The organism is Alcanivorax sp. 24 (genome assembly GCF_004360225.1).
Lineage (GTDB): Bacteria > Pseudomonadota > Gammaproteobacteria > Pseudomonadales > Alcanivoracaceae > Alloalcanivorax > Alloalcanivorax xiamenensis.
Genome location: NZ_SNUA01000007.1, coordinates 170,805 through 228,226, shown reverse-complemented (window position 1 = coordinate 228,226; position 57,422 = coordinate 170,805). Strand labels below are relative to the sequence as shown.

Here is a 57,422-nt window from a genome sequence, read left to right as displayed (position 1 = left end):
GGGCGGTGAGGTTACCCCCCAGCGTACGCGCCACATTGACCACCAGGAACAGTCCCAGCCCACTGCCGGGTCGCCCTTTGGTGGATTGATAGGGACGGCCGATCCGGCCCAGCATCTCCTCGCTGAAACCCGGCCCGCGGTCCAGTACGGTCAGTATCAGGGATTCACCGTCCCGGCTGACCTGCAGGCCAACCCAGTCACGGGAGGCCTCCAGGGCGTTATCCAATACATTGCACAGGCTCTGCTTGAGGGCCGAATCGGAAACGATATCCCTATCCTCGCCAAAGGCGTTGTGATAGTCGAATCCAGTCACCGGACGGGTGGCCCGCCACTCTTCCACCAGTTCATCCAGGAAAGCGTGCACGGTGGTTTCTTCAGAGGATTCCCCCCGCGCCTCGCCAGCGGAAAGCAAAATACCACTGACGATGGACTTGCAACGCAGTACCTGGGTCTGCATCTCGGTGATCTCGTCGAGCAGATCCGGGTCGGATTTGAACACCGGCATATGGCGCCAGTCCCCCAGGATCACCGACAGCGTCGCCAGCGGCGTGCCCAGCTCATGGGCGGCACCGGACGCCAGTAACCCCATGCGGACGATGTGTTCGCCCTCGGCGGCGCGCTGACGCAGATCCGCCAGCCGCGCATCCCGCTCGCGCCGGTTGCGGGTGATACGGCTGATGAAGATCACCAGCAGCACGGCATTCAGGACAAAACAGATCAGCATCCCCTGGATATACAGGCTCAGCGGCCCGCGCTCGTAATCCGGCGGCATCACCAGGGGCAGCCCGGCGAACTCCAGCCAGACAAAACAACCCGCGGTCACCAGCAGGATGATCCAGGTGGACCACGCCTCCAGCAACACCGCCGCCAGCACCACCTGCAGCAGATACAGGAAAATAAAGGGGTTGGTGGCGCCACCACTGGCGTAAAGCTGCATCGTCAGCGTTGCCACATCCACCAGCAGCGCCAGAAACAGTTCACCGTTACTGACATCACGGCGCAGCCAGCGCAGCCGCAGCATGCTCAGCAGGTTGAAGCCGATCAACCCCGCCAGCACCGCCAGCATGAACACCATCGGCAGCGAAATGCCGAAGCCGAACCGCACCAGCAGTATGGTGCCGATCTGCCCCAGCACGGCGATCCAGCGCAGTTGGATCAACTGCTGCATGTTCTTGCGCCCGGTGGCGTCGTCGCTCTCGCGTTGCGCCGGAATCGGCTGGGGGCGTTGTACCCCCTGCGCGGCCCCCTTCGTGGCTGTCATCGTCACCCTCTCCTGAACCCGTTCAGACTTAGGAGGCCTTTGAAAAACGTCATACCGGACTACCAAGCAACGTCATGCCGGACTTGATCCGGCATCTTCCTCCACGAGCTGGTGCGTCCCAAGAGTGAGACCCAGGGCAGCCCCGGATGACAGGACGTTTCCCAGAGGCTCCTAGCGCCGTGACCGCAATTCCTCACGCAGCACGAACACAGCGCCGGCGGCCACCATCAAGGCAAGGGTATACCAGGTGATCGCATAGACCAGGTGATTATTGTGAAAAGAGACTACGGTCAGCCCGCCCACCGGCCCTTCGGACCGCTCCGGATCGGCGTCGGCATCAACGAAATACGGCGCCACCCGGGTCAGATCATGGGTTCGGGCGATAGCGGCCACATCCCGGGAGTACCAGCGGTTCTCCGCCGGGACGTTGTCCCGTAGAAAGCCGCCATCGGGCTCACTCAGGCGCAGCAGGCCGCTGACCCGCACCTCCCCTTCGGGAGTCCAGGCGCCGGCGGCGGCCTGGTCGCGCTGCTCCTGGGGAACATAGCCACGGTTGATCAGCACCACGGTGCCGTCGTCCCGTTTCAGCGGAGCCATCACCCAGTAGCCGCTACCCAACTCGGTGCTGGCCTGGGCCAGGGAGATACGATCGGAAAGGAAAGTACCGCTGAGCTGAACATGCTGATATTCATACCCTTCGCGGCTGATTCGCGGCCAGTCGGCGGGGCCCGGAGCAGGCTCCGCCGGAGCGTCCACGCGGTGGGAGACACGTTCGATCAGATCCAGCTTCCAGGCCCGGCGCTCCACCTGCCAGTTGCCCAGGAACACCAGCCCGATGAACGCGGCCACCGCCACCAGCACCCACGCCAACCGCGCCACCCGGTGCAGGCGGCTCACGGCGGGCCGTGGGCGCGGGGTTTGGTTCACGGTCCGTGCACCGCTTCCATCAGGCCGGGCATCATGTTGACGTTAAGGTGGTACATCACCCACAACGATCCCGCCAGGGTGATGAACACCATCACCGCGGTGAAGATCAGCGCCAACATGTTCCAACCGCCTTCGGATTGGAAGTTCATGTGCAGGAAGTAAATCATATGCACCACGATCTGCACCGCGGCGAACCCCAGAATCACCAGGGCGGTGGTGCTGGAGGTCTCGAACACGCCGCCCATCACGACCCAGAACGGGATCGCGGTGAGGATCACCGACAGGATGAAGCCGATCATGTAGCTCTTGAAGTCGGCGTGCGGCAGCTCGTCGCCATGATGTTCGTGATGATGCTCGTGAACGTTGTCGTGATGCTCGCTCATACCAGCACTCCCATCAGATAAACGAAGGTGAACACGCCGATCCAGACCACGTCCAGGAAGTGCCAGAACATGGACAGACACGCCACGCGACGCTTGTTCTCCGGAATCAGACCGTACTTGCGCAACTGGAAGCACAGGGTCACCAGCCAGACGATGCCGAAGAACACGTGCAGACCGTGGGTCCCCACCAGAGCGAAGAACGAGGTCAGGAAAGCACTGGTTTGCGGGCCCGCGCCGACATGAATCAAATGCGCGAACTCATACAGCTCCAGGCTCAGGAAGCCGACCCCGAACAAGCCGGTGATCAGCAGCCAGCCAATGGTGCCGCGCACCCGATTCTTCTGCATCTCCAACATGGCGAAGCCATAGGTGATGGAGGACAGCAGCAGCAGCGCGGTGTTCATCGCCACCAGCGGCAGGTCGAACAGCTCGGCGCCGGTGGGGCCGCCGGCGTAGCTGCGGCCCAGAACCCCGTAAGTGGCGAACAGAGAAGCGAAGATCAGACAGTCGCTCATCAGATACAGCCAGAAACCCAGCATCGTGCCCGTCTGCGGGTGATGCTCCTCGGTCTCGTGGAACTGCAGCTGCTGCCCTTGCGCTTGTTGAGTTTGAGTCGTGTCAACCATGGTTCGCGAGTACCCGTGTCCGTTCCGCTTCCACGCGCTCTACCTCTTCCACCGGAATATGGTAGTCGCGGTTGTAGTTGAAGGTGTGACCGATGGCCACCACCAGCAGCCCCAGGAAGGATACGCCGGCCAGCAGCCACATATGCCAGATCAACGCGAAACCCAGCACCGTGCTGATGCCCGCCAGAATGATCCCGGCCCCGGTGTTCTTGGGCATGTGGATCGGCAGGAAACCGCTTTCCGGACGTTTGTAGCCGTGCTGTTTCATCTGCCACCAGGCGTCCAGATCGTGCACGCGCGGGGTGAAGGCGAAGTTGTAGGCCGGCGGCGGAGAGGAAGTGGACCACTCCAGGGTACGGCCATCCCAGGGATCACCGGTCTCATCACGCAAGGATTCCCGGCGCATGAAGCTCACCACCAGTTGAATCAGGAAGGCGGCGATGCCGATGGCGATCAGCACGGCGCCAAACGCGGCCACCTGGAACCAGATCTGCAGGGACGGATCATCGAACTGGCTCATGCGACGGGTCACGCCCATCAGGCCCAGCACATACAACGGCATGAAGGCGAAATAGAAGCCAGTCAGCCAGAACCAGAACGAGACCTTGCCCCAGAACGGATCCAGCTTGAAGCCGAAGGCCTTCGGGAACCAGTAGGTAATCGCCGCCAGCATGCCGAACAGTACCCCACCGATGATCACGTTATGGAAGTGCGCGATCAGGAACAGGCTGTTATGCAGCACGAAGTCCGCCGGCGGCACCGCCAGCAACACCCCGGTCATACCACCGATGACGAAGGTGACCATGAAGCCCACGGTCCACAGCATCGGCACGTCGAAGCGGATACGGCCGCGATACATGGTGAACAGCCAGTTGAACACCTTGGCCCCGGTGGGGATCGAGATGATCATCGTGGTGATGCCGAAGAACGAGTTCACACTGGCCCCCGACCCCATGGTGAAGAAGTGGTGCAGCCATACCAGGTAGGACAGCACGGTGATCACCACGGTGGCGTAGACCATGGAGGCATAGCCGAACAAACGCTTGCCGGAGTAAGTGGACACGATCTCGGAGAACACACCGAATGCCGGCAGAATCAGGATGTACACCTCGGGGTGACCCCAAATCCAGATAAGATTGATGTACATCATGGCGTTGCCACCCAGATCTTCGGTAAAAAAGTTGGTACCGAGATAGCGGTCCAGGGTCAGCATCGCCAACACGGCGGTCAGCACCGGGAAAGCGGCCACGATGAGCACGTTGGTGCAGAGAGCAGTCCAGGTGAACACCGGCATCTTCATCATGGTCATACCCGGCGCCCGCATCTTGACGATGGTCACCAACAGGTTCACGCCCGATAGGAGGGTACCGACACCCGCGATCTGCAAGGCCCATATGTAGTAGTCCACCCCGACTCCGGGACTCTTGTCTATACCCGCTAGTGGGGGATAGGCGAGCCAGCCGGTCTTGGCGAATTCACCGATGAACAGGGACACCATGACCAGCACGGCACCGGAGGTGGTCATCCAGAAAGAGAAGTTATTCAGGAACGGGAAGGCCACGTCGCGGGCCCCGATCTGCAACGGCACCACGTAGTTCATGATGCCGGTGACCAGAGGCATGGCGACGAAGAAGATCATGATCACGCCGTGGGCGGTGAAGATCTGATCATAGTGATCCGGTGGCAGGTAGCCGGCGGAGTCACCGAAGGCCCAGGCCTGCTGGATACGCATCATGATGGCATCGGCGAAGCCGCGCAGCAGCATCACCAGAGCCAGAATGATGTACATGATGCCGATCTTTTTATGGTCAATGCTGGTGAACCATTCCCGCCACAGGTAACCCCACAGGCGGAAATAGGTCAGAGCCACCAGCAACGCGATACCACCAAGGATCACCGCGGCGAACGTGGCGATCAGGATCGGCTCATGATAGGGAATCGCCTCCCAGGTGAGGCGACCGAAAATGAGCTTGGTCAGGTCGATTTGATCAAACATTTTGCATACCGACGCCCAAGGCGCTTCATGAAAGGTGTATCGGAACGATGGAAGACCGCGTCATTCCATCACTGATGCTGTTCGTGCCCGTGGCCAGCGGCGGGATCACCATGGCCTTCATGGCCGTCGTCCTTGCCGACATTGCCGCCGCCATGACCGCCATGACCAAACATCATCATGTCTTTCATACACATGGTGCCGGGCTCCACGCAGAGATTCAGAATCGCGTCGTAGAGTGTGGGATCCACATCGGCATAGTAGTGTACGGGCTCGCGCTCGCTCGGCTTCTCCAGCTCCCGATAAACGTCGCGGTCCAGGGTATCGCCCTCGGCGGCCACTTTCGCCACCCACTCACCGAAGTCGGCGTCGCTCATGCCGTGGAACTTGAAGCGCATGTGCGAGAAACCGGCACCGCTGTAGTTGGCGGAGAAACCGTCGTAAATCCCCTCTTCGTTGATCACCCCATGCAGCTTGGTTTCCATACCCGCCATGGCGTAGATCTGTCCGGCCAAGGCCGGGATGAAGAAGGAATTCATGGTGGACGAGGAGGTGATCTTGAAGCGGATCGGGCGATCCACCGGCGCTGCCAGTTCATTGACCGTGGCGATGCCCTGCTCCGGGTAAAAGAACAGCCATTTCCAGTCCAGGGAGACCACTTCCACCACCAGCGGCTCCACGCCCTCCGGTACCGGTTGACCCGGTCCGATGCGGTCCAATGGACGGTAAGGGTCCAATTTGTGGGTGCTGACGTAGGTCATCGCCCCCAGGGCGATGATGATCAACAGCGGCACACCCCAGATCACCAGTTCCAACACCGTGGAATGGTCCCAATCCGGCTTGTAGGTCGCTTCCTTGTTGGAAGAACGGTAGCGCCAGGCGAACAACAGAGTAAGGATGATGACGGGCACGATCACCAGAAGCATCAACACCGTGGCCCAGACGATCAGGTCACGTTGTTGGGCGGCCACATCACCGGATGGTGACATGACCACTGCATCACACCCCGCCAGCAAAGCGACGGCGGCGGCCAGTGACAGCCCGCGTACTAGCTTGAGAATTGGCATTGCCGAGTATTGTAAGTAGTCCAGGGTGCCGCGCACTGTACGCCTCCAGCCCGGAATGTTGAATTGGACATTTTGTCCAATGGTGTCACGATATCGAGAAAGTGATTATGATCGGTTGGACTTGATTTGGTGAGGTACAGCAATGATAACAACTAACGATTCCGCCGCCGTGTCCTCTTACTCTTCCGCTCCGGAAGTCCATCAACCGGTGGCGCCGAACGAGATCGCGGTGGGGGTGGTGATCGGCCGCACCTCAGAGTACTTCGACTTCTTTGTTTATGGAATAGCCTCGGTTCTGGTGTTTCCGTCGGTGTTTTTTCCCTTCGCCGGCCGCCTCGAGGGCTTGCTGTACGCCTTCACCATATTTTCCTTCGCTTTCATCGCCCGCCCCTTCGGCACCGCGCTGTTCATGACCATCCAGCGCCACTGGGGCCGCAGCGTCAAACTGACCGCCGCCCTGTTCCTGCTCGGCACCGCCACCGCCGGCATCGCCTTCCTGCCCGGCCACGCGGTGCTGGGCGGCTATGCCATCCTGGTGTTGTCGCTGCTGCGCATCTTGCAGGGCCTGGCCCTGGGCGGGTCCTGGGACGGCTTGCCCTCGTTGCTGGCGCTGAACACGCCGAAAAACCGCCGCTCGCGCTTCGCCATGATCGGCCAGCTGGGCGCCCCCATCGGTTTCCTGGTGGCCAGCGTCCTGTTCCTGTTTCTCTACATGAGTTTGTCCACCGAGGATTTCCTTGGCTGGGGCTGGCGCTATCCGTTCTTCGTGGCGTTCGCCATCAACGTGGTGGCCCTGTTCGCCCGCCTGCGGCTGGTACTGACCCATGAGTACACGGCGGCGCTGGAAGAGAGCGAGCTGGAGCCGCTGAGCACACGCAAAATGTTGCAAGAGCAAGGCTACAATATCTTCATCGGCGCCTTTGCCGCCCTGGCCAGCTATGCCCTGTTCCATCTGGTGACCATCTTCCCGTTGTCCTGGATCGTGCTGAACGGCTCTCAGAATGTGCCGGACGTGCTGATCGTCCAGGCCATCGGGGCGATCCTGGCGATTGTCGGCACCATCGCCTCCGGCTGGATCGCTGAGCGGATCGGCAAACGCACCACCGTCGGCTCGCTGGCGGTGCTGATCGGGATTTTCAGTCTGTTCACGCCGTTGCTGATGAACGGTAACGCGGTACAGCAGGACATTTTCATTCTGGTCGGCTTCTTTTTGTTGGGTCTGTCCTACGGACAGGCGTCCGGCACCGTCACCGCCAACTTCCAGCGCCGCTTCCGCTATACCGGAGCAGCCCTGACCTCCGACTTCGCCTGGCTGTTCGGCGCCGCCTTCGCGCCGCTGGTGGCGTTGGGGCTATCGGCCAAATTCGGCCTGGCTTATGTCAGCGTTTATCTGTTGTCCGGGGTGATTTGCACGCTGCTGGCGCTGCGCATCAACAAGTCATTGGAAGCGGGTTAACACCCAACAAGAATCGCGGCCCGTGGGCCAGAGGTGTCTCACAACTCGCTGGCACGCTTACACGCAACACGCCGGCACGCCAAACCCGAGGCCCGCTTGCGGGCCTTGGGGACATAATCCAAAGGAACCCCGCCATGCCGGACTTGATCCGGCATCTCCTTCTATATCCCTACCGGTCTCCCCCTCGACCCTCTGTCTCCAGAAAGCTCATTGAGCTCTCCATTGAACTCTCAAGCCCGGGATGACCGGGTGTTTTCAAGGCGTGTTAGCGTGACGGCGTGTTGCGTGTTGCGTGTTGCGTGTTGCGTGTTGCGTGTTGCGTGTTGCGTGTTAGCGAGCCATGGGACAGCAGAACTCCGCCTCACTCAACTCAGCGAACCCAGCGCTTTCTTGGTGAAAATCTCGATCTCCTGCTCGCGGCCTTCCCGCATCTTCACCAGCCAGTTCGGGTCCTGCAGCAACGCCCGGCCGACGGCAATCAGATCGAACTCGTCATTCTCCATGCGTCGTTCCAGCTCCTCGATACCCACCGGGTTGGCGGTACCGCCCATACCCTGGTTGTTGTGGCCGATGAAGTCGTCGTCCAGACCCACACTGCCCACGGACAGGGTCGGCTTACCGGTCAACTTGCGGGTCCAGCCGGCCAGATTGAGATCAGAGCCCTCGAACTCCGGCACCCAGAAACGGCGAGTGGAAGCGTGGAACAGGTCGACGCCGGCATCCACCAGCGGGGTCAGGAAGCGTTCCAGTTCCTGCGGGCTGTTGGCCAGCCGGGCCTCATAATCCTGCTGCTTCCATTGGGAATAGCGCAGCACAATGGCGAAGTCCTCACCCACCGCCTCGCGTACCGCGCGCACGATGTCCGCGACGAAACGTCCGCGGTTATCCATGTCGCCGCCGTACTGGTCATCCCGCTGATTGGTGCCTTCCCAGAAGAACTGATCAAGCAGATAGCCATGGGCCCCGTGGATTTCCACACCATCGAACCCCAGATCCCGGGCGTGGCGGGCGGATTCGGCGAAAGCCCGGATAACGTCGTCGATGTCTTCCAGGGTCATGGCATGGCCGCTCTCCTTACCCGGCTTGAACAGACCGGAAGGGGAATAACCGGGCACGTCCTTGTCCGGGCCAACACCGGGCCGGCGCACCGCCCCCACGTGCCAGAGCTGGGGAATAATGGCACCGCCGGCCTGATGGACCTGATCCACCACCCGCTTCCAGCCGGCCAAGGCCAACTCGCCATGAAAAGCCGGCACCCGCTCGTAACCGTTGGCCGCCACATGGCCCACGGTGGTGCCCTCGGTAATGATCAGCCCCACCTCGCCTTCGGCGCGGCGGCGGTAGTAAGCGGCCACATCCTCATTGGGAATGTAATCCGGGGAAAAATTGCGCGTCATCGGCGCCATGGCCACGCGGTTACGCAATTTCAGGGATTTGTGTTCAAACGGACGCAACAACGCATCCAGCGAGGTACTCATAACCGGTTCTCCCGAGTCGTGGCGGCCCCGGCCGCCGTCCAATTTGGTTGCAGATCGCAACCGTAAACCAGGACGGTTTCATCATGCAACCATTTTGGATAGACTGAAGACGTTCTTCCATATGCCAAATCCCTTTGGAGGGCCCCGCCCGTGACCCGAAAACGCTTTGACGACCTGGATTGCTCCGTGGCCTGCGCCCTGGATCAAGTGGGGGACTGGTGGTCGTTGCTGGTGGTCAAGGAAGCCATGCTGGGCACCCGTCGTTTCGTCGACTTTCAGCAACGGCTGGGGATCGCCAAGAATATCCTCTGCAACCGTCTCAACCGGCTGGTGGACAGTGGCGTGATGAGCAAGGTGGATGCCGGCGAGCACGGCACCCGCTACGAGTACCGGCTCACCGACAAGGGCCGCGACCTGTTCACGGTGATCACCGCGCTGCGGCAATGGAGCGAGCGCTGGAACGGCAATCGGGACGATCTGCGGCTGGTGGACAGGGTCAGCGGCCATCCCATTCGCCAGCTCCACGTGGAGGGCGATGACGGCCAGCCCCTGACCGTCCGCGATGTGCGTTTTGAGGAAACCAAGGTCGGACGCTAACACACCATTCGCTGCCAAAGCAGAATCTCCCACGGATCGAACTACGAAGCCGCCGTGGGAGACCAGCTTGCTGGCGAATTACGGACCTCTGGCATTGACACATTCGCTTTCAAGCAAGCTTCCCACAGCGGCCTTGTATCTCTCCAGGCTTTGGGTTTGGCGTGCCGCGTGTACGCGTGCCAGCGAATTATGGGGCACTAGTGGTTGCGCAACCGCCATGTCATCCGAGCGCGGGAGCGTTGATCTTGGCGTCAGACGTCCGGCGTCTTAAAAGCGCGTCTCGATACGGCGGGCGGTCCAGTAATGGGAGCGCCAGTAGACATTGTCCAGCGACGAGATCATCACCCCTCTGCTGGTGGAGGCGTGCATGAAACGGCCGTGGTTCATATAGATCCCCACATGACGAACACCGCGGCCCGTGCGGAAGAACACCAGGTCACCGGTCTGCAACTGATCCTTGGCCACTTTCTCCCCCACCCTCGCCTGCTGGTCCGTGGTGCGCGGCAGGCGCACGCCCAGGCGATCATGAAAGGTCAGGAACACAAAGCCGGAGCAATCAACACCTTTGCGGGTCATCCCGCCCAGCCGGTAAGGCGTGCCTTCCCATTCCCGCAGCTGCGCGCTGAGCAAAGCGTGCACCATCCCCGGATTGGCCATATCCACGGAGTAATCCTCCATAGACACGGTCTGTTCCGGGTCCGCGTGGCCGCCCGGCTCCGGCTCGTTTCGATCTTCCACCACCACCGGCCGGCTGGCACAACCGGCCAGCAGCACGCACAACAGTATCACTCCGCTTACCAGGCGCATTCGATAATCCGTTTCTTCCTCGTCAAAAGGGTAGCAGCGCCACCCATAACGGCACCACCGCGCCGTAGGCAACGACGATGGCCGGATGCAGCTTCTGCAACGCCCTCTGCATCAACCAATAGGAAAGGATGCTGGTAAAGACCGCCAGATAAACCAGCCGCCACCACTGCTCCCAATGCCACTGCGTCACTTCCGGTAATCGCGTCACACCCACCAGGCAGAGCAACAGGCCGGCGAACAGCAGGCTCCAGAACGTGGTGGTGGCCGCCGCCGCGGGCAGCCAGTTGCGCAAAATAGCCCCACGGGACAATACCGCGTAGCCGATCACCGCCGCGCACCCGAGCAAATAAATCTGGCTGCCCGGCCGCGCCAGCAGCGCCAGCAGATCAGTGGGCGCCGGCATAATCCAGTACTGGATCACCAGATACAGCGCCAGAGCAAACACCGTCAGCGGCACCGGGTGCAGATACTCCCGGTTGGCGTACCAGGCCAGAATCGCGGTACCCGGCGGCGACAGCAGGTACAACAGAGACAACTCGATACTGCCAACGGTTCGCAGAGCCTGGAACTGGGCCCAGAAAAACACCGCCAGCAGCACGCCCAGGATCGCCCAGATCAGCAAACGGCGCGGGTTGATCGCCACCCGGGCGGCTACCGGAGCCAGCAGCAGCGCGGCGATCAGAAAGCGTACTCCGGTCAGAGGCAGCGGGTGCGCGTCCCGAACCAGATATTCCGCGGTGGGAAAGGAAGTCCCGATCAGCAACGACCACACCAGCATTTCGCCGTGCCCGGCGGCACGGGTGCGGATGCCGCTCATTCAGGCCAGGGCCAGTTCGGCACGCATCCGTTCAATCACCGCCCGGTAGTCGGTCTTGCCGAAAATCGCGGACCCGGCGACAAAAGTGTCGGCGCCGGCGCCGGCCACCTCGCGGATGTTCTTCTCCGACACGCCACCATCGACTTCCAGACGGATCGGCCGGTCCTGCTGGTCGATAAGGGCGCGCACCTGCTTGATCTTGTTCAAAGTGCCAGGGATGAACTTCTGCCCACCGAAGCCCGGGTTCACGCTCATCAGCAGGATCATGTCGAGCTTGTCCATGACATATTCCAGGCACTCCGGCGTGGTCGCCGGATTCAACACCAGCCCGGCCTGGCAACCGGCATCCCGGATCAGTTGCAGGGAGCGGTCCACATGGCGGGAGGCTTCCGGGTGAAAGGTGATCATGGAGGCACCGGCGTCGGCGAACATAGCGATCAGATCATCCACCGGCGACACCATCAGGTGCACGTCGATGGGGGCTTCGATGCCATGTTTGCGCAGTGCCTGACATACCATCGGACCAATGGTCAGATTCGGCACATAATGATTGTCCATGACGTCGAAATGAATCACGTCGGCGCCGGCGGCCAATACCGCCTCGCATTCCTCTCCCAACCGGGCAAAGTCCGCGGCCAGAATGGAAGGCGCGATCCAGGGGGTTTGCTTACCCATCGAGTTCTCCAGCACCGCCCGAACCCACGGCTCGGACGCGTAAGAATTGGTCCAGTTGTTCCAGGCGCCGCGGGGTTCCAATATCCCACCACTGCCCCTGGTGATGTTCACCGCTGACCCGTTCATCGGCCATGGCCGCGCGCAGCAGCGGCGCCAGCTTTTGCTCGCCGGATGCCAAGCCGTGAAACAATGCCGGATGCAGGCAGGCGATGCCCGCGTAGGTCAGCCGCGCCGCGCCATTATCCCGTACCCGGCCCTGCTCTGTTAAATGGAAATCCCCGTCCGCATGGTGCGCCGGATTGTCCACCAGCACCAAATGGGCACGGTCGGCGGCCAGGTCGCGGTTCAGGCGACTGAAATCGTAATCGGTCCAGATATCGCCATTGACCAGCGCGAACGGCTCATCGCCCAGCATCGGCAGGGCACGCAGAATACCGCCGGCGGTTTCCAGTGGAGTGCCTTCATGGGACCAGCGGATCCGCGCACCGAAGCGCTCCCCATCCCCCAACCGCGCCGGCAGCTGCTCGCCCAGCCAGCCGGTATTGATCACCAGTTCATCGAAGCCGGCACGGCTCAGCCCTTCGATCAGATGCTCGATCAACGGCTTGCCGCCCGCCTCCAGCAATGGTTTGGGCGTATGATCGGTGAGCGGCCGCATGCGATTACCATAGCCCGCCGCCAGGATCATCGCCCGCATCAGGGACACCCCCACTCGTCCAGCAACCGTCCCAGGTCCGCCAGTTCCGGGCGGCGGCCGATCACCGTGCGCAAGTAGGTGAAGAAACGGGGAACGTCCTTCACATAACCCGGCTTGCCATCCCGGTGCCGGATTCGGGAAAAGATACCGATCACCTTCAAATGACGCTGAGCCCCCATCAGATCGCACCAACGCAAGAAAAGATCGAACTCTGGCAGAGGCAACCCGGCGGCCAGGCCGCGCTGATGGTATAACCGCAGCCAGTCCAGCACCCGTGGTTCGGGCCAGTTGATAAAGGCATCCTTGAACAGGCAGATCGGGTCGTAGCTGATCGGGCCGAGCACCGCGTCCTGGAAGTCGATGACCCCCGGATTGGGTTCGGTCACCATCAGGTTGCGCGGCATATAGTCCCGGTGCACGAACACCCGGGGCTGCTCCAGAGCCGACGCCACGAGCTGGTCAAACACCCGGTTCAGACGCTCCTGCTGCTCGTCGGCGAGAGCCAAGGACCGCTCATGCGCCAGATACCATTCCGGAAACAGCGTCAGTTCCCGGCGCAACAGCGCCTCGTCATAGACCGGCAAGCCGTCGGCATCGGCATGGACCTGCATCCGCACCACGGTATCAATGGCCTGCCCGAACCAGGCATCGGCATTGCCGTCATTCAGGGTCCGCAACCAGGTATCGGTGCCGAGATCATCCAGCAGCAGATAGCCGCGTTCCAGATCGCTGGCGCGAATCCGGGGCACGTTAACGCCAGCGGCGGCCAGCCGCCGGGCCACGTCGACAAAGGGCCGGCAGTCTTCCTGTGGCGGCGGAGCGTCCATTGCCACCAGCGAGCCCTGCTCCAGCGAATAACGAAAATAGCGGCGAAAACTGGCGTCCACGGACGCCGGCACACCTATCACCGCCTCGCCGGTCTGTTCACCGACCCACTGATCCAACGCGGACTTGCGCGGATCCCGATCATCCTTCTCTGGCTGCATTGCCCATCCCATTCGTTTACACTGCGGCGATTGACGAAGACTACCGTGTCGCCCTGTTTCCTGCCCCGAGGTGGCCCCGCCCCGAGCGCCGGCATCGGGAAACACCGGGACAAATCCCGGCCAACGGGGGCGTCCAGCGGTTTAAGACGGCCTTTTTACCTGTTCTGAGCAGCCGATGCCACTGCACTCACGACTGATGTTTTCCTGCCTGGTACTGGGGTTCGCCAGCACCGCGGCAGCCAAGGACGATCTGAACTGGGTTGACCGTGAGGCAATGAACGAGCTTCCCGAGGTGCTGCAGCGCCCCATTCCGGTGTGGTGCGGCGGTATTTATTACAATCCCCGGGTCGGCCCACGGGCGGAGACCAGCGACACCATCATCACCGCCGATCAAACCAGCGCGTCCGAGGACGGCCTGATCGAAATGAGCGGCGACGTCCTGATCGAGCAGCCCGGTTCCCGGGTGGTCACCAATTCCGCTTTGTTCGACCGCAGCAGCGGCAAATTCGAAGTGGACACCCCGTTGCGTCTGGAGTCCAACCAATTCACCTTTCTCGCCGATTCCATGAGCGGCCAGACCAGCAGCCGTCAGGTCAGCCTGGGCAATGCCCGCTATTCCCTGTTCGGCCCCGGCGCTCACGGCTCCGCCGAGTATATTGATCAGGTCAGCAACCTGACCTCGGTGTTCAACGGCACCTATACCACCTGCCCGCCCGGCTCCAACAGCTGGCGTCTCTCCGGCGAGCAGATCCTGCTGGACCGGGACAAGGGCTGGGGCGAGGCGCGCAACGTGGTGTTGCGAGTAAGAGACGTACCGCTGTTCTATCTGCCCTGGATCACCTTCCCCATCGATGACCGGCGCAAGTCGGGGTTGCTGTTTCCCACCATCAGCACCAGCGACAACGGCGGCCTGGACTTCTCCCAGCCGATCTACCTGAACCTGCACCCGCAGATGGACGCCACCGTCGCCCCGCGTTATGTGGACGGCCGTGGCGCCGGCCTGGAAATCGAGTTTCGCTACCTGAGCCGCTATGGCCAGGGGCAGGTCAGCTACGGTGTGCTGTTCCAGGACCGGGAGTTCGACGACCAGGACCGTGAGTTGGCGGCCTGGCGCCACGACGGCTCCATCGGCCGTTGGGGCCTGCACGTGGACATGAATTACGTGTCCGACGACTTCTACTTCAAGGATCTGGATACCGGCTTGCAGGTGAGTTCCCAGACCCACCTGCCACGGGTTGGGGAGCTGCGCTACTACGGCCGCACCTGGCAAGCGCTGGGCCGGCTCCAGGCCTGGCAAACCATCGACCCGACGCTGGCGGATGATCTTCACCCCTATCGCCGGCTGCCACAGCTGCAGCTGACCGGCAGCCCGCATCTGGTCGGCCCGCTGCGGATGTTATGGCTCAGTGACGTCACCGCTTTCGACCGCAGCGACAAGGACACCAGCAACAACCCCACCGGAGTGCGCATGCACGCGCAACCGGCGCTGTCCGCCCGGATGGAGAACAGCTGGGGTTACGTCGAGCCCAGAGCACGCCTGTACCACACCCGCTATCAACTGGATGATGGCGGTCCCAGCGGCAGCGAACCTTCCCTCAACACCTGGGGCGCCAGCCTCGACGCCGGCATGTTCTTCGAGCGTTCCACCAACCTGTTCGGCCGTGGCTATACCCAGACCCTGGAACCCCGGGTGTTCATCAACAAGGTCGCCTACGAGAACCAGGACGATCTGCCGGATTTCGATGCCGGCGAACTGACCTTCTCCTACAACACCCTGTTCCGGGAAAACCGCTACATCGGTTATGACCGCATCGGTGATGAAGAGAAGATCGCGGTGGGCTTGACCAGCCGTTTCCTGCGCGACGACGATGGCCGCGAGCAACTGCGTCTGCGCGTCGGCCAGGGCTATTACCTGGACGACCGCAGAGTGCAACTGGACGGTGCCGGGGAAGACACCACCGACCAGACGCCGGCGGTGGCCGACATGCGATGGAACTTTGGCCGCGATTGGTACCTCTATTCCGAAGGCCAGTGGGATACCTCCGGCGGCCAGCGGCAGCGCTCCACCCTGCGGCTCGGCTACAACGACCGCGAGCGGCGGATTTTCAATCTGGGCTTCCACGACCGCCCGGAGGATAATCTGCGGCAGTCAGAGGTGGCGGCGATCTGGCCTGTCCATCGCAACTGGCGGCTGATCGGCCGCTGGATGTACGACGTTGAAAACCATCGCACCCAGGAAACCCTGGCGGGCGCGGAATACCGAAACTGCTGCTGGCGGGTACGACTGGTGAGCCAGCGGGAACTCTATGACGATGATGGGGACGGCACCCTCGAACCGGACTCCACCGTGATGTTGCAGATTGAAATGACCGGACTGGGCGGCTTTGGCGGGCGAGTGGACTCGCTGTTGGAGCGCAGCATTTCCGGATACAGGAGAGAATATGAATAGGGTTTTGTCGACGTTACTGACCTTCTGTCTGTGTCTGGGCCTGGCGGTCCATGCCCAGGCTCAGGTGCGGATCCTTGACCGCATCGTCGCGGTGGTCAACGACGGCGCCATCATGGAAAGTGAGTTGCAGTCCCGGGTTGCCGGCATTGTTGGTCAGTTCGAGGCGGACAACCGCCCTCTGCCTCCAGCCCAGGTGCTTCGCGAGCAAGTACTCGATCGCATGATCATCGAGCGCATTCAACTGCAACTGGCGGAGCGCGGTGGTATCCGCGTGGATGACGGCAGTCTCAACCAGGCGCTGACCGGCATCGCCGGGCAGAACAACATGGATCTGGAGCAGTTCGCCAGCGCGGTCCGCGCCGACGGCTACTCCTGGGCCGAGTTCCGCGAGCAAGTGCGCAACGACATGGTCATTTCCCGCCTGCAGCAGCGCTCCGTTTCCTCCCGGGTGCGTGTCACTGACCGGGAAGTGGACCGCTTCCTCAGCTCCGACCTGGGCCGGCGCATGTTCGCCGCCGACTTCCATCTTGGCCATATTCTGGTGCAAGTGCCCAGCGGCGCGTCTCCGGATCAGATCGAACAGGCCCGGAACAAAGCCGACGGCATCGTTCAGCGTCTGCGCGGCGGCGCGGACTTCGCCGAAACCGCGGTGGAACAGTCGGACGGCCCGCAAGCACTGGAAGGCGGCGATCTGGGATGGCGGCCGGCGGCCCAGTGGCCAACCCTCTTCGCCGAGACCGCCATTGATATGCAATCCGGCGATATTTCCGAGCCGCTGCGCTCCGGAGCCGGTTTTCACATCCTCAAAATGATCGAACGTCGTGGCGGCGGGGGCGAGCACGTGGTTACCCAGTACCGGGTACGGCATGTGCTGGTTCAATCCGACGCTCTGACCACCGACAATCAGGCTCGGGCCGAAGCCCGGCGCCTCCATCAACAGGTGGTCAGCGGCAGTGTCAGCCTGGCCGATGTGGCCCGCGAGCATTCCGATGACCCCGGCAGCCGCAATCAGGGCGGTGAGCTGGGATGGGTCACGCCTGGCCAGATGGTGCCGGAATTCGAGCAAATGATGGAATCCACCCCGGTGGGCCGGGTGTCCCCGGTGTTCCAAACCCAGTTCGGCTACCATTTCCTGCTGGTGGAGGAACAACGAGAGGCGGACATGAGCGACGAATTCCGCAAGATGCGCGCCCGCCAGGCTCTGCAAAAACAACGGTTCGACGAGGAACTGCAAACCTGGCTGCAGGAAAAGCGGGCGGAAGCCTACGTCGATATCCGACTGGATCAATGACCGCGCCGATCGTCATCACCAGCGGCGACCCGGCGGGTATCGGCCCGGATCTGATGCTGGATCTGCCGCGCCGCTATCCCGACACCGCCCTGGTAGTGCTGGCGGATCGGCGGGTGTTGCACGATCGCGCCCGGTCGCTGGGTTTGCAGGCCACCTGGCCACAATGGCAACCTGGCGACGCCCCACCCGCCAGCCCGGCGCTTTGGCACTGCCCCGCCGGCGCCCCCGTGACCGCCGGCCAACCGGACCCGGCCACCGCCTCCGGCACCCTGACAATGCTCGGGCGGGCCGCCCGGGGTTGCCTGGAAGGCCAGTTCTCCGCCCTGGTCACGGCACCAGTGGCCAAAAGCATCATCCGTGAAGGCGCCGATCCGGCGTTTACCGGACACACCGAGTTCTTCGCCGAGCAGGCTGGCGTGAAACAGGTCGTGATGATGCTGACCGCGAAAACCCTGCGCGTTGCCCTGGCCACCACCCATTTGCCCCTGTCCCGGGTGGCGGAGGCGATCACCGGTCCATCACTGGAAACCACTCTGCACATCCTGTGCCAGGACCTGCGCGACAAATTCGCCATCGATTCGCCGCGCATCCTGGTCCTGGGGCTGAACCCTCACGCCGGTGAAGGCGGCCACCTGGGACGGGAAGAAATCGAGATCATCGAGCCGGCGCTGACGCGCCTGCGCCAGCAGGGCCTGAGCCTCACCGGCCCGGTGCCGGCCGACACCGCCTTCCAGCCGGCATTGCTGGCGCAACACGACGCGGTGCTGGCCATGTACCATGACCAGGGCCTGCCGGTGCTCAAATACGCCGGCTTCGGCGAAGCCGTGAACATCACCCTGGGGTTGCCGTTCATCCGCACGTCGGTGGACCACGGCACCGCCTTCGATCTGGCCGGCAGCGGACGTATCCGGGCCGGCAGCTTGCACGCCGCCATCGACCTGGCTCTGGAACTGGTGGAGAAACGTTCCTCATGACCGAACATCGCGCCCGCAAACGCTTCGGGCAGCACTTTCTGCATGACCCGGGCATTATTGATCGCCTGGTCCGCACAGTGGCCCCGATCGCCGGCCAGAAGCTGGTGGAAATCGGCCCCGGACGCGGCGCGCTCACCTATCCACTACTGGAGCAGGTGGCGCACCTGGACGTGGTGGAGTTGGACCGGGATCTGATCCACCTGCTGCGCGAGGCGGTACCCGAGGAACGCCTGACCATCCATCAGGCGGATGCCCTGCGTTTCGACTTTCGCCCCCTGGCCGGCGCCCTCAAGCTGCGGGTGGTGGGCAATTTGCCGTACAATATTTCAACTCCCTTGATCTTCCACTTGCTGGAGCAGGCGGAAATCATCAGCGACATGACATTCATGTTGCAAAAAGAGGTGGTGGACCGGCTCACCGCGGCCCCCGGCACCAGTGATTACGGCCGGCTGTCGGTGATGGTGCAATACCACTGTCAGGCGGATTATCTGTTCTTCGTGCCCCCGGGCGCGTTCCAGCCACCGCCCAAGGTGGACTCCGCCGTGGTCAGATTGACTCCGCACACCACCGCGCCCTGGCCGGCCCGGGACCCGGTCCATCTTGGCAAACTGGTCAACCAGGCCTTCACCCAACGCCGCAAGGCGGTGCGCAATGCGCTGAAGACTCTGGTGGAACCGGACACTTTCGATGCCTTGGGCATCGACCCTGGCCTGCGCCCCGATCATCTTTCGGTGGCGGATTACGTCGCGCTGGCCAACGCCACCGGCTGACGGCGGGGAATACCGCCCGCCGGGGCTCCGACCCCGCGAGAGGGAATCATGAGTGACAGTAACAACGATGCCCACGGCATCGAGGTGTTCGCGGAAAGCGAGTATCTGCCGGAACAAAGCGACGCCGACCAGAAACGCTGGGCGTTCGCCTATCATATCCGCATCATCAACCGTGGCAGTCGCGGCGCGCGCCTGCTGACCCGGCACTGGATCATCACCGACGGTGACCAGCGCATACAGGAAGTTCACGGCGAGGGCGTTATCGGCCAGCAGCCGGAACTGGCGCCGGGCCAGGAGTTCCGCTATTCCAGCGGCGCCATCCTGGAAACCGCCGTGGGCAGCATGCGTGGCAGCTACCAGATGCTGTCCGAGGACGGCACCTGCTTCAATGCGCCGATCCCGGCCTTCACCCTGGCCGCCGACCGGGCCTTGCATTGACGGCGCTGGACGCTGGACGCTGGACGCTGGACGCTGGACGCTGGACGCTGGACGCCAATGATGAAAAACCGAACTCACCACTCCCCTCAAGTACTGAAAACGGTTATCCATACCGCAATCCTCACGGGCACGGGTTTTAGCGTCCGGCAACCAGCGTCTGGCGCCCGGCATGGCTTCCAGGAGGCCTTCCTATGAGCACCTACGCCATCGGCGACATCCAGGGCTGCCTGGGCCCCTTCGAGGCCCTGCTGGAGCGGCTCCACTTCAACGCGGACCGTGATCAACTTGTGTTGGCCGGGGACCTGGTCAATCGCGGCCCGGATTCACTCGGCACTCTGCGGCTCCTCCACGATTTGCGAGACAATGTTCTCACCGTGTTGGGCAATCACGACCTGCACCTGCTCGCGGTGGCCCACGGCCAGGCCCGTGCGAGGGGCAAGGACACCCTGACGCCAATCCTCGAGGCCGAGGACCGGCATACCCTGCTGGACTGGCTGCAGCGCCAACCGCTGCTGATCGACCTGCCCGAATTCAACGCAGTGATGTCCCACGCCGGCATGCCCCCGCTATGGAGCCTGGAACAAGCCCATGAACGAGCCGGGGAAATCACCGCCGTACTCGCCGATGGCGAGCGGGCGCGCACCTTTTTCGCCCACATGTACGGCAACGAACCGGCGGGCTGGCGTGACGACCTGCAAGGGCCGGAGCGGTGGCGAGTAATCACCAACCATTTCACCCGCATGCGCTTCGTCAACGATGCCGGAGACCTGGATCTGGGCAGCAAAGGCGAGGCCGAGCAGCCTCCCGAGGGCTATATGCCCTGGTTTGAACATCCTCGCCGGCGCCACGTTGGGCGCCGCGTCCTGTTTGGCCACTGGGCCGCGCTGGGAGGCCGTGCCAGCGCCAACGACGTGGTCCCCCTGGATACAGGCTGCGTATGGGGCGGGCGGCTCACCGCCCTGCGCCTGGAAGACGGGCAGCGCATCACCTGCGAGTGCGCCTGATCGCCCGCAACCCCATTCCCACACCCTCCCGGCGGTGACCAAGTTCACCGCCTCTGGTTTATCAAGGTGCTCGGGAACCTCTTAAAAAACCTCATGCCGGACTCGACCCGGCATCTCCCGCCGCGAAGTGGCGCGCCCTCCAGAGGGAGACCCCGGATCAGGCCCGGGATGACGAGGTATTTTTCAAAGGTTCCTTAAAAAAATTGATTTTTTTTTGCCGGCCTGGCTTTGACTTGGCGTTCGTTTTGGCGCCATGCTAAAGACAAGGCCGGTCACCGACATCCCGTGACGGGATTCCATGATCTTCGCGCCGCATTCATTTCGTTAAGGGTTTATTTTCATGTAGAAAGTGACGGCTTGACATTCAAGCGCCGCCAGGAGGGAGTGAGGAATGAGCATCATCAGCCATTATCAGGCCCGGTTTGACGCCACTCAGCAGGAAGAGTTGTCCCTGGAGGAGTATCTGGCGCTCTGCAAGAGCGACCCCAGCGCTTACGCCAGCGCTCCCGAGCGCATGCTCATGGCCATCGGTGAACCTGAACTGGTGGACACTTCCAAGGATCCACGACTGTCCCGGATCTTCTCCAACAAAATCATCCGTCGCTATCCCGCCTTCGACGAGTTCTACGGCCTCGAAGAGGTTATCGAGAATATCGTCAGCTACTTCCGACATGCCGCTCAAGGTCTGGAAGAAAAGAAACAGATTCTCTACCTGCTCGGCCCGGTTGGTGGTGGCAAATCCTCCCTGGCGGAGAAACTCAAGGCCCTGATGCAGAAGGTCCCGTTCTACGCCATCAAGGGCTCTCCGGTGAACGAGTCGCCGTTGTCCGTGTTCGACGCCGACGAGGATGGCCCCATTCTGGAAGAGGAGTACGGGATCCCGCGCCGTTACGTACGCACCATCATGTCGCCCTGGGCGGTCAAGCGTTTGCACGAATACGGCGGCGACATCAGCCAGTTCCGGGTGGTGAAATGCTACCCGTCAATACTGGATCAGATCGCCATATCGAAAACCGAACCCGGCGATGAGAATAACCAGGACATCTCGGCCCTGGTGGGCAAGGTGGACATCCGCAAACTGGAGGATTTCTCCCAGGACGATCCGGACTCCTACGCTTTCTCCGGCGGCCTGTGCCGCGCCAATCAGGGCCTGATGGAATTCGTCGAGATGTTCAAGGCACCCATCAAGGTGCTGCACCCTTTGCTCACCGCCACCCAGGAAGGCAATTACAACGGTACCGAGCACATGGGCGCCATCCCCTTCGATGGTATCGTGCTGGCCCACTCCAACGAAGCCGAGTGGCACACGTTCAAAAACAACAAGAACAATGAAGCGTTCATCGACCGTGTCTATATCGTCAAGGTGCCATACTGCCTGCGCGTTACCGAAGAGCAGATGATCTACGAAAAGTTGCTGCGCAACTCCAGTTTGCGCGATGCCCAATGCGCGCCGGACACGTTGCATATGCTGGCCCAGTTCTCGGTGCTGACCCGCATCAACGAACCGGAGAACTCCAGCATTTATTCCAAGGTACGTGTCTATGATGGAGAAAACCTGAAGGACGTGGACCCACGCGCCAAATCCATTCAGGAATACCGGGACATGGCCGGCGTCGATGAAGGCATGGACGGCCTGTCCACCCGCTTCGCCTTCAAGATTCTCTCCAAGGTCTTCAACTTCGATCACTCCGAGGTGGCCGCCAACCCCGTTCATTTGATTCACGTTCTCGAGCAGCGCATCGAGCAGGAGCAATTCCCTCAGGAGCGCCAGGAACAGTTCCATCGTTTCATCAAGGAATACCTGGTTCCGCGTTACGTGGAATTCATCGGCAAGGAAATCCAGACCGCGTACCTGGAATCCTACTCCGAATACGGGCAGAACATTTTCGACCGCTACGTCACTTACGCCGACTTCTGGATTCAGGATCAGGAATTCCGCGATCCGGATACCGGTGAAATCTTCGATCGCCAGTCACTCAACGAGGAACTGGAGAAAATCGAAAAGCCGGCGGGCATTTCCAATCCCAAGGATTTCCGCAACGAGGTGGTCAATTTCGTATTGCGGGCGCGCGCCAACAACAGTGGCCGCAACCCGAGCTGGCTCAGCTACCAGAAGCTCCGTGACGTGATCGAGAAGAAAATGTTCTCCAATACCGAAGAGTTGTTGCCGGTCATTTCCTTCAACCCGAAAGGCAGCGAAGAGGATCGCCGCAAACACGACAACTTCGTCAAACGGATGATGGATCGCGGCTACACCGAGAAACAGGTTCGGCTGCTTTCCGAGTGGTACCTGCGGGTGCGCAAGGCGCAGTAAAAGGCAGTGGACAGTTGATAGTGGACAGTTGACAGCGCGCGGCACGACACCAAGTCCATTCAGAAGCCGTGCCCGCGCATAAACGCCATTGTAAAACCATTGCCACAGTGGCCGAGTGTGGAGAGCCCAATGAGTTATATCATCGACCGGCGTCTCAATGGGAAGCACAAGAGTGCGGTGAATCGGCAACGGTTTCTGCAGCGCTACCGGCGACATATTCGTGAAGCGGTCAATGACGCCGTGGGCAAGCGCTCCATCAAGGAAATGGAGCAAGGCGAGCGCATCGTCATTCCTCGCAAGGACATTTCCGAGCCCATTTTCCATCACGGCCCCGGCGGCCAGCGCAACATCGTCCACCCAGGCAATCGGGAGTTTCAGCAAGGCGACCGGATCAAGCGCCCCAGTGGTGGCGGCGGACAAGGTAGTGGCTCCGGCGACGCCAGCAATCAGGGAGAAGGCGAGGACGATTTCGCCTTCGAAATCGACCCGCAGGAATTCCTCAATTTTCTGTTCGAGGATCTGGCGCTGCCGAATCTGGTGAAACGGCACCTGGAAGGCACCCGGACCTTCCAGATCCGCCACGGCGGCATTGTCAGTCATGGCATGCCGGCCAAGATCAATATCGTCCGCTCCATGCGCCAGGCCTCCATGCGCCGGCGGGCGTTGACCGCCGCCAGCCGCCGCCGGCTACGTGAACTGGAAGAGGAGCGGGAGGCCCTGCTGCAGCAGGATCAATCCCCTCAGCGTCAGGCTCGCCTGGCGGAACTGGACGAACATATCGAGCGCCTGCGCCGGCGTATCGATCGCATTCCCTTCATCGATACCGTGGATCTGCGTTACAACCACCATATCAAGGTCCCGGTGCCGGTGAGCCGGGCGGTGATGTTCTGCATCATGGATGTTTCCGGCTCCATGAACCAGGACATGAAGGACCTGGCGAAGCGCTTCTTCCTGCTGCTTTATTTATTTCTGCAACGCAACTACCAGCACACCGAGGTGGTATTCATACGTCATCACACCAGCGCCAAGGAGGTGGATGAAGAGGAGTTTTTCTACTCCCGGGAAACCGGCGGCACCATCGTTTCCAGCGCCCTGAAACTGACCCGGGACATCATCAAGGAACGCTACCCGGTGGAGGAATGGAACATCTACGGCGCCCAGGCCTCGGACGGCGACAACTGGAACGATGACTCTCCCGGCTGCGCCGGGTTGCTGGAGAAGGAATTGCTGCCGCGCATGCAGCACTTCTCCTATGTGGAGGTCATGCCCCGCGCCCACCAGGCACTCTGGGACCAATATGAGGGTATCATGGGGCGCCACCCGGACGTCTTCTCCATGGCACAGATCGACGACCCGGCGGATATATATCCGGTATTCCGCCAGCTGTTCCATAAACGCATGGAGGCCGCCTGATGCTCTTGTCCACCGGCTCCGACTGGGACTTCAACCTGCTTGCCCGCTATGACGAGGCGATCTCCGAGCTGGCGCACGGCAAGTACGCTCTGGACACCTACCCCAATCAGATCGAGGTCATTTCCTCGGAACAGATGATGGACGCCTATTCCTCCGTGGGCATGCCGGTGGGCTACCACCACTGGTCCTTCGGCAAGCAGTTCGTGGAGGTGGAAAACCGTTACCGGCGCGGACAAATGGGGCTGGCCTACGAGATCGTGATCAACTCCAACCCCTGCATCGCCTATCTGATGGAGGAAAACACCATCACCATGCAGGCGCTGGTCATCGCCCACGCCTGCTATGGCCACAATTCCTTTTTCAAAGGCAACTATCTGTTCAAATCCTGGACCGATGCCTCGGCGATCATCGATTACCTGGTGTTCGCCCGCAAATACATCGCCGAATGCGAGCAACGCCACGGCGTCAACGCGGTGGAGGACATCCTCGACTCCTGCCATGCCCTGATGAACTATGGGGTGGACCGGTATAAGCGGCCGACGCCGATTTCCGCCCAGGAAGAACGGCGGCGGCAGCGGGAGCGGGAGGCCGCCCTGCAAAAACAGGTCTCCGAGCTATGGCGCACCTTTCCGGACCTGCAGCCAGCAACACAGCGGCGCGAAAAGATCGAGCGCTTTCCGTCCGAGCCCCAGGAGAACATTCTTTACTTCATCGAGAAGAACGCCCCGCTACTGGAACCCTGGCAGCGGGAGGTCATCCGCATCGTGCGCAAACTGGCCCAGTACTTTTACCCACAGCGTCAAACCAAGGTCATGAACGAGGGTTGGGCCACCTTCTGGCATTACACCCTGCTCAACGATCTCTATGATCAAAAACAGGTCACCGATGGCTTCATGCTGGAGTTTCTGCACAACCACAGCCAGGTGGTCTATCAGCCGCCTTTCGACTCCCAGTATTACTCCGGCATCAACCCCTATGCCCTGGGCTTCGCCATGTTCCGGGATCTGCGGCGCATTTGTGAGGATCCGGACGACGAAGACCGTTACTGGTTCCCGGATATCGCCGGTAGCGACTGGCTGGCGACCCTCAAATTCGCCATGGAAAGCTTCAAGGACGAAAGCTTTATCCAGCAGTTCCTGTCCCCGCGCCTGATCCGGGAGTTCAAGCTGTTCAGCCTGTTGGATGATACCGAGAAGGAATACATCGAGATCAACGCGATCCACGATGAGCGCGGTTATCAAAAGGTGCGCAACAAACTGGCCGAACAACACAACCTGAGCATCCAGGAGCCGAATATCCAGGTTTACGAGGCCAATGTGCGGGGCGATCGCTCGCTGGTGTTACAGCATGTCCGCCAGCATCATCGTCCTCTGGATGAAAGCAGCAGCCGGGAGGTAATCAAGCACCTGCATCGCTTGTGGGGATTCGACGTGCACCTGGACAGCGTGGACAACGGCACCGTGGTGGAGCGCCAGTCGATTCAAGGTGTGCAATAAATAAAGGTTCGTCGCGGAATAACGGGAATAGTGCCTCCATCGGGGACAACACGGCCCCGCTTCGAGCTAATCGGCAAGCGCGAGGTCCTCCCAATCGGCTGGCGATTCGCTGCCAAGGCAACTTCCCACAGAGAGAGCAACGAAGCCGCTGTGGGAAGCTGCCTTGGCAGCGAATATAACGCGTTATCACCCGAATTCAATCTTCCAGGCTTCTTTGCAGTCTTTTCCGAGTTTCTTCACTGAAGCGGGACAGACGCTCATCGGACAACACGCCCCGGGAACGCATGGCAAGCAACTTTAGATAGGCATGATTACGGGTCAGATTATCGAACATCAAGGCGATGTCCTCGTCCTCTTCCCTCAGTAATTTCCACAGCTCCAGATAGCGTTCATGCTCCCTGCCTTCCCGGTCGGCCAGAATACTCTCCGCTTGCCTCAGAATCCGCTCGCAAGCCTCATTGAGCATCTCTCCCTTCAAGGATCTGAGTGCTTTCCAGTCTCTTTCAGGAATGGATGCCATTTCCTCCTCCGTAACCCGTATCAGCCGCGGAGACCGTATTCACGGCCCGTGAGCGGACGGGCCGCTCACGGGCCGCACTTCGATCAATCAACCCGCCAACAGAGTGTTCAGGCGATTGCGAATGGTTTCGGTGCACTCGCTCATGATTTCCCGCACCAGCTCGTCACAGGAAGGAATGTTGTCGATCAACCCCTGCACGATACCGCTGGTCCAGATACCGTAGTCCACATCACCTTCGGTGAGCGATACCTTGCCGCGGGTACCGGCGACCATGTCGCGGATCAGCTCGAACTTCATGTCCTTGCCGGCTTCACGCTCGATCTCGTTGACCTTCTCCGCCACCTTGTTCTTGTAAACACGGGCAGTGTTGCGCAGCGGACGGTACACCAGCGCGGTGTCCAGCTCGCTGGCTTCGACGATGGCTTTCTTGATGTTCTCGTGGATCGGCGCTTCCTTGGTGGCCATGAAGCGGGTCCCCATGTTGATGCCTTCCGCGCCCAGCGCCAGGCAAGCCGCCATCTGCGTGCCGGTACCAATACCGCCGGAAGCAATCATCGGGATATCCAGCACCTTGGCCGCCGCCGGCAGCAGCACCAGGTTGGGTACATCGTCCTCGCCGGGGTGACCGGCGCACTCGAAGCCGTCCACGGAGACCGCGGAACAGCCCAGTTTCTGCGCTTTCAGGGCATGCCGCACGGAAGTGCACTTGTGGATCACGCTGACGCCGTTCTCATTGAACTGGGCCATGAAGGGCTCCGGACTGCGGCCGGCGGTTTCCACCACCTTGATGCCCGCTTCGATGATCACCCGCACGTATTCCTCATAGGGCACCGGCTTGATGGTCGGCAGCAGGGTCAGGTTGACCCCGAACGGCTTGTCGGTCATTTCCTTGCAGCGGCGGATTTCCTTGTCCAGGTCTTCCGGGGTCGGCTGGGTCAGGCCGGTGATGATCCCCAGAGCACCCGCGTTGGAAACGGCGGAAGCCAGTTCCGCATAGCCAACATTCTGCATGCCACCTTGCACGATGGGGTACTCGATGCCCAGCATCTCGGTAATACGTGTTTTCATGAAACTATCTCTCCCGTTAAGCCAGGGGCGGTCGGACAAAGCATCGGCCGGTGACGTCGTGGTGACGGCTGGCGCGCTGGTATCCACATGCCCGAATCAGGCCATGATCCGAATCAAACGATGACGAAGCACTAAACCATGGCCCCAGGCCCGGTTCAATGGTGATAAACGCCATGTAGACTGTCATTTCCCGTCATCGCCTGTCATCTTTCGCCAACCGGAGCCCCGCTTTTGAGACCCCGCCGCACCCGCCGGTCGCCCAGCAAATACAGCGCCAGGGCCATCACGATCACCACCGCGCCGACAAGCACCGCCAGCGCCAGCCGTTCCTCATTGAGCAGCGCGCCCAGCGTCAATGCCAGTACCGGCGTCATCAGGGTAATCAGCGCCACCGTGGCCGCCGGCAGCCGCGCCAGGATCTGGAAATAGCAATAGAATCCCAGCAGTGACCCGAACACCGCCAGGTAAACGATAGCCCCCAGGCCACGCCAGTCGCCATTGAACCCGGCGCCTTCACCGGACCACCAGATCGCCAGGCCATAGCACGGCAGCGAAGCGAGCAAACCGCCCACGGTCTGTTGCATCGGCGCCAGCCCCGCCGCCACCCGCTGCACCGCGATGGCCGACCCGGCGAACAGCGTCACCGCCACCAGCATCCAACCCAACGCCGCCGTGCGCTGATCGCCGCCCTCGCCGAACAGTGCCAGCAAGCTGTCATTGAATACCAGCGCCAGACCCAGCAGACCGAGCACGCAGGCACACCAATGCCAGCCGTTGAGACGACTCCCACCGGGAATCAGCTGCATCATCAATCCGGACAACAACGGCGCCAGCCCGAACATCACCGAAATCAGACCGGACGGCAAAGTCCTCGCGGCTACATAGCTGCATCCCATGGCACCGAAAATACCAGGCAAGGCGGCGGCGTAACTGGCCAGCGCCCGACGTCGCAGTGGCAGCGACTGGCGGCGCCAGGCCAGCCACAGCAGACCGAGCAGCGCCGCCAGCGCCATGCGACTGCCCGCCGCCGCCCAGGGCGGCATGGCCTCGCCACTCCATTTGATCCCCAAAGGCGTGGTGGCCCAAACCGCCACCACGATCAAGTATGCCGACAGGGTATTCATGACCGGCTCCCGCCAAACTTCGCGCTTCCCGGAACCGCGCGAGCACCATGACGTCGCGATACCGGACATCGCGACGGAAGAAGAAAAATAAAGAGCAAAAATGAAAACCAAAGCGGGCCAGCAGACCAGAAAATAACCATTCGAGGTGAATTCGAGCGTATTCCCTGCCCAAGCGGTTTTCCGGCCAGACCAGACATGACATTCTAATGTTTACCTGGAAGCGATAGCGAACACGATGGATATCTATCTTGTCGGTGGTGCGGTCCGCGACGAATTGCTCGGACTGCCGGTCAAGGAGAAAGATTGGGTGGTGGTGGGCGGCACCCCCGATACTCTTTTGGCGCAAGGCTACAAACCCGTGGGCAATGACTTTCCGGTGTTCCTGCATCCGCGGACCGGCGAGGAGTACGCCCTTGCCCGCACGGAACGCAAACATGGCCACGGCCACGGCGGCTTTCTTTTTCACACCGCCGAGGACGTGACGCTGGAAGACGACCTGAAGCGACGGGACCTGACCATCAATGCCATGGCCCGCGCCAGTGATGGCCGCTTGATTGACCCCTACAACGGTCAAAACGATCTCAAGGAACGATTGCTGCGCCATGTCTCCCCCGCCTTCGCCGAGGACCCGCTGCGGGTTCTGCGGGTGGCCCGTTTCGCCGCCCGCTATCACTGGCTGGGCTTTCGCGTGGCCCGCGAAACCATGGATCTGATGACCGATATCGTACTGGCGGGCGAACTGCGGCACCTCAGTCCGGAACGGGTCTGGAAGGAAACCAGCCGGGCACTGATGGAACGCTCACCGCAAACGTTCTTCCGCATCCTGCATGAATGCGGGGCGCTGGCGGAATTATTCCCGGAACTGGCCAACCTGGATGGCATCCCCCAGTCTCCGGACCATCATCCCACCGTGGATGTGCTTACCCATCAATGGCGCTGCCTGGCCCAGGCAGCTCGGCAGAATCTGTCCCTGACCGCTCGCTACGCCCTGCTCTGCCATGATCTCGGCAAGGCCAGCACGCCGCCGGACCGCTGGCCGCGTCATCAGAATTACGAAAGGCAGAGCGAAACCCTGGCACTGGAAATGTCCAAGCGCTTAAGGGTCCCCAGGGAAATGGCGGACGCCGCCGCCGTCATGGCGCGCTGGCAGAACCGTGGGCGTCGCGTCCTCAAGCTGCGCCCGCCACGTGTATGGGAAGTCCTGCACGCTCTGGATGTGATCCGCCGGCCGCGCCGGTTGCGCTTCTTCGTTGACGCCTGCGAAGCCGATTACCGCACCTGCCAGGCCGATCCCAAAGCCCCCTTTCCGCAAGGCGAATTCCTGCTCGGCGTCGCTGAAGTGGTCCGCACCGTGGATGTGGCGGGGCTGCGCCAGGCCGGCCTGTCCGGCCCCGCGCTCGGCCGCGCCCTGGAAAGCAAACGCATTCGCGCCATCCGTCTTTACCGACAGGAGTTCGTGGAAAAATGGCCGCTCCCGTAGCCCTGGTCACCGGTGCCGCTCGCCGCATCGGCGCCCGCATTGCCCGTCGCCTGCACCAATCGGGCCACGATGTGATCATTCACTACCACCACAGCGAAGAACAAGCGCGAACCCTGGTGGACGACCTTAACCGGCAGCGTGCCGACAGCGCGGCTTGCCTGTACGCGGACTTGGTGGTGCCCGGCCAGGTGCGGCAACTGGCCGCCCAGGCCCTGGCTCTGAAGCCCGGACTGCGGCTACTGGTGAATAACGCCTCCCGGTTCTATCGCACGCCTTTGCATCAGGCCAGTGATGAGGACTGGGACCAACTGATGCACAGCAACCTGCGGGCGCCTTTTCTGCTCAGCCAGTCACTGGCTCCGGCCCTGAAACAACATCACGGCGCCATCGTTAATCTGGTGGACGTTTACGCTGAAAAACCCCTGCGAGAACATCCGCTGTACTGCATGGCCAAGGCCGGGCTGGCGATGATGACCCGCGGCCTGGCCCGGGAACTGGGCCCTGAAGTACGCGTCAACGGCGTGGCGCCCGGGCCGATTCTGTGGCCGGAGCAGGGACAGGAATCCCAACAGGCGATTCTTGATGCCCTACCGTTGGGCCATGCCGGCGACCCGGATGACATCGCCAACACGGTGCTCTGGCTCGCCGATCACGCTCCTTACATCACCGGGCAGATCATCGCCGTGGACGGCGGCCGCTCTCTGTCCTTCCCCGGCGCCTGAAGCCGGCCGCCGGGGATTGGCACTGGCGTCCTTTGCCGCTATGGTTAGTAACCAAGACCGCAGCGACGGAGGACGGCCGTGGGGGCCGCCCGTCAAAATATCAACAATGCGGTTGATCCTGTCGACTCAGGGATGGAGTCCAGCGTAGGCCAGCCTTGTCTTACCGTTCCATCCCCCAACCGGGCCGACAACGCCTTATTTCGGTTTAGAGGGATACTCGCATGTCACTTTTCACTATCGGCTCCACCCGTGCGCGGGCGCTGACGCCTGTCTTACTCGCCTCTGCCCTTGCCGCCTGTGGCGGCGGTGGTTCCTCCGGCTCGGGAGGTGGTCAAGAGCCCTTCGTCAGCCTGAATAACGAGAATACAGGCCCGCTGCTCTATCTCGCCCTGGAGGGCAGCCTGGGAATGGTGCCGGTGCAGATGCATGCCATTATGCTCCCCGATTTAGAGGGGGAGTGCACCCAAGGCTCTATCACCGTGGTTTACGGTACCAACGACATTCCCACCAGCGCCACCGCCAATAATTGCACCCTTAGTGGCGAAAACACCGACCCTGTGACCCTGGCGGGCACCGTCCGCTACGACTTTGAAGGTGACTCCACTTTGGAAGTCGACACCAGCGGTTTCAACTTGGTAGCGGGGAATCCTGTAGAGGCCAACATCCTGATCAGTGGAGAATTCGACTACGTTATGGACGCCGTCGATCATTTCGCTGATACGGATCTTCAGATAGATGCTCAGGGCCCCAGCCAGAGTGGCGAAGGCGAATACAACGCTAACTGGCACGTGGAGGATCTTAAAACCACCTGGGACTACTCGTCTGAAAATGTCACCTATACGGTAGAAGGGACGCTCCTGGTGAACGGTAGAAGCGAGAAAGTCAGCATCACCACCGCAGAGCCGCTAACAAGAAACCTGGACCAGGAATTCTGCCCCGAATCCGGCGAGATCCGACTGCGCGGCGCCAACAACACGCACGCCGAGGTTTTGGTGGAGCACCGGGACGGTATCGTCGTGACCATCAATGGTGTCGCCACCAATTACACTTGCGAGCAGTTCGAAGCTTATATGATCGAAGCGGAGAACTCCTTCATTCAGTGATATCGCCATCGGGCCAGCGGAACGGCACTTGCCAAAGCCGCTGGCCCTTGAAGTCGGTTTCCGCCAGCAACTCCCGGTAGCGGCGCCCATTCTCCGGGTGCCGCGTCTCCGGCGCCAGATCCGCCAGCGGACGCAGCACGAACGCGTGCTTTAGAATTTCCCCGCGCGGCAGCTTGACGCCATCCACCTCGCCAACCGCATCGTCGTAGGTGAGGATGTCGATATCCAGGGTGCGGCTGGCGAACTTCTTCTCGCCGCGTACCCGGCCGTGACCGCGCTCGATATCATGCAACGCCCTGGCCAGCTCCCCCACCGGCAGCGCCGTATGCAGAGCCACCACCAAATTGAAGAACGGGCTGCCCTTGAAGCCCACCGCCTCACTTTCATACACCGGGCTCAGCCTCAGCTCACCGAACCGCTCCGCCAGCGCATTGAGACCGGAATGGATATTGTGTTGCCGGTCGATGTTGGAGCCGAGACTGAGAAACACCTCCGCCATCAGGAACGCTCCCCGCGCTCGATAATCACGCCAACATCGCGGGCACCGCGCAGGGCGCCTGGTTTGCTCAACCGCAATCGCAGCCAGGGCACATTGAATTCCTCCAGCACCAGCGCCGCCACCTGCTCCGCCAGGGTTTCCACCAGTTGGAATTCGCTTTCCTCGATAAAGGCGATCAGCCGCTTGCTGATGCTTTTGTAGTCCAGGGCGTCATCGATGTGATCGGTGGCGGCGCCCTTGCGGATATCCGCGGCCATCTCCAGATCCAGGCTGACGGTCTGACGGATACGCCGCTCCCAGTCGAAAATGCCGATCACCGTATCGACTTTCAAATCATTGATATAAACGATGTCCATGCTGTTCCTCGGTCCGGCCGCGCGCGGGCCTGATACGCGGTTAGGTTTGGCGCCGCCGCTCCCGGGAGCCTGCCCCCGGGGTGACGCGCGACAAGCGGCTTGTGTGTACAATGTCCAGCCTGTTGATTCGGGGATTATAGCCGGTGGTTGCCATGGCATTACAGGAAAGCTGGGGTTGGTTGCTGTCTTTATGCGCGGTGGCGTATCTGCTGGGCTCGATTTCCAGCGCCATCCTGGTCTGCCGCTTGTTCGGCCATCCGGACCCGCGCACCCAGGGCTCCAGCAATCCCGGCGCCACCAATGTGCTGCGCATCGCCGGCAAACCGGCGGCGGCGCTGACTCTGGTCGGCGACGTGCTGAAAGGGGTGCTGCCCGTCCTGGTGGCGACGGCTCTGGGGCTCTCCCCATTTGCCGTGGCACTGGTCGGTTTCTGCGCCTTCCTCGGCCACTTGTTCCCGGTGTTCTTCCAATTCCAGGGTGGCAAGGGCGTGGCCACCGCCTTTGGCGTGCTGTTCCCGCTGCACTGGCCCAGCGGCCTGGTGGCGGGCGCGGTGTGGTTGGTGGTGTTCGGGATACTACGGATCTCCTCGGTGGCGTCGCTGAGCGCCTTCATCGCCGCACCTATCTGCCTGTGGTTCTGGCTGCCCGGCGCCGCGCCGCCGATGGCCGCCCTGACCCTGATCATGATCGTGCGCCACCGCGCCAACCTGGCCAAACTGCTGCGCGGTGAGGAACTGGGGTTCAGGAAGAAAGGTTAGGGGTACCACTTAACGCCAGTTCGCTGCCAAGGCAGCTTCCCACAGCAGCTCCGTAGCCTCTCTCCGTGGGAAGCTGCCTTGGCAGCGAATGGGGTACGGCGAGGGCCCTTTTCATGCGGCAAAGGACCTCGATCGATCTCAATGAGAAGCCACCCGCGCCAGCTCCGCCAGCGGCCAGCGCGCCCGAACACTGACGCCCAGCCCCTTCTGACGCTCGCCGGCGGCCAGCCGCAGTGCCCCCGCGTAGGCGATCATGGCGCCATTGTCGGTGCAGTACGCCAGTCCGGGGTAATACACCTTCACTCCCAGCTTGCCCATGGCCTGAGCCAGCCGCTCGCGCAACATGGCGTTGGCGCTGACGCCACCGGCCACCACCAAACGTTTGGCGCCCGTGGCCTGCATGGCCCGGCGGCATTTGATCACCAGAGTGTCCACCACCGCTTCCTGGAACGCGAGAGCCACATCGGCGCGGTCCTGGTCATCCAGAGCATCGGCACCGCCGAGATCGTGAATGGTGTTGAGGGTGAAGGTCTTGAGGCCCGAGAAGCTCATATCCAGGCCGGGCCGGTCGGTCATCGGCCGGGGAAAGCGAAAGCGCCCGGCCTGCCCCTGCTCCGCCAGACGGCTGATCGCCGGCCCGCCGGGATAGCCCAATCCCATCATCTTCGCCGCCTTGTCGAAGGCTTCACCGGCGGCGTCGTCCACGGATTCGCCCAAAGGGACGTATTCACCCAGGGCACGGGCTTCCAGCAGCAGTGAGTGCCCACCACTGACCAGCAGCGCGACAAAGGGAAAGTCCGGGGCATCATCCTCCAGCAACGGCGCCAGCAGGTGCCCTTCCATATGGTGTACCGGCAACGCCGGCACGCCCCAGCCATAGGCCAGAGCACGAGCGACACCGGCTCCCACCAGCAGGGCTCCCGCCAACCCCGGGCCGGCGGTGTAGGCGACGCCGTCCAGTTCCCGGGCGCCGATGCCGGCGTCGGACAGGACCTGGCGCAGCAGGGGCAGCAACCGCCGCACATGGTCACGGCTGGCCAATTCCGGCACCACGCCACCGTAGACCGCGTGCATATCGATCTGACTGAACAGGGCCTGACTCAACAGGCCCTGTTCAGTGTCGTATACGGCCACGCCGGTCTCGTCGCAGCTGGTTTCGATGCCCAAAACGCGCATTTCGCCTACCTCAAAAAACAGAATCCGGCCAGCGGCGCACCCGCCGGCAAGGGTCGGCATGATAGCCCGGCACGCCGCCATTTGCATTTACCTACCGGTCACGGGTAGAATTCGCGCCCTGCCGCCTGGGTGGCCGTCCCCATGACGTTTGCCCCCGAGGGACCACCTGAGCCCGAGGCGGAACCCACACAACTCAACACTTTTTAGGTAGGTGATACTTCATGCCTCAGGTGAAAGTAAAAGAAGGCGAACCCTTCGACGTGGCCCTGCGCCGCTTCAAGCGCTCCTGTGAAAAAGCCGGTGTTCTGTCCGAAGTCCGCCGTCGCGAGAACTACGAGAAGCCGACTCAGGAACGCAAGCGTAAGCGCGCTGCCGCGGTCAAGCGTCACCTGAAGAAGCTGCAACGCGAGCAGCTCGCCCGTAAGCGTCTGTACTAAGACCGTTTCCGGTCCTTGACCATGAGTGCGATCAAAGCACAGCTCGCCGATGCCACCAAAGACGCCATGCGCGCCAAAGACAAGGTGCGCCTGGGTGTTCTGCGTATGGCCATGGCGGCGCTGAAGCAAATCGAGGTGGACGAGCGCATCGAAGTGGATGACGCCCGCTCTCTCGCCGTGCTCGATAAACTGGTCAAGCAGCGCAAGGATTCCGCCGGTCAGTACCGTGACGCCAACCGTCCGGAACTGGCCGAGGTGGAAGAAGCGGAAATTCTGATCCTCCAGGAATTCCTGCCCCAGCCTCTGAGCGATGCCGAAATCGAGGCATTGATCGACGAGGCCATCACCAGCACCGGCGCCGCCGGCATGGGTGACATGGGCAAGGTCATGGGCTTGCTCAAGCCCAAACTGCAGGGCCGGGCCGACATAGGCGCGGTCAGCGGCAAGGTCAAAGCCAGGCTCACTGGCTGATTCCGGGCCCGGCACGCGGTTCCCGCCCATCCCCGGCGGCACCCTCATCAGTCCTCATAAGCCGTTGTGTGCCGGCTTCCACCACTTTCTCTCATTAGCCGGACTTGCCATCAGCCCGGGTGAGTTGGAATATTCTTCCCATGGCCGGTTTGATTCCCGAACATTTTATTCAGGATCTTCTCGCGCGAATCGATATCGTGCCGCTGATCGACGCCCGCGTGCCGCTGAAGAAGACCGGGCGGAACTATTCCGCGTGCTGTCCGTTCCACCAGGAGAAGACGCCGTCGTTCACGGTGTCCCCGGACAAACAGTTCTACTACTGCTTTGGCTGTGGCGCCTCCGGCGATGCCCTGCGCTTCGTCATGGAGTACGACCACCTCTCCTTCCCCGAGGCGGTGGAGCAACTGGCCGGCCGCGCCGGTGTGGACATCCCGCGTGAAGAGCATCACGACAGCCGCGAGGAGAAGGCACGCCGGAGCCGCCTGCAAACCCTGTACGATTTGCTCGGACGGGCGGAGCGCTACTATCGTCAGCAGTTAAAAAGCGCCCCGGACCGGCAAAAAGCGGTGGCTTACCTGAAAGGCCGGGGACTCAGCGGCGAGATCGCCGCCCAATACGGCCTGGGCTTCGCCCCGCCCGGTTTCGATAATCTGACGACCGGGCTGTCGCTGGATCAGGCCGGGCTGGAGCAAGCCCTCACTGCTGGTCTGCTGGTGCGGCGCGAGGACACCGGCCGGGTTTACGACAAGTTCCGTGACCGGATCCAGTTCCCGATCCGGGATGCCCGCGGTCGCACCATCGGCTTCGGCGGCCGGGTACTCGGCGACGGCAAACCCAAATACCTGAACAGCCCGGAGACCCCGGTGTTCCACAAAGGCCGGGAACTGTACGGGCTGTGGGAATGGCGCCGCAGCCGCGACCGCAGCGACCGCCTTTACGTGGTGGAGGGTTACATGGATGTGATCGCCCTGGCTCAGCACGGGGTGCCCAACGTGGTGGCGACCCTCGGCACCGCCACCAGCCCGGAGCACTGCCAGACCCTGTTCCGGCAAGTGAACGAGGTGGTGTTCTGTTTCGACGGCGACAACGCCGGCAGACGCGCCGCCTGGCGGGCTCTGGAATCCGCCCTGCCGTCCCTGGACGACGGCAAGCAGGCGCGCTTCCTGTTCCTGCCCGACGGCGAGGACCCGGACACCCTGGTGCGTGCCCAGGGGCCGGAAACCCTGCTGGCGCTCACCGAGAAGGCGGACACCCTGTCCAGTTATCTGTTCCGGCATCTTTCCGAAGGGCTGGACCTGAACACCGTGGACGGCCGGGCACGGCTGGCGCGGCTGGCGCTCCCTTACCTGAGCAAGCCCTCGGGGCCATTCTACCGGGTGCTGCTGGAGGAGGAACTGGCGCGGCTGACACGACTGGAACGCGCCTCCCTGGAGCGGCTGCGCCAGGAAACACCGGCCGAACCCGCGCCCCGGCCGGCGGCGCCCCCCAAACCCGCGGCTCCGCCTCCCCGGGCCACCAGCCATGAGCAGGAGCCGGATTGGGACGAGACACCGCCGCCGGACTTCCCTCCGGCCATGGCGAACGAGCCGGATGATATCCCCGCTCGACCGCATCAGGCGTCGGGCGCCCGCCGCCCCGGCCTGAGCCTGGTGGAACGGCTGGTCCTGCTGCTGCTTTCCCATCCTCAGGTGGTGCGTGACCGCCCACTCCCCGAGGGCGTGGAGGAATTGGACCTGGCACGGGTCGATCTGCTGCTTCAAGTGGCCGGCGCGGTGCGCGAGCACGCCACCCCGGCGGCGGCACTGGGCGCCATCATGGCACTGGAACAGGGCGAATCCCTGTCCCGCCTGCTGCGCGAGGCACTGAAACCCACCATGGACGACGATACCGCGCGGCGGTACTGGGACGACGCCCTGCACCGCCTGCACACTCTTGCACTGGAACAGACATTGAAAACCGAGGAAGCCCGCCCTGATCCAGACCTGGCGCGGCTTTCGGAACTGCACCGGGCCCTCGCCAAAGCACGCGCCGGGCACCAGGCGGAACCATAGCGGGGGCTTGTGATTACTGGCTCCACCCCCCATATCCGCGTATAATACGCCGTTTTCCCAGGACCACGGCTCTTCCAACTACGGGCATTTCGCATGACGACTCAAAAACAGCAACAGCAGTCACAGCTGAAGCAGTTGATCGCACTGGGCAAGGAGCAGGGCTACCTGACCTACGCCGAAGTGAACGACCACCTGCCCGAGTCCATCACCGACACGGATCAGGTCGAAGACATCATCCAGATGATCAACGACATGGGCATCACCGTGGTGGAAAAAGCCACCGATGCCGATGAGATCATGATGGGTGAAGGCGCCGACAGCACCGACGAGGTTGCTGCCGAGGAAGCCGCCGCCGTACTCGCCTCCGTGGAGAGCGAGCCGGGCCGCACCACCGATCCGGTGCGGATGTACATGCGTGAAATGGGCACCGTGGAGCTGCTCACCCGGGAAGGCGAAATCGAGATCGCCAAACGCATCGAGGAAGGCACCCGAGAAGTCATGCACGCCCTGGCCTTCTGGCCCGGCGCAGTGGAAATGGTGCTGGATGAATATGACCGTATCCTGTCCGAGGAACGCAAACTGACCGACGTGATCGCCGGTTATCTGGATCCGGACGATGACGGCGCCGCCGCCACCAACGCCAACAAGGAACCGCGCTTCAATCAGAAGAAGCAGGCGGAGGCCGAGGAAAAGGATAAGGACGACGACGAAGACGACGACAGCAGCGACAGCGACGACGACAGCGAAGAGGATGAAGGCGGTCTGGATCCGGCACTGGCGGCGGAACGCTTCGCCGAGCTGAAGAAGCGCCATGAAAAGGCCGAACGGGCGCTCAAGCGCAACGGCCGCGACCACGCCAGCAGCGCCAAGGCTCTGGAGGCGCTGGCCGAGCACTTCACCCTGTTCAAGCTGGTGCCGCGCATCTACGATCAGTTGCTGCAAGGCGCCCGCACTCACCTGGATATCGTGCGCAAGTTCGAGCGCCAGATCATGGCGCTGGCGATCCGCCGTGCCGGCGTGCCACGCAAGGACTTTGTACAGCAGTTCCCGGGTAACGAGACCAACCTGGAGTGGGTCGCCGCCCACGCCAGGACCAAGAAGGCCAAGGACTACTCCGAGCGCCTGATGACGGTGGCGGACGACATTCAGCGCAACCAGCGCAAGATCATCACCGTGGAAGAGGTCATCGGCCTGCCGGTGGCGGACATCAAGGAAATCAATCGCCGCATTTCCATCGGCGAAGCCAAGGCCCGCCGCGCCAAGAAGGAGATGGTCGAAGCCAACCTGCGGTTGGTGATCTCCATCGCCAAGAAGTACACCAACCGTGGCCTGCAGTTCCTGGATCTGATCCAGGAAGGCAACATCGGCCTGATGAAGGCCGTGGACAAGTTCGAATACCGCCGTGGCTACAAGTTCTCCACCTACGCCACCTGGTGGATCCGGCAGGCCATCACCCGCTCCATCGCGGACCAGGCCCGCACCATCCGGATTCCGGTGCACATGATAGAGACGATCAACAAGATCAACCGCGTGCAGCGCCAGATGCTGCAGGAAATGGGCCGCGAGCCGACGCCGGAAGAACTGGGCCAGCGCCTGGAAATGCCGGAAGACAAGGTTCGCAAGGTGCTGAAAATCGCCAAGGAACCGATCTCCATGGAAACCCCGATCGGCGACGACGAGGATTCCAGCCTCGGCGATTTCATCGAGGACGGCAACGTGGACTCCCCGGTGGATTCCGCCACCTCCCTGGGACTGGAGGAAGCCACCCGGGAAGTGCTGGCCAACCTCACCGCCCGGGAAGCGAAAGTGCTGCGCATGCGCTTCGGCATCGACATGAACACCGACCACACCCTGGAAGAAGTCGGCAAGCAGTTCGACGTCACCCGGGAGCGGATCCGGCAGATCGAAGCCAAGGCTCTGCGCAAGCTGCGCCACCCCTCCCGCAGCGAGCACCTGCGCAGTTTCCTGGACGCGGATATGTAACTCGTTATATAACTATCGGCCCGGACGGCGACCGCCATCCGGGCCTTGTTTTTTCGGGGATAAACGAAGACACAAAGGACCACCGGCAACTCACCACCGAGACCGCCGGCCGGGGCAGGACACCGTCTCCCGCTCTGCTGAACATCCTCCGAGTTCCAAAGGGCCTATAGCTCAATTGGTTAGAGCAGCGGACTCATAATCCGTTGGTTCCAGGTTCAAGTCCTGGTGGGCCCACCAATATCGTACTGATCATGGCCGACCAATCGCGCCGGCAACCCGTCACCCCATAGCCATTTAACACAAGAAGCCAGCCTGTACCGCTGCCTACACTGATCGGCACTTTCAACCGATCAGGAATCCCCATGTCCCCTCCGATCCTGCTTGAGATCCGCGACGCCGTCGCCCACGTCACCCTGAACCGGCCGGAGCAGGCCAATGTGCTCAATGACGAGATGTCGGCGGCGTTCATGGAAACGGTGGAAGCCCTGGCGCGGGCTTGCGCCCAGGGCCAGGTGCGCGCGGTGCTGCTGTCCGCCAAGGGGCCGCATTTTTGCGCCGGGGGTGATATCAGTGGTTTTGTCGCCAGTGACGATCTGGCCGGGCTGATGGACCAGGGGATTCCACCATTGCACCGGGCCATTCACACCCTGAGCACCTTGCCGGTACCGGTGGTCAGCGCGGTGAACGGGTCGCTTGGCGGTGGCGGCATCGGCGTGGCGTTGTGCGCCGATCTGGTGCTGGCGTCGTCATCGATGAAGCTGCGCGGTGGCTATTCCGCCATCGGCCTGAGCCCGGATGTGGGGGTGTCCTGGGTCCTTACCCGGCTGGCCGGACCGATGCGCGCCAAACATATCCTGTTCACCAATACGCCACTGACCGCGCGGCAGTGTCTCGCCGCCGGTCTGGTATTGGAAATCCATGAGGACGACCAGTTGATGCCGGCGGCGGAGAAGCTGGCGCGTTCTCTGGCGGCGGGCGCCACCGGTGCCCTGGGCCGGATCAAGGCGCTGGTGGATCAGGCCGCTCATCACTCTCTGCTCGACCAGTTGAGCCGCGAACATCACGCCATGGTGGTCAGCGGCGCCGGCGGCGAAGCCGGCGAAGGTGTCCGTGCCTTCATGGAAAAACGGCCACCCCGATTCAAACAGGCCCGCTAATATCCGACCCCGAGGAGCCCATCATGCTGCTGCCGCACCGTTTGCATAGCCATCAGTGGTATCACCGCACCGTCTCCCAATTGTTCGCCGAAACCTGCAGCGCTCACGTGGACAAGCCCGCGATTCTGTTCGAGGGCCAGACCCTTCCCTTCGGCGAGCTGTTCGATCAGGTTCAGGACATGGCCCAGGGTCTTCTGGAATTGGGCATCGACAAAGGCGACGTGGTCTCCACCCTGCCCAGCGCCACACCGGAATTCGCGGTGCTGTACTTCGCGACCCTGCAGATCGGTGCGGTGGTCAACCCGCTCAATCTGCTCTGGGGCACAATGGAATTGCAGGGCGTGTTGCAGCGCAATCAGCCCAAGTTAATCGTCACCGTGGATCGCCAGGGGCCACGGGATATCCTCGCGCTACTGGAGGGTGCACTGCCGGATCTGACATTCAAACCGGAGACGTGTTGCCCTTCCCTGCCTTCTCTCAAGCGGGTTGTTTGCGTGGGCCGGCACGGCCCCGCGCCGCCGGGTTATCTCGACTTCAAGGATCTGCCCCGGCCGGCCGATCACGCCACGCTGCAACAACGTCAGGACCAGGGCCGGGCCTCCGACGTTCAGTTCATGTGCCAGACTTCCGGTACCACCTCTTTATCCAAGAGCGCGTTGTGGGATCATCGCCCGCCTCTGGCCACCGCCCACTTCGGCGCGCGCAATTTGCGCATCACCGAACAGGACCGCTTCATCTGCCTGGCGCCGTTCTATCACAACAGCGGTTTGTTCGCGCTCAACATGAACCTGGCCTATGCCGGCACCACTCTGGTGTTGATGGATGGCTTCGATCCCGCCAAAGCATTGGATCTGATCGAACGGCACCAATGCACCTGCACGTTCGGCTTCGACGCCCACTGGCAGGGGCTGCGCCGCCAGCCGGATTTCGAAAAGCGCCAGTTCACCATCAGCAAGGCGATCCTGGCGGGTGAGCCACGCACCTATGATATGGTGCGCGACATGTGCCCGGCCGGTGCCACCATCAACAATCTCTACGCGCAAACCGAGAATGGCCCGCTGGTGTCTCTGGCGGACCATGAATGCGTGGACGAAGCGGTGAACAAATACACCCACGGCCGCCCTCTTCCTGGCGTGCAGGTGGTGATCAAACACCTTGATAGCGGCGCCCGGGTGGCCCAGGGCGAAGCCGGGGAAATCTGCTACAAGAGTCCGTTCCTGTTCCAGGGCTACCACCGGCAACCGGAAGAAGTGGATAAAGCCTTCGACGAAGAAGGCTATTTCCACAGCGGCGATTATGGCCATTTCGACAACGGCTATCTGACCTATCTGGGCCGTCTCGGCGGCGTGGTCAAATCCGGCGGCGAGAACGTGTCCACCACCCGGGTCACCACGGACCTTCTGGAACGCTTCGAGAATCTGTTCGACGACGTCAAAACCGTGGGCATCGACGACGCCTACTGGGGCACCCGGGTGGTCAGTTTCGTACGCACCCGCGATGAGCAACCACTGCCGCCCTCGGAAGCATTGCGCGAGGCCTGCAAAGGGCATATGGCCGCCTATGAGATCCCCAAGGACTTTTTACCCTGGGACGGCGAATGGCCGATGACGCCGGAAGGGAAAATCGACTTCAAGCAGCTTCAGCAACAAGCCCGGGAAACGCTCGGCGAAAACCAGGGCAAACGCTAAGTGAAACATCCGCACGGGAAGCGCGACCGGTTCAGGCGGGCGGCATAGCCAATAAGCAGGGCCCGCCAGATCCGGCTTCCGTCAGGGGAATCAGCCGGCCCTTGCCTTACTTCCGCCACGCAACCGCCTCACCAGACTCACCAGCGCCAGTACCACCATGCCGGCGATCAGCCCGCCAATCAGATTCACCAGCACCGGTACCGCCCAGGATACCGCCCCGGCCAGTTCGCTCAGATGGTGCACCCAATCGTGGGAGCCGGGAACGCCGTGCACCAGAATGCCGCCACCGACCAGGAACATGGCGATGGTACCCAGCACCGACAAGGTTTTCATCAGCCACGGGGCCAAGGTCAGCAATCCCCGGCCGAGAGCAATGCGGGCCGGAGCGGCGAAACGGTCCTCGGGAGTTTTCATCAGCAACAGGCCCGCGTCGTCCAATTTGACGATGCCGGCCACCAACGCGTACACCCCGATGGTCAGCAGCAAGGCGAGGGTACTGAGAGAAATCACCTGCACCCCGAAACTGGCGCTTTGCATGGCACCGAGGGAGATCACGATAATCTCGGCGGAAAGAATGAAGTCGGTACGAATGGCACCTTTGATTTTTTTCTTCTCGAAGGCGACCAGATCCACCTTGGCATCCTGTAACGCCTGGAGCCGTTCTTCCCGGTTGTGCTCGTCCTCACTATGCAGGAACTTGTGCAAGACTTTCTCGGCGCCTTCATAGCACAGGTAAGCCCCACCGATCATCAACAGCACGGTGATCGCCCAGGGTGCGAAGGCGCTGATCAGCAGCGCCGCCGGCACCAGAATCACTTTGTTGAGCAGGGATCCTTTGGCTACCGCCCAGACTACCGGCAGTTCCCGATTGGCGCGCACGCCGGATACCTGCTCGGCGTTCAGCGCCAGGTCATCCCCCAGCACCCCGGCGGTTTTCTTCGCCGCCACCTTGGTCATCAGGGATACGTCATCGAGCAACGTGGCGATGTCGTCGATCAGTGCCAGCAAACTGGTTCCGGCCATACTTCTCTCCTTGGGGCGGGCCGCCCGATGGCGCCGCGGCAAAGACAAGAAAGTACACGTGACCATGGGGATTCGGCAAATTCCCCTGTTTCCCATCCGTGTCACCGGGCAGCGCCGGGCAGGCAACGGCGCGGATCGGCTTTATCAGGTGACCACGCGCCCGCGCCTGAATGCCGCCAGGAGAGCCAGCAATGCCAGAGTAGCCGCACCTATACCGCCCCCATTGCCCGAGCTCTCCTGGTGACTTCCCAGGGTGTTCTCCACCGGCGCCACGCCGAAGGCCAGGACACCGGCCTCCGGGTTCAGATCCCAGGGGCCATTGTCATGCAATCGGATCTCCAGCGCATGATCGCTCAGTCGTCGATATGCATCGGACGCCATTAATCGATAGCGTTCGTTGCCGTCGATGACTTGAGAGGCGTACAGAAGAAGACGCGAAGACTCCGGCAGCGGTGCCTGGAAGGTAACACGCACCGTCACCGGCTCGCTTGTCATGGCGCTTGCCTGCAAATCGAACCGAATGAATCCGTATTGGTATTCCAGCCCGGCGTCACCGCGCGTGGTATCGGGAATGGAGGAATCTCCGTCCGGGTCCGTGGCCAGGGACATATAGCCGGTGGTGACGCCGGCAAAGCGCCAAGGCTCGCCCACGGCGGCCTCGGCGGTGGTGCCGGACAAGGCGTCTCCAGTCACCTGCCGCCCAGGGATACCGTCGAGCAGCGCCACACCGGCTGCCAACCGGGGATCCAGAGCCGCCGCGCCAGGCTCCAGGGCGTCGATGAGACCATCCGCATCCGTGTCCACCGGGTTCTCCGGGTCCTCCCCCAGTTCCTCCGCATCGGGCAAGCCATCACCGTCGGTATCCGCGTTATCGGCATCCGGGTTGAGCCCCAGCTGTTCCTTCAACTGGTCACTGATGCCATCACCTCCGCTGCTGCTGCCTTCCAGGCGCGCGTAACCTTCGAAGTCGGGCTGCACGGTCATCGGAAAAACACCCGTGATCTGAGTCCCCGGAATACCGTCGAGTACGCCCGCCGGCTCATCATCCACGGTGATGATCAAGATACGATTGGGGTTATCCGGGTCCTCGGTGATCTCGAACCGGGTGCTGGTATCGGCACGGGGATTACCGACATTCGGGTTGTAGATCTGAAAGCCGTGATAAACCGTGTACGTACCATCCAGATTATCGGTGAACCCGGCGGTAAAGCGATCATCCCCTTGCCCCTGATTACCGATGGATTGGACCTCGTAATCGAATCCCACGGTCAGGGTGGTGCCGCGAATCAGCACCCACCCCTCATCGAAGTTCCAGCTCCAGTCCGCATTTTGGATGCCTTTGCCCAGCACCAGCTCACTGCCGGCCTGGCAAGCTCCGGGACAACCTCGCATGGTGAGCAGGTGCTGACCATGATAGACACCGGTCAGGCCGGGAGTCCCGGCCATAGCCGCGCCGCAGATGATCAACAGCGGAGCACTCATCAAAGCAGTCTTCAATTTCATATCACCCCCTTCCTCGTTCCATATCGGGGGCTGCCGTGGCGCCCCTTCACCATCGGTAAGTTACTCCGGCGTAACCGTGAAATTCCGCGCCGGGCACGAAGGTCGGAGCGGTCAGGCTGGACTCGGGATCTTCCGCCGACAGCCCGCGGACTACGTAGGCCGTCTGCCAGGTCTCGTTGGTGAGATTGCGCAGATCCAGGAACCACTCCCAAGATGGCGTCGGACGATATGACAAAGCGGCCCCGAGCAGCAGATAGCTGTCCTGCTTCAGTCCCGCGTTGTAGTGATCGACATGGGTGTCTTGCGGCTGCCAACGGGCGGACAGTGTCAGGCCAAGCCGCCGCGACCAGTGATATCCCAATTCAGCGGTCACCAGGTGAACCGGAATGCCGGCGATCCGCTTACCGTCATACCGCCCGCCATGGAAACGGAAATCGCTGTAGTTGTAGACCCCACGCACGGAGAGCCAGTCTCCGGAGCGGAACAGCCCACGCCCGCTTCGGGCGCTCACCGCCAGTTCAACACCCTGATGCACCGTATCGTGATCGTAGTTCACCGTGGTGCCGTCAATGGCGAAGTTCTGAACTTCCGCGATCAGCTCATCCTTGACCCGCGAATAAAAGTACGCCCCTTCCCAGGCGAAGGAGCCGGCAATCCGCCGGGCCCCCACTTCAAAGGTGTTCGCCATCTGCATTTCGAGGGGCTTGGTCATCAGATACAGGCTCGCCGGCGACGCCGGCACCGACCCCGGCCCCAGGTCCACCAATTGCCAAAAGGTGGGAGCTTCCGAACTCCGGCTCACATTGGCGTAGTAATGCGTGCCGGCGAAAGGCGAATAAATCAGTCCGAGCTTTGGATTGAGAGCGCGATAGGTCAGCTCGCTGTCGAGCAGACCAGGGGCTCTCTCATCATCGACATTCCGTTGGTGCCACGCATACTGAAACGCGGCCACTGCCTGCCACCGTCGGGACAGGGGATAATTGACCTGTGCTCCTCCGACCACGTTGCTGGCCCGCAAATCGAGATCGGCGAAGCGCCTCTCCAGACTGCCGTCGTCGGGATGCACCAGATAGTATTCCCTGGGCATGGCGCCAGAGTTGGCGGACAGGAATACCTGATAGCGAGCCTCCGTTCCATCCGTATTGGGAACAAACACCTCCGTCCCGTAATCCAGACCGAAATTGCCCGCCTCGGTATTGGCTTGCCAGGCCGGATTCTTGAACCGGTCCCGTATTGACTCAGCGTACAACCCCAGACTGTGGGAAGCCTGTTCCGTGTACCAGATGGTTTTGTTGGCCAGTCTGATCTGCCGGGTGTCCCGTTCCGGCTGGCGCACCCGGACGTTGAGAAAATCCTCTGTGCTTTTATTGTCCGGATCAGCGTAGTCCCCCATCACCGAGTCTGGATCGGACAAGGCCCTGTCCTTGGTAAGCAGAAAGGGGATGTCGAAACGGTTATCCGCCAGATTCAGATAGGTTCGGTTGATCCAGTTCCCGCCCCGGTATCCGAAGTTGGCAACGAAGGTGTTCCTTTGCGCGCCACTGTGGCTTCGCCAACCGTCGGATGCCTGATACCCGGCGCGTATGTAGCCATCCCATTGCTCTTTTTTTTCAGCCAGGGCGACACTGCCCCGCCAGGTGTTCCAGGATCCCCCTTCCAGAGAGACCGAGGACGGACTGTTTCGTGCCGTGCGCATATTGAAATCAATGGCGCCGCCGAGAGTGGTACCACCATATCGGAGCGCGTTGGCGCCACGGTACACGGAGATCAGGCTGGTTTGCTCGGGATCAATCAGGCCGATAATAAAGGAACCGTCCGCCTGATTGATCGGCAGACCGTCGTAAAGAATCTGGATGCCACGACTGACCGGATTATCCTGAATGCCTGATCCACGGATATTCAGTCTTGGCTGATCATTGCCGCCGAAGAACTCCTGGATGATGATCCCCGGCTCAAAATCCAGCACCCTGGCCAGAGTAGCCTGGCTACCCTCCTTCTCTCCGGGATCGATCAGGTTGGTCGCACCGGGCACGTCATCGAGCCGGCGTTGCAGTTCCCGCTTTTCATGCACCGCTTCGTTACCGGCTTCGACCGTCACCGGATCCAGACGGTTAGGCTCCGCCGCCAGAACGGTTGTGGCAACGAGCAGGCAACACGACAAACAACGCCGGATCATCGGCTCGCCTCCCACGGAGGGCAAGGCGGATCGATCAGGTCAGGTAGAACATGGCCTTGGCCAACACCACAATCAGCACCATGTGGATGAAAACACTGTAGTGGGTAATCTTGAAGCGCAGGGAGCTCATACTCCCACAGACGGAGGCCCGGATGGCGGTAATGAAATGCACCAGGACACTCAGCGCGAGCACAATCTTCACCGTCAGGAGTGTGGAAAAAACGCTGGAAAATGGAGGATACCAGCCAGCCCAATACACCCTCACCAGCAATCCGATCCCGGTGAGGAAGAGCAGCCCCACCACATAGGGCATGATCTTTCGCGCTCTTCGGTGAATGCCCTCCTCCACCAGCGTCATCATACCGGCGGGCAGATACCGACGGATGTTCTCCAGAAAGATCACCTCGAACGCCACGATGCCGATAAAGAAGATCGCGCAGAACAGGTGCAGCGTGATCAGTACTCCGTATTCCAATTCGATTCTCTCTCATTAAACGGTTGCAAAGCCGAATCATTGCTCACCAACTCCCGGAACCTCAATGACATTTGTCATGGTGATAAGGGACGCCAGGCGTCCCACGGCACCTATCTCTTGCGGCGGATGAGCAAGACTGAAATCAACCCCAGCAATCCCAGGGGGAAAGTGCCGCCACCCCCGGAACCGGAGCCACCACCGGCGCCGTCATTACCATCACCATCGCCGCCGCCATCTCCGTCCCCGTCCCCGTCCCCGCCGGAATCTTCTGGCTCGGTGGTGGCGAGCACCAGGTTGACCAGTCGCCCGCCGTCCTCGTAGGGGTAATCGTCCGGTAGCGCGACGATGTCCTGGTCTTCATCAATGGGTGAAAACATATGGGTGGAAACCGTGAACCGCACGCTCTGTTCGTCAAGCCGGGTATACGGCACCTCCACCGCCAGGCTGGCCCAGATGGTCGGTGCCAGAATTTCCTCTCCGTTGATCACCTCGGAGGTACTGTTGAGCACGCGCCGGACGGTGAACAACCGGAGCCCTTCCGGGATCCCCCCGGCGAATTCCAGCTGCATGGGTGGCGCATCGGGAAGCAGGCGATACACCACCGTGCCGTCGGACAGCTCTTCGCCCAGCTTGACGTAGTCGACAATACCCGCTTCATCCAGGAACCCTTCAAAGTCATTTTCGAAGGCTTCGCCGAAAAGTCCGGTTCCCTGCGCACGCCACGCGCTGATTCCGGCTTCGAACGCGGGCCGGGCCAGTTCCATACTGGCGGCATGGTTGTCCATCAGCGTCTTCTTGCGCGCCAGCAACGTCTGTTGCTGCTCGGTCGGTTGATCCCCGAGACTGTCCCTATACGCCTCGTAGTCAGCCTTGCGGAACAACCAGTCTTTCTTGGCGGTGAGATATTCCCCCGCATACGGCTCGATGAATTCCTTGTTCCACCGGTCCCAATCGGTATCCCTGGCGGTGGTGGCAAACTGAATCTGGCCCAGATGGTAGCTCAGCTCCGCGCCGTCTCCGGCAATAAGGGGCAAGGACTCGCCCACCGAGCCGGGTTCAAAATAACGGGGGTCGATGCCGGTGACGGTATTGCCCAATTGAAAGCGGTTTCCCCTGCTGTTGGTCAACGTCACCAAGCGCCCGTCAAGCAGCTGTATGCCGGCAGCCACGGAATCATCCGCCGCGCCGTTGGCGCCTTCGATCAAATCGGCGATACCGTCGTTGTCGGCATCGATCGGCATGGTGACGATGTCACCGCGCCTGGCAACGTCCAGAACGGTATCGACGGCTACGCCATAGGCCTGTGCCTGGGCATCGGTCACGCCATCGCCGTTACTGTCCGCACCATCGTCCGGGTACATCACCGCGCTTTCGAACTGGGGAGAGACCCGGAAGGGAAACACCGCGTTGGGTTGCCCCTCGAACATGGCCGGCAACCAGCGCCCCGGAATCCTGTCACCATCAGGCCCATCAAGAGTGGTGATCGAAAGCCTGCCATCATCGGCTTCCTGTATCTCGAAATCCGTGGTGATCACGCCGAGAGGGTAGCCGGCGAAATCAAGGAAGATCTGTAAGGCGAATTGCGCGGTGTATGTACCGTCGCCATTGTCCATGAAAGTGCCGGTCACCTCGGATGGATCAGGCGTCTTTTCCGGAAAGAGCTGCCCATCGATTCGCTCCCGACCCGGGCTGAACAACTGGAACGGCGGCGAGGCCGTCTGCAAGGCATATATCCACCCTCCTCCGAGAGTGATCGTTTTGTTGTCAAAGTCCCACTGCCAATACTGCGTGGAACGACTGCCCCCAAGCCGGTTGTAGTAAGTGCTGTTATCGTACGGGCTGGTCAACAACTGGTTGATCGGCGCCCGCGGAATCTCCGCCGGTAAGGTAATGGGACTGTTCATATGCAGGGAATAACGACCGATATAGGTACCGTTCAGCCCCGTGGTCCCGGCCAGGCCGAGAGCGCTTTGCAATGCAAGGATGACGGCGGCAACGCGCGCGGCCATTCTCAATCTGGTATCAGCTTTCATGGGAGCAATCCTGATGTTTACGGTGGCGGGCACGCCTGGCATGCCCGCCTTCGCCGGTTGCCTGTCAGTAAGCGGAGCCGGTCAGTTCAATGGACAAATTAGCCGGGAATGGCGAGGCCGGAAGGTTGTGCCCGATGACCCCGTCGCCATCGGAATCGATGGTATCGATGATCAGAACACCACCGCTGTCGGTGATCTCCAGCGTGATCCCGGTATCCTTGTTGGGGTTGCCAAACAGCGGATTGAACACCTTGAAGTTGTAATTGAACGAATAGGTACCATCGCCGTTATCGGTAAACGGAATCGTCGTGCTCCCGGAGCTGATATCGGTCAAGGCGTAATTGAAAATGCCGGATATGCCCAGAAAGCTGGCGTTCACCTGGCCGTTGGTGATGGTCATTTCCGCGTTATCAAAATCCCAGTCCCAGTCGTAATAAGCCAGGCCGGTGGCGCGAATGGTGTTGTCGTCGGTGGTCCTGACCTGAATCAGATAATCACCATAGTAGGCGCCGGTCAGTCCGGAGGTTCCGGCCATCGCGCCAGCGCCCAGTTGCAGCGTGAAGATCCCCAGAATCGTGGCAATGCTAAGAAGCGGTTTCATGGCATTTCTCCGAAGATGAAAGGTCGTTCCTTGCTCCTGAAGACAGGAGCGCCTATCATCTGATAATCATTCTCAAACAAAAATGACTTTTATCAGTTCGGTGGGTGGGCCGTGTCCGTAATCGAAGCACTGAGCAAGACCGCCCTGTTTTCCGGGGTGGCATTACCGGCCTTGCGGGTCATCACGCGGGGCGCGCATTCCATATCCGTGCCGTGCGGTGGACATTTGTTTGCGTCAGGTGATGAGGCACACGCATTCTTCCTGGTAAAGACGGGAATCGTTCGCCTTTACCGTGCCGGCCTGGACGGTGAGGACAAGGTCTACCAGGTCTTGGGGGAGGGGGATTTGATCGCCGAAACCGCCATGTTTTCCAACCCCTGCGTCTACCCGCTCTCCGCCCAGGCGGAGAGCGACTGCGATCTTTACCGGTTACAAAAAGAAGGTCTCGTCGAACTGGCCACCAACGATTCCCGCTTTGCTCTCTATCTGCTGGAGCAGATGTCGGGCCGGTTGTATCAGGCGGTCAATCGCTTCGATCATTTGACCGTGACCAATGCCAGCCAACGATTGGTGATGTACCTCCTTGACTTGATCCAGGAACAAAAAAGCCATTGGCTGACCCTGCCGGTCAGCGTCAAGGTTCTGGCCAGGCAATTGAACATGTCCCCGGAAACGCTTTCCAGATTGCTGGCCCGCTTCCGGGAAAGCGATATGATCAGCGGCCGGGGCCGCAAGTGGGTTATCTCCGATGCCGCCGGCCTCTGCCGGGTCACCAACCTTCCGCTACCGGATTCCATGTCCTCCATGGCGGGCGGCCAGTTTTTTCGCTGCTGCAACTTCGGCTAGGGGGGGCTCCCGCACGCCCTGTCCGGACTGACGCCATGTCAGGAAAACGCCGCCCGTCCCACCGAGGCGCCGCCGTCCACGAACAGGGTCTGGCCGGTGATGTAGCCGCTATGCTCGCCGAGCAGAAATTCGATGGCGGCGGCGATTTCGTCCGGCTGGCCGAGCCGGTCCATGGGGACACCGGACAGATAGCGCGCTTCACCTTCACTTCCGGGCGGGTTGTTTTCGCGAAACAGTTCGGTTTCCGTCGGGCCCGGTGCCACCGAATTGACGGTAATACCGGTTTTCGCCAGTTCCAGCGCCCAGGTGCGGGTGAAATTGACCAGAGCGGATTTGGCGGAGGCGTAAGCGGTGCGCCCCGGCATACCCAGCACGGTCAGGCTGGAGATATTAACCACACGCCCCCAGCCGCGCTGGCGCATCCCCGGCAACACCGCCTGGGTGGCCTGGATGCTCGGGTGCAGGTTCAGCGCCAGCACGCTGTCGAAGGTATCCAGATCGATCTCGCCCAACGGCTGCGGACGCACCGCGCCCACATTGTTGACCACGCCGTCGAAGTCAAAACGGTTAGCCAGATCCGCCAGCACCTGCCCGGTGTTGGCGCGGTCACTCAGGTCCGCGGAAATCAAAGTGCCAGGGAAATCCCCCTGGCCGGCGCCGCGGGCCAGGCCCACCACGCCGTGGCCGGCGGCGGCCAGCCGCTGGGCCAGGGCACGGCCGATGCCCTTGCTGGCACCAGTGATCAGAAAGGTTCTTGTTGTCATGTGGCTCTCCCGATTGTTATCCGAATAAGAGCCACAGTGTGCCGTGCCGGATCGGATCAGGACAACGCCCTTGATCAGCTTTCCCGCAAGGTGCCCACCGCCGCTTTCTGGAAAGCACGGCCGCGCTGCTGCAAACGTTCACGCAGCCCGGGCAGAAAACGATGACTGCTGTAATAAGTGAAACGAGGAGCAATGGTCAACAACGGGAACCAGGGCAGAATATGCTCCGGCAAACCGAGCTGGCGCATCTTTTCCTTGCCGAGGAAATAACGGCTGGTACTCAGATGCATGTGATAGCGCAGCCGGCGGCGCACGCCCTGAAGACGGGGAAAACGGTGCGCCAGGGGCTCCCTGGCCAGCGCCCGCGCCAGTTCCGGCGTGGTCCAGTCCGGCTGGCTCTGGGTCATCAGGGTGTGATGCAAACGCAACGCGCCTTCTTTTTCGGTATCCACCAGCCACGGTTCCTGCACGCCCATCAGCCAGCAGGCGTAGCGCCACAGATGCATGACCGCCCGGGACTCCCCCGGCGTCACCGGGATCCCCAGCAACCGCAGACCGTTAAGCATGACCACGGAGAAGCCCAGATAGGTCGCCACCATATCCACCTGACTTAGCGGCAGCCCCCAACGCTCATGATCCCAGTCCTCGCGCCGGTCCAGATCCCGGCGCACCAAGGCATGCACCAGGCGCACCTGCAAGGTGGCGCGGTACCCGGCGGCCAGCGGCTCCAGACCACCCACCTCGGTGCAGTCGATCCACCAATGACCGGTACGCGCCACCCGGCGGCCGGTGCCTTCCGTCAGGGCACCGGTAAGCACCAGGGATTGATTGAACCCGGACAGCAGGTAACCCCCCATCAGCGCCAGGTCACGGAGCACGAAAGTGGCGCCCTCCCCGGTGCCATGAATGAAGCGGGCCCCCTGCGCCAACAGCGCCGCATCCACCCAATCCGGGCGGGTTTCCACCCCTCGAAAGAAACGCACCAGGGGCTCCGGGGCCTCCGTCAGGCTGTCCACACCCTGGCTCAGAGCCTGCTGGAACAACTTGTGGCCACGTCCCCGGCCATACTCTTCCATCCAGGCCACCAACTCATCCATGGCCGGGTCGCCCACCCACAGTCCATCCAAGGCGGCCTGAAACTCTTCCCGACTCGGCGCCAGGTCGCGCCCCAACCATAACCGCAGCCACAGCGGCGTGCGCCCCTGGGTCTTTTCAAACGGGCGGGCCCGGGTCGGAGCCGGGCGAGGGGTAACGGCAGCGTCCATGGCGAATCTCCTTTGGACAAAGGGCTCTTGTATTGCTTCAAACCATAATGCGAATATGTATTCGCATTCAATTCGCGTTTGGGCCCACCCCGGCCGTGGAGGAACGTCATGCGCAAACAACCCAGACAACGGCGCTCGCGGCGGATGGTGGACGCCCTCATCGACGCCACCGCCCAGTGCATTGTCGAACACGGCGTGGATGGCACCACCACTCCGCGTATCGCCGAATGCGCCGGCGTCAGCGTCGGTTCCCTGTATCAGTATTTCAGCGACAAGGACGCTCTGTTCGAGGCGCTCGGCGAGAAACTGGCTCACGATGTGGCGCGGGCACTCAAACGGCTGCCGCTGCCGGAATCAGCGAACCTGCATGATCTGGTCGGTGGCGCCATCCGCTTCGGCTTCGAGATGCTCAACGCCCGGGAGGGCCTGTTTCTGGAGTTGATCCGCAACTGGCACCGCCTGCCCACGGCCCGTGTGGCGGACGTGCTGCAGGATCACTTCCTGGAGCTGGCGCGGCTGTATTTCATCAAGCACCACCAGAGGTACCCGATCGCGGACCTGCAGGTGCGCATGTTCATCGTCGCCAACAGCACCTTGTTCACCATGGTGCGCCAGGTCAGCCAGGACGAGGGGCTGTTACGGCAGGAAGAGGTAGCCGAGGGACTCACCAATATGATCGTCGGTTATCTCGGCGGTGAGACAGGCCCGTCCCGGTAGTCTGGCCGGCACGGGCCCCGATTCAGGACAACCTGGGCTCAGGCAGGGTGGCGAGTTGCTCCCAGGCCCGTTGAACCCGCAGTTCCCGTGGTTTGGAGGCAATTTGGAATAACGGCTGGTCTCGCAGCCAGCGCCGCAATGCCGGGTCCCCGTTGTCACTGCCGCGCCACTGATCGGTCACCCTGCCATACAGGGCCTGCCCCTGACCGAGCAGGCCGGCGAGCGCCACGTGGGTCGCCGGGCTGCCGGCATCCACGCTAGCCAGACTGCCCAGCGAAAACAAATTGGCGGCCAGAGCTTCGATGAGCGGATCCGGCCAGCCGCGATAGCGGGCTTCGCGCAGCAAATAGGCGTGAGTGGCGATGGCGATGAAGGTGTCTTCCACGGTGCGGAACGGCTTCACGTAATCGCTGTAACCATCGCCGGACAACACCGCCGCTCGCGGCACCCGGACATTATCGAAGGCCGCCGCCTGATGGGGCACTTCCGGCACGAATTCCAGCGGCGTTTTCTCCGAGAAATAAATGCCTTCGGAAGACGCCGGCACCGCCACCACTTTCAATTCCGGCCTGGCCTCTGGCTCATGGCCATTGACGCGCGCCACCACCAGCAACACATCCGCCACCGGCCCCAACGTGGTCCAGCTCTTTTCACCGCTGACGGTGACCGTGCCGTCGCCGTTATCGGTTACCTGGGTACGGATATCCCGGGGGCGATTGCCGCTGCTTTCAGTAGCGCACAGTGCCATTACCCGTTCGTTCTCCAGCAACTGAGGACGAAACGGACTCAGCAACCGGCGCAGTGCCGACTGATAGCCGCCGGCAAAGGCCCAGGCCAGACGGTCGGAGAGAAAGCCACCACTGACCGCCAGCGCCACCGGCGACAACCCTTCCGCGGCCTGGGCCCGCCATTCCGGCGCCCAATCCTCGGCGGTCTCCAGAGCGTCCACCTCCGCGCGGGAGCTCAACGCGAAACGCAAGGCGTCCATGAAATCGGATTGATCAGACATGATGCTCTCCCTCCCTCGGTATTATGAAGCGCGCAGCGGCTTCAAGGCGCCGGCCCATCGCTCCAGTTCATCGAGCATCGCCTGAGCGCTGTCCCGATGATGATCGTTACTTTCAAAGACACCGTCCTTAAGGTGTTGGTTCACCATCGGCACCATCACCTGCTCCACCAACGGCATTATTTTCAAGGTGGTCAACAACGGCTTGGTGGCCTGCACCGAACGCAGTCCCCCGGAAGCGCCGCCGTAGCTGACGAAGCCCGCGGTCTTGTAATTCCACTCCAGGTACAGGTAATTGAGCGCGTTGGTCAATGCCGGCGTCGGCCCGAAGTTGTACTCCGGCACGACAAAGACGAAGGCATCGGCGGCGTTCACCGTCTCCGCCCAGCGGCGGGTATGATCATGCTGGTACTTCTGCATTCTCGGGTGATTGGGCTCGTCCAACAAAGGCAGATTCATCTCGGCCAGATCCACCAGACGGGCGTCGAACGCCCCGTGCTCCCTGGCGACGGGATAGAACCAATCGGCCACCGCTTTTCCCACCCGTCCGGGGCGGGTACTGGCGATCACCACATCAAGACGCAGCATGCGTTGCCCTCCGATTGCAAAAGTGATGTCTACAATCTACTCCCCACCGCCGCTACTGCAAACCTTGAAGAAGCAAAACCACTCCATGAGAGCCCGCTTTGCGATCCCTGGCGATGGTGATGTACTGCTCGGACTGTGACCATTCCCGAAAGGCCTGGGCGTCGGGGAAGGACATCAGAATGGCTTTTTGGTAACCCCACTCCCCTTCCACTTGCTCCGGCGCTTCGTCGGCGGCGAGCAGCCGTCCCCTGAACTGCTGAAAGACTTCCATGAAACGGGACAGGTAACGCTGGTAGGCGTCACGGTCGGTGATGGTGATTTGGGCTAACGCATAGACGGTCATGATCGGCTCTCCTTAACAGGCTAGCGTCCTTATTAGGAGAGACCGGCTGGTCAGGCAATGACCGAAAAGCAGCAATCCATTGGCGGGATATTCCGGACACGGTGACCGGGGCGGCCAATGCCGCCCCGGACCGTCCCTCTTTTTTGGCAATATCTTTTAGTCGGATTCCGGGCAGAACAGATTGGCTTCGCCGCTACCGCTCAGCCGTACCAGGTCCACATCTCCCTGGAATGGCGTCCGCGTCGTGCTCCCCCAGGCGGCGCCGACCATGGCACCGGTGGCCTGGCTGGAAAGAATAGGCATGCCGGCGGAGCGATCAAACTCCGCCACGGTCTCACAGTCCAGCTGCACCGTGACGTGATTGCCGTCACTGCCCACCCACAACTCCTGCCAGGTGCCGGCTTCCCCCAACGCCACCACCAGACGACGCTCCTGGTTCGGGAAGTTCAGCACCGCGGCGGCACCGTTCATTTGCAAATCAAAGGCCAGCGCTCCCTGGCTTCCCAGCGAGAACACCGAGCCCTGCGGGTCGGCGGCACTGCGAGCCCGTACATGCAAAGCGAACGCCTCGCCGATCACGGTGTTGGCCAGCACCGAATTCCCCCGGGTGGACAGCTGATAGGTGCCATCGAAAGCCAGCACACCGCCAACCGCACCGCCCTCCCCTGTCTGTGGTCCGGTTTCCAGTTCCTGGTAGCCACCGTCCAGTGCGTACAGCGGATTACCGTAGGCGGAATAATCGTTGACGCAGAAAGCCTCGCAATCGACGTCCGCGTCCATCACCCAGAACCCCAGCACGTGGCCATCAACAGGCATGTATTCCACCGGGTTCTCAACAGTGCCACCGGGTACTTCAATGACACGATCCACGTAGCGGGTGTCATCGCCGCCACAGGCGGTCAACGCGATGGCCATGGCGGCCAGGCTCAATGAAGTCTTGGCGAATTTCATGGTTTACTCCTTAGCGGCCTGCCCGTGGGGTGAGGATGGTGTCGTCCACCACGGTGCCATCGAGAGTGCGCGTCAGCACGTGCAGGCTCGCGCCGTCGATTTGCAGCGTGGTATAGGTATTAACGTTGTCGTCGAACAGCACATCGGCGAATTTGGCGATGCCACCACCATTGTTGTCGTAGTACTTGGCCGAGTCGGAGCCCGCGATCAGGTAGGTGGCACCGGCCGGGTGCGGTTGCCCGCCCGCCATCGGCACACTGCGCGAGTACATGTGATCGTGGCCCGAGAGCACCAGATCGATACCGAGTTCGTCCACCACCGGTGGCAGGTACTGCATAACACGGCCATTGCCGGAGGCCGGGTTGCCGTTGTACGGCGGCCGGTGAATCATGACAATCTTCCAGGTCCGGTCGGACGCGCTCATATCCGCGCGCAACCAGTCCATCATCTTCGGCCAGTCGCTTTCCTCGGTGAGTTCACTGGTGAGCACGGCGATGTGCGCGTTGCCGTAATCGAAGCTGTAGATAGCACCTTCGAAGGGATCGGCCACACCGCTGTCGGTGGGGGCGAAGCGGAACATGGCGGCGAATTTTTCCGCGCCTTCGTTGTACACCTCGTG

At 61.7% G+C, this 57,422-nt stretch carries 54 protein-coding genes and 1 tRNA gene (2 of these 55 cut by a window edge); 24 read left to right on the top strand and 31 right to left on the bottom strand.

Annotated elements, in window-relative coordinates; all coding sequences use genetic code 11:
• The 6 genes from E0L37_RS11955 to cyoA all read right to left on the bottom strand — a co-directional run.
• On the bottom strand, positions 1-1,261 hold the 5' portion of the coding sequence (locus tag E0L37_RS11955; RefSeq protein WP_133491958.1) for an ATP-binding protein. It extends 89 nt beyond the left edge of the window; only the first 1,261 of its 1,350 coding nucleotides appear in the window; it begins with the start codon at positions 1,259-1,261; its stop codon lies beyond the left edge, outside the window.
• Between the two features lie 171 nt (positions 1,262-1,432).
• Positions 1,433-2,188 (bottom strand): SURF1 family protein, encoded by a 756-nt coding sequence (locus E0L37_RS11950; protein ID WP_236563984.1) that lies wholly within the window; start codon positions 2,186-2,188, stop codon positions 1,433-1,435.
• A complete protein-coding gene (cyoD, locus tag E0L37_RS11945) occupies positions 2,185-2,571 on the bottom strand; it encodes a cytochrome o ubiquinol oxidase subunit IV (protein WP_133491957.1) in 387 nt (128 codons plus the stop codon). Before cyoD ends, E0L37_RS11950 begins: the two co-directional genes overlap by 4 nt.
• A complete protein-coding gene (cyoC, locus tag E0L37_RS11940; RefSeq protein WP_133491956.1) occupies positions 2,568-3,197 on the bottom strand; it encodes a cytochrome o ubiquinol oxidase subunit III in 630 nt (209 codons plus the stop codon). Before cyoC ends, cyoD begins: the two co-directional genes overlap by 4 nt.
• Positions 3,190-5,193: a cytochrome o ubiquinol oxidase subunit I gene (gene cyoB / locus E0L37_RS11935; protein ID WP_133491955.1), complete on the bottom strand. Its 2,004-nt coding sequence runs from the start codon at positions 5,191-5,193 to the stop codon at positions 3,190-3,192. Before cyoB ends, cyoC begins: the two co-directional genes overlap by 8 nt.
• 68 nt (positions 5,194-5,261) lie before the next feature.
• Positions 5,262-6,293 (bottom strand): ubiquinol oxidase subunit II, encoded by a 1,032-nt coding sequence (gene cyoA, locus E0L37_RS11930; RefSeq protein ID WP_236563983.1) that lies wholly within the window; start codon positions 6,291-6,293, stop codon positions 5,262-5,264.
• A 106-nt stretch (positions 6,294-6,399) separates the two neighbouring features.
• Here cyoA and E0L37_RS11925 point away from each other — a divergent pair, with 106 nt between their 5' ends.
• Complete coding sequence (locus E0L37_RS11925; RefSeq protein WP_133491954.1) at positions 6,400-7,713, top strand: MFS transporter; 1,314 nt, start codon at positions 6,400-6,402, stop codon at positions 7,711-7,713.
• Between the two features lie 365 nt (positions 7,714-8,078).
• Here the strand turns inward: E0L37_RS11925 and E0L37_RS11920 are convergent, their stop codons facing one another.
• On the bottom strand, positions 8,079-9,191 hold the full coding sequence (locus E0L37_RS11920; protein ID WP_133491953.1) for an NADH:flavin oxidoreductase: 1,113 nt from the start codon (positions 9,189-9,191) through the stop codon (positions 8,079-8,081).
• 150 nt (positions 9,192-9,341) lie between these two features.
• Between E0L37_RS11920 and E0L37_RS11915 the strand changes: the two genes are divergently transcribed.
• Positions 9,342-9,788: a helix-turn-helix domain-containing protein gene (locus tag E0L37_RS11915; protein ID WP_133491952.1), complete on the top strand. Its 447-nt coding sequence runs from the start codon at positions 9,342-9,344 to the stop codon at positions 9,786-9,788.
• Positions 9,789-10,055: 267 nt separating this feature from the next.
• Here the strand turns inward: E0L37_RS11915 and E0L37_RS11910 are convergent, their stop codons facing one another.
• From E0L37_RS11910 to E0L37_RS11890, 5 genes are read right to left on the bottom strand one after another with little or no spacing between them, the layout of a single operon-like run.
• The gene (locus tag E0L37_RS11910; RefSeq protein WP_133491951.1) at positions 10,056-10,595 is read right to left on the bottom strand and encodes a C40 family peptidase; all 540 of its coding nucleotides are present in this window, start codon (positions 10,593-10,595) and stop codon (positions 10,056-10,058) included.
• 22 nt (positions 10,596-10,617) lie between these two features.
• A complete protein-coding gene (locus E0L37_RS11905) occupies positions 10,618-11,412 on the bottom strand; it encodes an EamA family transporter (protein ID WP_133491950.1) in 795 nt (264 codons plus the stop codon).
• Complete coding sequence (gene rpe / locus E0L37_RS11900) at positions 11,413-12,087, bottom strand: ribulose-phosphate 3-epimerase (protein ID WP_133491949.1); 675 nt, start codon at positions 12,085-12,087, stop codon at positions 11,413-11,415.
• A complete protein-coding gene (gene murU, locus E0L37_RS11895) occupies positions 12,080-12,784 on the bottom strand; it encodes an N-acetylmuramate alpha-1-phosphate uridylyltransferase MurU (protein ID WP_133491948.1) in 705 nt (234 codons plus the stop codon). Before murU ends, rpe begins: the two co-directional genes overlap by 8 nt.
• On the bottom strand, positions 12,784-13,770 hold the full coding sequence (locus E0L37_RS11890; protein ID WP_133491947.1) for an aminoglycoside phosphotransferase family protein: 987 nt from the start codon (positions 13,768-13,770) through the stop codon (positions 12,784-12,786). The genes murU and E0L37_RS11890 overlap by 1 nt, the downstream gene beginning before the upstream one ends.
• 175 nt (positions 13,771-13,945) lie before the next feature.
• Between E0L37_RS11890 and E0L37_RS11885 the strand changes: the two genes are divergently transcribed.
• From E0L37_RS11885 to E0L37_RS11845, 9 genes are all read left to right on the top strand, one after another.
• Entirely contained in the window at positions 13,946-16,219 is a 2,274-nt protein-coding gene (locus E0L37_RS11885) for an LPS-assembly protein LptD (protein WP_240687463.1), read from the top strand.
• A complete protein-coding gene (locus E0L37_RS11880) occupies positions 16,212-17,510 on the top strand; it encodes a peptidylprolyl isomerase (protein ID WP_133491946.1) in 1,299 nt (432 codons plus the stop codon). The genes E0L37_RS11885 and E0L37_RS11880 overlap by 8 nt, the downstream gene beginning before the upstream one ends.
• Complete coding sequence (gene pdxA / locus E0L37_RS11875) at positions 17,507-18,484, top strand: 4-hydroxythreonine-4-phosphate dehydrogenase PdxA (RefSeq protein ID WP_133491945.1); 978 nt, start codon at positions 17,507-17,509, stop codon at positions 18,482-18,484. Before E0L37_RS11880 ends, pdxA begins: the two co-directional genes overlap by 4 nt.
• The gene (gene rsmA / locus E0L37_RS11870; protein WP_133491944.1) at positions 18,481-19,254 is read left to right on the top strand and encodes a 16S rRNA (adenine(1518)-N(6)/adenine(1519)-N(6))-dimethyltransferase RsmA; all 774 of its coding nucleotides are present in this window, start codon (positions 18,481-18,483) and stop codon (positions 19,252-19,254) included. Before pdxA ends, rsmA begins: the two co-directional genes overlap by 4 nt.
• A gap of 48 nt (positions 19,255-19,302) precedes the next feature.
• Entirely contained in the window at positions 19,303-19,692 is a 390-nt protein-coding gene (gene apaG / locus E0L37_RS11865; RefSeq protein WP_133491943.1) for a Co2+/Mg2+ efflux protein ApaG, read from the top strand.
• 191 nt (positions 19,693-19,883) lie between these two features.
• Complete coding sequence (locus E0L37_RS11860) at positions 19,884-20,696, top strand: symmetrical bis(5'-nucleosyl)-tetraphosphatase (RefSeq protein WP_133491942.1); 813 nt, start codon at positions 19,884-19,886, stop codon at positions 20,694-20,696.
• Positions 20,697-21,087: 391 nt separating this feature from the next.
• The gene (locus tag E0L37_RS11855; RefSeq protein WP_133491941.1) at positions 21,088-23,010 is read left to right on the top strand and encodes a PrkA family serine protein kinase; all 1,923 of its coding nucleotides are present in this window, start codon (positions 21,088-21,090) and stop codon (positions 23,008-23,010) included.
• 129 nt (positions 23,011-23,139) lie between these two features.
• Positions 23,140-24,423 carry a YeaH/YhbH family protein gene (locus tag E0L37_RS11850; protein WP_080530538.1) on the top strand — a complete coding sequence of 428 codons (1,284 nt, stop codon included), beginning with the start codon at positions 23,140-23,142 and terminating at the stop codon, positions 24,421-24,423.
• Positions 24,423-25,919 (top strand): SpoVR family protein, encoded by a 1,497-nt coding sequence (locus E0L37_RS11845; RefSeq protein ID WP_133491940.1) that lies wholly within the window; start codon positions 24,423-24,425, stop codon positions 25,917-25,919. Before E0L37_RS11850 ends, E0L37_RS11845 begins: the two co-directional genes overlap by 1 nt.
• A 196-nt stretch (positions 25,920-26,115) precedes the next feature.
• On the opposite strand, the gene E0L37_RS11840 is transcribed toward E0L37_RS11845, so the two are convergent.
• The 3 genes from E0L37_RS11840 to E0L37_RS11830 form a co-directional block, all read right to left on the bottom strand.
• Positions 26,116-26,439, bottom strand: coding sequence for a hypothetical protein (locus E0L37_RS11840; protein WP_133491939.1), 324 nt, complete (start codon positions 26,437-26,439; stop codon positions 26,116-26,118).
• 87 nt (positions 26,440-26,526) lie between these two features.
• Complete coding sequence (locus E0L37_RS11835) at positions 26,527-27,507, bottom strand: nitronate monooxygenase family protein (RefSeq protein WP_133491938.1); 981 nt, start codon at positions 27,505-27,507, stop codon at positions 26,527-26,529.
• Between the two features lie 203 nt (positions 27,508-27,710).
• Complete coding sequence (locus E0L37_RS11830; protein ID WP_133491937.1) at positions 27,711-28,631, bottom strand: DMT family transporter; 921 nt, start codon at positions 28,629-28,631, stop codon at positions 27,711-27,713.
• Positions 28,632-28,866: 235 nt separating this feature from the next.
• On the opposite strand from E0L37_RS11830, the gene E0L37_RS11825 reads away from it, so the two are divergent.
• The 3 genes from E0L37_RS11825 to E0L37_RS11815 all read left to right on the top strand — a co-directional run bounded on the left by E0L37_RS11825 (position 28,867) and on the right by E0L37_RS11815 (position 31,936).
• Positions 28,867-30,111, top strand: coding sequence for a multifunctional CCA addition/repair protein (locus tag E0L37_RS11825; protein ID WP_133491936.1), 1,245 nt, complete (start codon positions 28,867-28,869; stop codon positions 30,109-30,111).
• Entirely contained in the window at positions 30,096-30,833 is a 738-nt protein-coding gene (locus E0L37_RS11820; RefSeq protein WP_133491935.1) for a pteridine reductase, read from the top strand. The genes E0L37_RS11825 and E0L37_RS11820 overlap by 16 nt, the downstream gene beginning before the upstream one ends.
• A gap of 221 nt (positions 30,834-31,054) precedes the next feature.
• Complete coding sequence (locus E0L37_RS11815; RefSeq protein ID WP_133491934.1) at positions 31,055-31,936, top strand: hypothetical protein; 882 nt, start codon at positions 31,055-31,057, stop codon at positions 31,934-31,936.
• Here E0L37_RS11815 and folK read toward each other — a convergent pair.
• Both folK and folB read right to left on the bottom strand, forming a co-directional pair.
• Entirely contained in the window at positions 31,926-32,435 is a 510-nt protein-coding gene (gene folK / locus E0L37_RS11810) for a 2-amino-4-hydroxy-6-hydroxymethyldihydropteridine diphosphokinase (protein ID WP_014993333.1), read from the bottom strand. The genes E0L37_RS11815 and folK overlap by 11 nt on opposite strands.
• Positions 32,435-32,791 (bottom strand): dihydroneopterin aldolase, encoded by a 357-nt coding sequence (gene folB, locus E0L37_RS11805; protein WP_014993332.1) that lies wholly within the window; start codon positions 32,789-32,791, stop codon positions 32,435-32,437. The genes folK and folB overlap by 1 nt, the downstream gene beginning before the upstream one ends.
• Before the next feature lie 152 nt (positions 32,792-32,943).
• On the opposite strand from folB, the gene plsY reads away from it, so the two are divergent.
• Entirely contained in the window at positions 32,944-33,549 is a 606-nt protein-coding gene (gene plsY / locus E0L37_RS11800; protein WP_166643055.1) for a glycerol-3-phosphate 1-O-acyltransferase PlsY, read from the top strand.
• Between the two features lie 138 nt (positions 33,550-33,687).
• Here the strand turns inward: plsY and tsaD are convergent, their stop codons facing one another.
• Complete coding sequence (gene tsaD / locus E0L37_RS11795) at positions 33,688-34,725, bottom strand: tRNA (adenosine(37)-N6)-threonylcarbamoyltransferase complex transferase subunit TsaD (RefSeq protein WP_133491932.1); 1,038 nt, start codon at positions 34,723-34,725, stop codon at positions 33,688-33,690.
• A gap of 221 nt (positions 34,726-34,946) precedes the next feature.
• Between tsaD and rpsU the strand changes: the two genes are divergently transcribed.
• From rpsU to E0L37_RS11760, 7 genes are all read left to right on the top strand, one after another.
• Positions 34,947-35,162: a 30S ribosomal protein S21 gene (gene rpsU, locus E0L37_RS11790; RefSeq protein ID WP_014993329.1), complete on the top strand. Its 216-nt coding sequence runs from the start codon at positions 34,947-34,949 to the stop codon at positions 35,160-35,162.
• A 21-nt stretch (positions 35,163-35,183) separates the two neighbouring features.
• A complete protein-coding gene (locus E0L37_RS11785) occupies positions 35,184-35,633 on the top strand; it encodes a GatB/YqeY domain-containing protein (RefSeq protein ID WP_133491931.1) in 450 nt (149 codons plus the stop codon).
• 140 nt (positions 35,634-35,773) lie between these two features.
• Positions 35,774-37,684 (top strand): DNA primase, encoded by a 1,911-nt coding sequence (gene dnaG, locus E0L37_RS11780; RefSeq protein ID WP_133491930.1) that lies wholly within the window; start codon positions 35,774-35,776, stop codon positions 37,682-37,684.
• A gap of 93 nt (positions 37,685-37,777) precedes the next feature.
• Positions 37,778-39,667 (top strand): RNA polymerase sigma factor RpoD, encoded by a 1,890-nt coding sequence (gene rpoD / locus E0L37_RS11775; RefSeq protein ID WP_133491929.1) that lies wholly within the window; start codon positions 37,778-37,780, stop codon positions 39,665-39,667.
• Positions 39,668-39,827: 160 nt separating this feature from the next.
• Positions 39,828-39,904, top strand: a tRNA-Ile gene (locus E0L37_RS11770).
• A 125-nt stretch (positions 39,905-40,029) separates the two neighbouring features.
• Positions 40,030-40,824 carry an enoyl-CoA hydratase/isomerase family protein gene (locus E0L37_RS11765; RefSeq protein ID WP_133491928.1) on the top strand — a complete coding sequence of 265 codons (795 nt, stop codon included), beginning with the start codon at positions 40,030-40,032 and terminating at the stop codon, positions 40,822-40,824.
• A 23-nt stretch (positions 40,825-40,847) separates the two neighbouring features.
• A complete protein-coding gene (locus tag E0L37_RS11760; RefSeq protein ID WP_133491927.1) occupies positions 40,848-42,512 on the top strand; it encodes a class I adenylate-forming enzyme family protein in 1,665 nt (554 codons plus the stop codon).
• 90 nt (positions 42,513-42,602) lie between these two features.
• On the opposite strand, the gene E0L37_RS11755 is transcribed toward E0L37_RS11760, so the two are convergent.
• From E0L37_RS11755 to E0L37_RS11730, 6 genes are all read right to left on the bottom strand, one after another.
• Positions 42,603-43,535 (bottom strand): DUF808 domain-containing protein, encoded by a 933-nt coding sequence (locus E0L37_RS11755; protein WP_133491926.1) that lies wholly within the window; start codon positions 43,533-43,535, stop codon positions 42,603-42,605.
• Between the two features lie 144 nt (positions 43,536-43,679).
• Positions 43,680-45,038, bottom strand: coding sequence for a hypothetical protein (locus tag E0L37_RS11750; RefSeq protein WP_097058377.1), 1,359 nt, complete (start codon positions 45,036-45,038; stop codon positions 43,680-43,682).
• A gap of 46 nt (positions 45,039-45,084) precedes the next feature.
• Entirely contained in the window at positions 45,085-47,214 is a 2,130-nt protein-coding gene (locus tag E0L37_RS11745; protein WP_133491925.1) for a TonB-dependent receptor domain-containing protein, read from the bottom strand.
• Positions 47,215-47,248: 34 nt separating this feature from the next.
• Positions 47,249-47,689, bottom strand: a complete 441-nt coding sequence (locus E0L37_RS11740) for a CopD family copper resistance protein (protein WP_097058375.1) — start codon at positions 47,687-47,689, stop codon at positions 47,249-47,251.
• Between the two features lie 110 nt (positions 47,690-47,799).
• Positions 47,800-49,722 carry a hypothetical protein gene (locus E0L37_RS21685; protein ID WP_133491924.1) on the bottom strand — a complete coding sequence of 641 codons (1,923 nt, stop codon included), beginning with the start codon at positions 49,720-49,722 and terminating at the stop codon, positions 47,800-47,802.
• A 64-nt stretch (positions 49,723-49,786) separates the two neighbouring features.
• The gene (locus E0L37_RS11730; RefSeq protein ID WP_133491923.1) at positions 49,787-50,323 is read right to left on the bottom strand and encodes a hypothetical protein; all 537 of its coding nucleotides are present in this window, start codon (positions 50,321-50,323) and stop codon (positions 49,787-49,789) included.
• Positions 50,324-50,434: 111 nt separating this feature from the next.
• Between E0L37_RS11730 and E0L37_RS11725 the strand changes: the two genes are divergently transcribed.
• Positions 50,435-51,169 (top strand): Crp/Fnr family transcriptional regulator, encoded by a 735-nt coding sequence (locus tag E0L37_RS11725; RefSeq protein ID WP_097058372.1) that lies wholly within the window; start codon positions 50,435-50,437, stop codon positions 51,167-51,169.
• A gap of 38 nt (positions 51,170-51,207) precedes the next feature.
• On the opposite strand, the gene E0L37_RS11720 is transcribed toward E0L37_RS11725, so the two are convergent.
• Together E0L37_RS11720 and E0L37_RS11715 are read right to left on the bottom strand one after the other, a co-directional pair.
• The gene (locus E0L37_RS11720; RefSeq protein ID WP_133491922.1) at positions 51,208-51,933 is read right to left on the bottom strand and encodes an SDR family oxidoreductase; all 726 of its coding nucleotides are present in this window, start codon (positions 51,931-51,933) and stop codon (positions 51,208-51,210) included.
• 74 nt (positions 51,934-52,007) lie between these two features.
• Positions 52,008-53,198 (bottom strand): oxygenase MpaB family protein, encoded by a 1,191-nt coding sequence (locus E0L37_RS11715; RefSeq protein WP_133491921.1) that lies wholly within the window; start codon positions 53,196-53,198, stop codon positions 52,008-52,010.
• Between the two features lie 108 nt (positions 53,199-53,306).
• Between E0L37_RS11715 and E0L37_RS11710 the strand changes: the two genes are divergently transcribed.
• Positions 53,307-53,915, top strand: coding sequence for a TetR/AcrR family transcriptional regulator (locus E0L37_RS11710; RefSeq protein ID WP_133491920.1), 609 nt, complete (start codon positions 53,307-53,309; stop codon positions 53,913-53,915).
• A gap of 22 nt (positions 53,916-53,937) precedes the next feature.
• On the opposite strand, the gene E0L37_RS11705 is transcribed toward E0L37_RS11710, so the two are convergent.
• From E0L37_RS11705 to E0L37_RS11685, 5 genes are all read right to left on the bottom strand, one after another.
• Positions 53,938-54,924 (bottom strand): acyl-CoA dehydrogenase family protein, encoded by a 987-nt coding sequence (locus E0L37_RS11705; RefSeq protein ID WP_133491919.1) that lies wholly within the window; start codon positions 54,922-54,924, stop codon positions 53,938-53,940.
• A 21-nt stretch (positions 54,925-54,945) separates the two neighbouring features.
• Positions 54,946-55,509: an NADPH-dependent FMN reductase gene (locus E0L37_RS11700; protein WP_133491918.1), complete on the bottom strand. Its 564-nt coding sequence runs from the start codon at positions 55,507-55,509 to the stop codon at positions 54,946-54,948.
• A gap of 52 nt (positions 55,510-55,561) precedes the next feature.
• Positions 55,562-55,852, bottom strand: a complete 291-nt coding sequence (locus E0L37_RS11695; RefSeq protein ID WP_014993312.1) for a DUF1330 domain-containing protein — start codon at positions 55,850-55,852, stop codon at positions 55,562-55,564.
• A 156-nt stretch (positions 55,853-56,008) separates the two neighbouring features.
• Positions 56,009-56,803, bottom strand: coding sequence for a hypothetical protein (locus E0L37_RS11690; RefSeq protein WP_133491917.1), 795 nt, complete (start codon positions 56,801-56,803; stop codon positions 56,009-56,011).
• A 10-nt stretch (positions 56,804-56,813) separates the two neighbouring features.
• Positions 56,814-57,422, bottom strand: the 3' end of a protein-coding gene (locus tag E0L37_RS11685) for a phosphodiester glycosidase family protein (protein WP_240687462.1). The gene runs 3,951 nt beyond the window's last position; only the last 609 of its 4,560 coding nucleotides appear in the window; the start codon falls outside the window, past its right edge — the gene reads right to left on this strand; it ends in the stop codon at positions 56,814-56,816.

Coding starts and splice junctions, on each gene's coding strand:
- cyoD (WP_133491957.1), bottom strand. CDS start 2,571: ATGAGCGAGCATCACGACAACGTTCACGAGCATCATCACGAACATCAT.
- cyoC (WP_133491956.1), bottom strand. CDS start 3,197: ATGGTTGACACGACTCAAACTCAACAAGCGCAAGGGCAGCAGCTGCAG.
- cyoB (WP_133491955.1), bottom strand. CDS start 5,193: ATGTTTGATCAAATCGACCTGACCAAGCTCATTTTCGGTCGCCTCACC.
- E0L37_RS11925 (WP_133491954.1), top strand. CDS start 6,400: ATGATAACAACTAACGATTCCGCCGCCGTGTCCTCTTACTCTTCCGCT.
- E0L37_RS11920 (WP_133491953.1), bottom strand. CDS start 9,191: ATGAGTACCTCGCTGGATGCGTTGTTGCGTCCGTTTGAACACAAATCC.
- E0L37_RS11910 (WP_133491951.1), bottom strand. CDS start 10,595: ATGCGCCTGGTAAGCGGAGTGATACTGTTGTGCGTGCTGCTGGCCGGT.
- E0L37_RS11905 (WP_133491950.1), bottom strand. CDS start 11,412: ATGAGCGGCATCCGCACCCGTGCCGCCGGGCACGGCGAAATGCTGGTG.
- rpe (WP_133491949.1), bottom strand. CDS start 12,087: ATGGGTAAGCAAACCCCCTGGATCGCGCCTTCCATTCTGGCCGCGGAC.
- murU (WP_133491948.1), bottom strand. CDS start 12,784: ATGCGGGCGATGATCCTGGCGGCGGGCTATGGTAATCGCATGCGGCCG.
- E0L37_RS11890 (WP_133491947.1), bottom strand. CDS start 13,770: ATGCAGCCAGAGAAGGATGATCGGGATCCGCGCAAGTCCGCGTTGGAT.
- E0L37_RS11885 (WP_240687463.1), top strand. CDS start 13,946: ATGCCACTGCACTCACGACTGATGTTTTCCTGCCTGGTACTGGGGTTC.
- E0L37_RS11880 (WP_133491946.1), top strand. CDS start 16,212: ATGAATAGGGTTTTGTCGACGTTACTGACCTTCTGTCTGTGTCTGGGC.
- pdxA (WP_133491945.1), top strand. CDS start 17,507: ATGACCGCGCCGATCGTCATCACCAGCGGCGACCCGGCGGGTATCGGC.
- rsmA (WP_133491944.1), top strand. CDS start 18,481: ATGACCGAACATCGCGCCCGCAAACGCTTCGGGCAGCACTTTCTGCAT.
- apaG (WP_133491943.1), top strand. CDS start 19,303: ATGAGTGACAGTAACAACGATGCCCACGGCATCGAGGTGTTCGCGGAA.
- E0L37_RS11860 (WP_133491942.1), top strand. CDS start 19,884: ATGAGCACCTACGCCATCGGCGACATCCAGGGCTGCCTGGGCCCCTTC.
- E0L37_RS11855 (WP_133491941.1), top strand. CDS start 21,088: ATGAGCATCATCAGCCATTATCAGGCCCGGTTTGACGCCACTCAGCAG.
- E0L37_RS11850 (WP_080530538.1), top strand. CDS start 23,140: ATGAGTTATATCATCGACCGGCGTCTCAATGGGAAGCACAAGAGTGCG.
- E0L37_RS11845 (WP_133491940.1), top strand. CDS start 24,423: ATGCTCTTGTCCACCGGCTCCGACTGGGACTTCAACCTGCTTGCCCGC.
- E0L37_RS11840 (WP_133491939.1), bottom strand. CDS start 26,439: ATGGCATCCATTCCTGAAAGAGACTGGAAAGCACTCAGATCCTTGAAG.
- E0L37_RS11835 (WP_133491938.1), bottom strand. CDS start 27,507: ATGAAAACACGTATTACCGAGATGCTGGGCATCGAGTACCCCATCGTG.
- E0L37_RS11830 (WP_133491937.1), bottom strand. CDS start 28,631: ATGAATACCCTGTCGGCATACTTGATCGTGGTGGCGGTTTGGGCCACC.
- E0L37_RS11825 (WP_133491936.1), top strand. CDS start 28,867: ATGGATATCTATCTTGTCGGTGGTGCGGTCCGCGACGAATTGCTCGGA.
- E0L37_RS11820 (WP_133491935.1), top strand. CDS start 30,096: ATGGCCGCTCCCGTAGCCCTGGTCACCGGTGCCGCTCGCCGCATCGGC.
- E0L37_RS11815 (WP_133491934.1), top strand. CDS start 31,055: ATGTCACTTTTCACTATCGGCTCCACCCGTGCGCGGGCGCTGACGCCT.
- folK (WP_014993333.1), bottom strand. CDS start 32,435: ATGGCGGAGGTGTTTCTCAGTCTCGGCTCCAACATCGACCGGCAACAC.
- folB (WP_014993332.1), bottom strand. CDS start 32,791: ATGGACATCGTTTATATCAATGATTTGAAAGTCGATACGGTGATCGGC.
- plsY (WP_166643055.1), top strand. CDS start 32,944: ATGGCATTACAGGAAAGCTGGGGTTGGTTGCTGTCTTTATGCGCGGTG.
- tsaD (WP_133491932.1), bottom strand. CDS start 34,725: ATGCGCGTTTTGGGCATCGAAACCAGCTGCGACGAGACCGGCGTGGCC.
- rpsU (WP_014993329.1), top strand. CDS start 34,947: ATGCCTCAGGTGAAAGTAAAAGAAGGCGAACCCTTCGACGTGGCCCTG.
- E0L37_RS11785 (WP_133491931.1), top strand. CDS start 35,184: ATGAGTGCGATCAAAGCACAGCTCGCCGATGCCACCAAAGACGCCATG.
- dnaG (WP_133491930.1), top strand. CDS start 35,774: ATGGCCGGTTTGATTCCCGAACATTTTATTCAGGATCTTCTCGCGCGA.
- rpoD (WP_133491929.1), top strand. CDS start 37,778: ATGACGACTCAAAAACAGCAACAGCAGTCACAGCTGAAGCAGTTGATC.
- E0L37_RS11765 (WP_133491928.1), top strand. CDS start 40,030: ATGTCCCCTCCGATCCTGCTTGAGATCCGCGACGCCGTCGCCCACGTC.
- E0L37_RS11760 (WP_133491927.1), top strand. CDS start 40,848: ATGCTGCTGCCGCACCGTTTGCATAGCCATCAGTGGTATCACCGCACC.
- E0L37_RS11755 (WP_133491926.1), bottom strand. CDS start 43,535: ATGGCCGGAACCAGTTTGCTGGCACTGATCGACGACATCGCCACGTTG.
- E0L37_RS11750 (WP_097058377.1), bottom strand. CDS start 45,038: ATGAAATTGAAGACTGCTTTGATGAGTGCTCCGCTGTTGATCATCTGC.
- E0L37_RS11745 (WP_133491925.1), bottom strand. CDS start 47,214: ATGATCCGGCGTTGTTTGTCGTGTTGCCTGCTCGTTGCCACAACCGTT.
- E0L37_RS21685 (WP_133491924.1), bottom strand. CDS start 49,722: ATGAAAGCTGATACCAGATTGAGAATGGCCGCGCGCGTTGCCGCCGTC.
- E0L37_RS11730 (WP_133491923.1), bottom strand. CDS start 50,323: ATGAAACCGCTTCTTAGCATTGCCACGATTCTGGGGATCTTCACGCTG.
- E0L37_RS11720 (WP_133491922.1), bottom strand. CDS start 51,933: ATGACAACAAGAACCTTTCTGATCACTGGTGCCAGCAAGGGCATCGGC.
- E0L37_RS11715 (WP_133491921.1), bottom strand. CDS start 53,198: ATGGACGCTGCCGTTACCCCTCGCCCGGCTCCGACCCGGGCCCGCCCG.
- E0L37_RS11710 (WP_133491920.1), top strand. CDS start 53,307: ATGCGCAAACAACCCAGACAACGGCGCTCGCGGCGGATGGTGGACGCC.
- E0L37_RS11705 (WP_133491919.1), bottom strand. CDS start 54,924: ATGTCTGATCAATCCGATTTCATGGACGCCTTGCGTTTCGCGTTGAGC.
- E0L37_RS11700 (WP_133491918.1), bottom strand. CDS start 55,509: ATGCTGCGTCTTGATGTGGTGATCGCCAGTACCCGCCCCGGACGGGTG.
- E0L37_RS11695 (WP_014993312.1), bottom strand. CDS start 55,852: ATGACCGTCTATGCGTTAGCCCAAATCACCATCACCGACCGTGACGCC.
- E0L37_RS11690 (WP_133491917.1), bottom strand. CDS start 56,803: ATGAAATTCGCCAAGACTTCATTGAGCCTGGCCGCCATGGCCATCGCG.